This window comes from Pseudoalteromonas sp. SR44-5, assembly GCF_014163675.1.
Classification (GTDB): Bacteria; Pseudomonadota; Gammaproteobacteria; order Enterobacterales; family Alteromonadaceae; genus Pseudoalteromonas; species Pseudoalteromonas rhizosphaerae.
Genome location: NZ_JACJDT010000044.1, coordinates 1 through 41,239 on the forward strand (window position 1 = coordinate 1; position 41,239 = coordinate 41,239).

The following is a 41,239-nucleotide window of genomic DNA, read 5'->3' on the forward strand; positions in this document are numbered from 1 at the left end:
TTTATAAAAGGCACTTTTTTGCAACGCATTTATATTAGTTTATTCACAGTCGTTTTATTGCTCACTTTAGTGGGTCAAGCGGTTGCGTCTGTAACTATGAGTTGTGATATGCCACACATGAGTCAACCGCAAGCAACTATGGCTGATAGTAGTGATATGCATCACGACATGTCTGCGGGTATGATGAACATGGATTGTTGTGACGATGACGCAACCGCTAATCAAGAGTGTGGTTGTCCAATGAGCGCCTGCAGTACTCACTCAATGTTAAACATGAGTGTGTTAGTTACCGTTATACTGACGACGTCTGAAAAAGTACAACTTTATATCCCGCAAAATCAACATCGTATAGCCAGTTCACTGTATCGCCCTCCTATGCCTGCTTAATTGCAGGATAGGTGCGTCTAAAATTTACCTAAATCACCTTTTCTGCCCCTAAATTTAGTTGTCTTTTAATTTTAGTGGAGTAAGTGATGAATCACTTCGCAGTATTTAAAGTCAGTTTTTTAGCGCTTATGCTAACAACTGCAATTCCAGCACACAGTAATGAATTAAGCCTTGATGAAGCGCTCAGCTATGCACTTGATAATGAGCCATGGCTAACCGCCAGCAAATATCAACAAGCTGCTATACAAGCACAAAGTTTAGCGGCAGGCACACTGCCGGATCCAGTATTAACGGTGGGCTTAATGAATTTACCTACCGACGGTTTTGCTTTTGACCAAGAAGGCATGACCCAATTAAAAGTTGGCGTGAGCCAAATGTTTAGCCGTGGCGATAGCTTAGCGCTTAAGCAGCATGCGTTAGCGCAGTCAGCGCAGCAATATCCTTGGCTACGAGCCGACAGACTCGCTCAAGTAAAAACCATTGTTATTGAATCTTGGCTCAATGCGTATCGTGCCCAGCAAAGTATTGCGTTAATTGAGCAAGATAAAGCATTGTTCTCGCAACTTATTGATATTACTGAATCGAGTTATGCCAGCTCAGTAGGTAACACCCGCCAACAAGATATTATTCGAGCGCAGCTAGAGTTAACCCGCCTTGAAGATAAATTAATGATGTTAGAGCTGCAGTTCGAAAGCGCGAAAAAGCGTTTATCGCAATGGTTACCAATCAACATGTTAACTCAGCCTGTCAGCGCAAAACGTCATGATATAGCGCCTTTAGTTGATTTTTCACAACTTGAATTTGCACAGTTGATGCCATTATTAATGGCGCATCCAGCGATTGTCGCGCTTGATAAAACAGTAGCGGCTAAACAAACAGAAGTTGAGGTGGCAAAACAAGGCTATAAACCGCAGTTTGGGGTAAATATGGGCTATGGTTATCGCGATGATACGCCAATGGGGGATTCCCGAGCGGATCTGTTTTCAGTTGGTGTGAGTGTTGATTTACCACTATTTACTGATAACCGCCAAGACCAACAAGTTAATGCGGCGATAGCTATGGCTGAGGCGGTGAAAACTCAAAAACTAATTGCATTACAAAAGCTAAAAGGGATGTATTTTAAAGAGTTTAGTCAGTTGCCCCAATTAGCAAAGCGTGATGCACTTTATCAAACTAAATTATTGCCACAAATGGCAGAGCAAGCACAAGCTACATTAAATGCTTATACCCGTGATGATGGTGACTTTTCAGAAGTAATGCGCGCCCGAATTAGCGAACTGAATGCCAAAATTGATGCGTTAAACATAGAGATTGATCAACAAATTATTATTGCTCGCCTGAATTATTACGCTAGTAGCAAAGATGCTGCTGTGATGGTTGAGCAATTAGCAGGAGAGCACCGTGAACACTAATTTAAAATTGCTTATCGCAGTACTTATAGGTGCAGGAATATCTGCTAGTGGCTTGTATTTTTTCGGTAATAGTACAGAGCCTGAGGTGATCAGCGCAGAGAAAAAACCATTATATTGGGTTGCGCCTATGGATAGTAATTATCGCCGTGATGCACCAGGGCTTTCACCAATGGGGATGGACTTAGTACCTGTGTATAGTGAAGGAGCTGACAACAATCAAGATGGTCCCAGTGCTGTGACAATTTCCCCTGCTGTTATTAATAATTTAGGGGTTAGAACGGCTAAAGTACAGCTCAAGGCACTGCAAAGTGAAGTAAAAACGGTGGGCTACGTACAATACAATCAAGATCAGTTAGTGCATATTCACCCGCGTGTAGAAGGCTGGATAGAAACGCTGTACGTTAAAGCCGCTGGCGATCAGGTAAAACAAGGGGAACCGCTGTATACCTTATACTCTCCGCAACTGGTAAATGCTCAAGAAGAATTTGTACTGGCTGTTGATCGTAATAACACCGTGCTTATTCGTGCAGCCAAAGCGCGCTTAAAAGCACTGAATGTGTCGGATGGTTTTGTCGAGCGCCTACAAGTTAATAAAAAGGTGATGCAAAATATTACCTTCTATGCTCGCCAAAGTGGTGTGGTTGATGAACTTAATGTGCGCGAAGGTTTTTATGTCAAGCCAGGCACCTCAATGATGAGTATTGCTCAACTTGATGAAGTTTGGGTAGAAGCCGAGGTATTCGAGCGGCAAGCGCAGCTTATTGAAGTCGGTTTACCGGTGACTATGACTCTAGATTATATTGCCGGACAAAGCTGGCGCGGTAAGGTCGATTATATTTACCCAACATTGGATGCCAAAAACCGTACTTTGCGGGTGCGTTTACGCTTTAATAATCAAGATCACCAACTAAAACCGAATATGTTTGCGCAAGTAAGCATCCATGCTAAAGCTGCTGAGCAACAACTTATAGTACCTAAAGAAGCGGTGATCCGCACCGGTTCCCAAGACCGTGTTGTTATCGCTTTAGGCGAAGGACGCTTTAAATCGGTGGCAGTCGAACTGGGCCGCAGTGATAGCCATAACGCCGTTATTTTAGCGGGCGTTAAAGCCGATGATGAAGTGGTGACGTCAGCGCAATTCTTGTTAGATTCAGAATCCAGCAAAAGCTCTGATTTTAAGCGCATGCAAACACCAGAAGCTACCACTAGCGTGTGGGGCAAAGGAGTCGTTAATAGTGTAATGGCAGATCGCCGTATGGTGAATATCAGCCATGACCCTATTGAAGAGCTCGATTGGCCTAGTATGAAAATGGACTTTACGGTTGCCGATAGCGTTGATTTTCAAGCGCTGCAAGCTGGGCAAACACTGCATTTTGAGTTGACTAAAAAAGCCGATAGCAGTTATATGATTAGCGGCATTCATATTATGGATTCCACCCATATGATGAGCGAAGCGCAAAATATGGCGACCGTAACCGGTACTATCAACAGCATTAATAAAGCCCAGCGCACTGCCAATATTAGCCGTGGTGCAATTGAGAAATGGCACCGAGATCCGGCCACTATGGACTTTATGTTTGCTGAACATATTGATTTAAGTAGCCTTGAGCCGAAGCAACAGCTGACATTTACTTTTAGTGTGCAAGATGGTGAGTTCGTGATCCAGCGTATCGATACTGAATCAAGCATGCGAACTAGTGACAATAGCGCCATGTCATCGCATGACGGACATTAGGAGGCTTTATGATAGCAGCAGTTATTCGTTGGTCCGTTACCAATCGCTTTTTTGTATTATTGCTAACAGCAATACTCATTGGCAGTGGTTTATTTGCGGTAAAAAAAACCCCAGTTGATGCCTTACCTGATTTATCCGATGTGCAGGTGATTGTAAAAACCTCATACCCAGGGCAAGCGCCACAGGTGGTGCAAGATCAGGTTACTTTCCCACTTACCACCGCGATGCTCTCAGTACCCGGGGCGCAAACAGTACGTGGTTTTTCATTTTTTGGTGATTCCTACGTATATGTCATCTTTGATGAAAACACCGATCTTTACTGGGCTAGAAGTCGAGTGCAAGAGTATTTAAGTCAAGTAGCAAGCCGCTTGCCCGACAGCGCAACCGCAGAGCTGGGCCCAGATGCTACCGGTGTAGGTTGGATTTATTTATACGCGCTGGTGGATAAAACCAATCAGCACGACATTAGCCAGTTACGCAGCTTGCAAGATTGGTTTTTAAAGTTTGAATTGCAAACCGTACCAGGGGTGTCAGAAGTGGCCTCAGTGGGCGGTATGGTGAAGCAATATCAAGTCAATGTAGAGCCAGATAAACTGCGTGCTTATGGTATACCACTGAGTTTAATTCAAACCGCAATTAAGCAAGGTAACCAAGAAATGGGCGCTTCGGTGGTGGAAATGGCCGAAGCCGAATACATGGTAACCAGCACCGGTTATATAAAAAGCGTCGCTGATTTAGAGGCAATTCCACTTGGGGTGAATGCCAACGGCACACCGCTGCAATTACGCGATGTAGCCGATATTCGCCTTGGGCCACAAATGCGCCGTGGCATTGCTGAGCTAAACGGCGAGGGCGAAGTAGCTGGTGGCGTAGTGGTGATGCGCTATGGCGAAAACGCACAAAAAACCATAGAGCTGGTGAAAGCAAAACTTGAATCACTCAGCAAAGGCTTACCCGATGGGGTAGAAATTGTGCCTGTGTATGACCGCTCTAATCTGATCAAAAATGCAGTGGATAACCTCACCAGCAAACTATTTGAAGAGCTAGTGGTAGTGGCGCTTATCTGCATCGTATTTTTGTTCCATGTACGCTCGTCCTTGGTGGCAATTATCACTTTACCGCTGGGAATATTAACGGCATTTATCATCATGTATTGGCAAGGCATAAACGCCAATATAATGTCGCTCGGTGGTATTGCTATCGCCATTGGCGCGATGACCGACGGCGCGATTGTAATGATCGAAAACATGCATAAACACATGGAAAAAATGCCACTAACCGATGAAAACCGCTGGCAAGTTGTCACCGATGCTGCCAGTGAAGTCGGTCCAGCGCTGTTTTTTAGCTTAATGATTATTACCGTGAGCTTTATGCCAGTGTTTATTTTAGAAGCCCAAGAAGGCCGGATGTTTGCTCCGTTAGCGTACACTAAAACCTATGCCATGGCCGCATCTGCGGGCTTGGCAATCACTTTAGTACCGGTATTAATGGGTTACTTTATACGCGGCAAAGTTATTTCTGAGCAAAACAACCCAGTAAACCGCTTGCTAGTGAATGCTTACAAGCCGCTGCTGAACACGGTTTTGCGGTTCCCTAAAATGACTTTAGTACTGGCTGTGGTGGTCGCTGTTATTGGCTTTTATCCGGTCAATAAAATTGGCAGTGAGTTTATTCCACCGCTGGATGAAGGCGATTTAATGTATATGCCGACGACTTATCCTGGTTTATCTATTGGGAAAGCGCGCGAGATTTTACAACAAACCGATAAGCTCATCGCCACAGTGCCAGAGGTGTTAACCGTGTTTGGTAAAGTCGGCCGGGCAGAAACAGCAACCGATCCTGCGCCACTGACCATGATTGAAACCTTTATTCAGCTTAAGCCAAAAGATCAATGGCGTGAAGGCATGACCTTAGACAAGTTGAAAAAAGAACTCGACGGCTTAGTGAAGTTTCCAGGCCTGACTAATGCATGGGTGATGCCGATCAAAACTCGTATTGATATGCTGGCAACTGGGATTAAAACCCCTGTGGGCATTAAAGTTGCGGGACCAAATTTGAGCGAGATTCAAAAAATTGGCCAGCAGATTGAAGTGTTACTTAAAGATGTACCCGGCACGGCTTCCGTTTACTCTGAGCGAGTAGCGGGTGGGCGTTATATAAAGGTCGATATCAACCGTGAAAAAGCCGCCCGTTACAGCTTAAATATTGCCGATGTGCAGCAAGTGGTTGCCACCGCAATTGGCGGCATGAATGTAACCGAAACGGTCGAAGGGCAAGAGCGTTACCCGGTAAACTTACGTTATCCGCAAGACTACCGGGATTCCCCCGAAGAACTGATGCTATTGCCAATAGTCACTCCTGCAGGGCAACGCATTGCTCTTGCCGATGTGGCTGACGTATTTATTGAAGATGGTCCGCCGGGCATAAAAAGCGAAAATGCCCGCTTAAACGGCTGGAGCTTTATTGATATTGATGGCATTGATATTGGTAGTTATGTCGACAATGCGCGCAAAGTGCTTGACGAAAAACTAGTGCTACCAGCAGGTTATTCAATAACCTGGGCAGGGCAATATGAATACATGGAGCGCGCCAAAGAAAAGCTCGCCTATGTATTACCACTGACCTTAGCGATTATAATTGTGTTGTTGTACCTCAACTTTAGAAGCTTTGTAGAAGTGGCAATTATAATAGCAACCTTACCGCTGGCGATGATCGGAGGCATCTGGTTAATGTACTTAGAGGGCTTTAACTTCTCAGTCGCCGTGGGGGTGGGCTTTATTGCCCTTGCCGGGGTCGCGGTGGAAATTGGCGTGATTATGCTGGTGTACTTAAATCAAGCCTACCAAGAAAAGTGTGCTCAAGCCAAGCTAGCAGGTACAACGCTTAGTTTTGCGGAGCTTAAACAAGCCATAGTCGAAGGCGCAGGCCTGCGAGTACGCCCAGTGATGATGACAGTCGCCACTATTATAATCGGTTTGCTCCCCGTACTTTACGGCACAGGCACCGGCAGTGAAGTAATGAGCCGCATTGCCGCTCCTATGGTCGGCGGCATGTTCAGCGCGATTGTATTAACATTGTTGGTACTGCCAGCCGTATATTTGTTATGGCGAAAGCGGGGCCTAAATTCGTAAGTTGAATTAAAAATACAGAGCCCATCAAACTTTGTTTGACCAGAGTCGCAGAACCTCGTAAAACGGGTACTGCGACGATTCAATGTTGATATACTTTTGAAAGTAATCGATAGGTAATGTGTAGATTTGCTTGTTTAAAAATCAAATCTAACGCCAGCTTGTAATTGAGACATGTCTTTGCCGGAGCTAGTAGTAGGTTTGCGTTGTTCATCGTTACTTAAGTCTTCGTATGCTACCCAAGCCCTTAAAGCTTTACTCAAATAACGTATATATTCGATTTTAACGGAATCTACATCACCTGATATATCACAACTGTCTATAGCATAACGAGTATGGATTTTATTTTTACCGAATAGGTAACTGGCATATAAACCACTACTTGTTCTATCTTCAGAGCTACATGCGTTAATTGCATTCTTATTACCCTCTACATCAGCATCTTTCAATCGAACCGTTCCAGTACTACTTCCCCCATAAATATCGTAGATGTTGGTTGCTTTATGTACAAAAGCTGACAATGTCACAGCATCATTAACATCCCACCAACCACGCAACCCATATAGGTTACCTTTATTATCGCCTTGGTTATCTTTAGACCAAGCCGCTTGCACTTTATAAGGTCCAGACTTATATTCTCCACCTAATTGCATTTGATCAACAGAGCTTCCATCTTGCCCTTTAAATTGTAACCCAGCACCAAAGTTCCAATTACCTTGTTTATAAAAATACTGTAGTAAATCATCGTCTCGTACATTACCTTGTCGAATAGTATCTATACCATCTGAAAAATAAGCGCTTCTAACATAGGTATTCCATAATAAAGTTTGAGACCCGAAATAAACTTCACCAAAATCACCTTTCAAACCAACGTAGGCTTGACGAAGAGTCGGGCCATTATTTTGAGTTAAATCAACTGCATTCTCTTCTCTCAGGCCATATTCAACTCTCGTGACTGCTGTTAAATTGTCATCTATTTTGATACTCGCTTTAGCACCTATACGACTCAAAAAGTCGCGGCCATTAGCCCCATCATCAGATGTACCTGCGTCAATATTATCTACACCTAAACGTATAGAAGCATAAAAATCTATATCCTTGATACTTGGCTCAGCTGCTTTTACATTACTAGTAATAGTAAGAAAAGACGTTAGAATAACCCCTACAAAAAGTGGACTAAGTTCTGATTTCATATAAACCTCTAATTATTTTTGTTACTAAATTTGTTTTTATTCAGTTGCTTATTAAAATTTAATTTTTAAGCATTCAAAATTAAGTTTATTTTACTGATAATCTAAAGGTTCACTTCACAGTCTAAACTTACTCACTTCATTGTTAATCTGTCTTCCTAAGTCGTGTAATTTTTGAGCTTGTTCAGCAGCTAATTGGCTTGCTTCAAACATTTCATCACCGACCCCTCGGATTGTCTCAGTATTGCGACTGATTTCTAAGGTGACAGCTGATTGCTCTTCAGCGGCGGTGGCAATTTGTGCTGCCATGTCATTTATCACACTAACCGATTCTAATATTTTACCGAGACTTTGATTCGCTTTTTGAGCATCTTCAACACTTTGGTTGGCCATTCCTTTACCTTTATCAGTCGCATCTACCGCTTTTAGTGCTGCGCTTTGTAGTGACTCAATCATGCCTTGGATTTCTTGAGTCGAAGTATAAGTTCGTTGTGATAAAACCCTTACTTCATCGGCAACTACAGCAAAGCCACGCCCTTGCTCCCCAGCTCTTGCTGCTTCAATTGCTGCATTTAATGCCAGTAAATTTGTTTGCTCTGAAATACCGCTGATAGTAGATAAAATTGATGTTATTTCTTGCGCGTGTTTATTCAAATCACGAATAATTTCGCTCGCTTTTTCGACCTCATCAGCTAGGACTTTTGTAGATTTTTGACTTTGCTCAACGCCAAAACGGCCTTGCTCTGTAACGCTTACGCAGTTTTGTGATGATTGTGCAGTTTGTTCTGCATTAGCAGCGATTTCTTTTGTTGCCGCAGCCATTTCAGTTACCGCAGTTGCAACCATATGAATTTCACTTTGATGACGCTGTAATCTATCGTTTTGCTTATTTGTTGCTGTAGATACATCACCAGCTTCACTTAGCAATATTGTTGATGCGTCACTCAGTCGACTTATAATGCCATGTAATTGTTCAACAAAACGGTTAAAGCTCGATGCAAGTTGGCCTATTTCATCGCCACTATTCACTTCTAACCTAACTGTCAAATCGCCATTACCATTAGCAATAGCATCTAAATTTTGAGTGATAGAACTTAAGTTTTTGAGCATGATTTTTAACAAAAATGAGATGATAAACAGTACAAATATTAACATTGCAGTGCTGATGATCACTTGAGTAATAAGCTGGCTTCGTACAGGTGCAAATAAAGTATCTTTGTCCATTACTAAAATAATTGACCAGCTGGAGTTAGGAATAGCCTGTGCAAAAATAAGTCGCTCGCGATTATCTAAGGTCATTTCTTCTAAAGTATGCTTAGTCACTAGCTTTTCTAACAACTGACCCGTAAAGCTTTTATCGAGATCTGATGCTTTAGTACTTTGTTTTTTTGTATCAGGATGAGCAACAACTTGATCGCTTTTGTCAACAATGATGGCATATCCATCGCCAGGTACATCGAGAGCATTTATATATTTAGTTAATTGAGCTAAAGTTAAATTAGCGCCAACTGCACCAACTATCTCACCTTCCTTTCTCACTGGCTCTGAAAGAGTAACCACATATTCTTGGGTGCTTGCAGAAACAAAAGGAGCAGCTAAAAAACTACCATTTTCTTCTAATGCACCTTTGTACCAACTCCGTACTCTGGGATCATAATTTGGTGGATTAAGGTTAGGGTCGTTACGGTACATTTCTCCTTGTTCATTACCATAGTAAACAAGCGAAAAACCTAAACTTTCTTTTACTTGGTCAAGCAAAATATAAGGTTTTACTTCAGGATGGTCAGCAATAACTTTAGACAGTTTAATAACAGCCTGACGCCTGTCATACATCCAATCACCAACCCCATTTGTAAATACATCTGAGACTAAATTTATTTCTTCTCGTAATGCGGAATCTATATTTTTTTGTAATGCATTTAAGCTCTGTATTAGCATCGCTATAAAAAATATAAAAAAGCAAAAAAAAGTAATAATTAATATTTTTTTTCGAAGGGAATACTTATCCATAAAGCGTTAACCACCAATAAAAAGAGCATATGCTCAAGCTGAAATAATTTACTGTTTTCATCAATCAACAAATGAATATTAGTAAACATTAGAAATTACACCAGCATAGCGATGTAAAATTTATTTATGATTCCCAGCTAAGGGTTGTAGAGATTTCACATTGTCAGCTAAGTTATCAGCAAACTTGGGATGTCATGTTTTGCATTTACTTATGCTTTAAGATGAAACGCTACTTGGCTACTAAGGTTAGAATTTGCGAGTGTTTTATGTCACATCAATTAGTCATAATTTAAATATGAGCCACCGTTTTTGTACCACCACTCTATAAAAATTACCCTATGACTTGTAACTTATACGAGTTTGGGTGATTTACTTTCAATATCTCTCTGTTTTAATTTAACTTTTTATTGGCACGTTTTACGCAAGAGTATGGTTACTAGGGTTAATTAAGGAACGCACATGCAAGTTAAAACAATACAAGAAGTGTACGACTGGACTGTACTATTTCATACCCAAATGGCGGCAAATTTTTTTAGTCTCAGAGACGATTTAGCAGAGCATAACCAAATGCTGGCAGACTATTTTGTTAAGTACGAAAAAAAGTTGGCTGAGGATTTAGTTGGTTTTAAAGCCATCACGGAGATCAATACCTTAGATACTTATTGTTACGAGTACTTTGCTGAAAACTCTGAACTGATTAATTTTACAGATTTAAACCGTGATACGCGTGTTGATGAGCAAGCCATGCAAGGTTATATATCAGATCAGCATCAAAAGGTGATCAATCTTTATCAATACTTACTTAGTCGTGCAGAAACGCCAACAGGTAAAGAGAAACTATCTCAATTGCTGGAGCTTGAACATCAAGGATTAAAGCAAATGATGCAAAGTGCTAATCGCCATATGGATATGTAATAGAAGATCTAATTTGGGTAGCGCATGCTATCCAAATTCAGCCATGTCTGTAAATCACACAAAGTCGATTAAAAAGCCTACTTTCTTCAAATATTTTTGCTCTTGTTGTAAATCAGCATGAAGCAAGGTTTGTTCATTGAGCCAATCAGCTGGGAACTGCAATAGCATACTATTGCCTTTTACTGACACTGCTAACTCTTGATGTTGATCGTTAAGGCGTTTTTGATTTAATAATATAGCTAGTCTGAGTAATACAATTAATTGTAATATTTGAAAGTGCGGCACCGAGAGTAAAGTTGGAAATTCTTCTAAACGAATTTTTTTACGGTAAAACCGTATCATACAGCTTAATAATGTTTGCTGTTGTTGAGTAAATCCTGGCAGCTGACTATTTTCAACAACATAAGCACTATGTTTGTGTAAGCCTGATGAGTTAATACCTAAACCCACTTCGTGTAATTGCGCTGCCCACACTAATAATTGATGATTATCTAATGAGTCGAGCTGCCATTCTTTTTGTACTTGTAGGAATAACCAATCGGCAGTATTTGCAACACGTTGTGCATGTACTTTATCTATTGTGTTTCTTTCGCTTAAATTAGCTATGGTATTGGTGCGTATATCTTTAAGCGCTAACTTTTGCTGCATTTCATGCAGTAAACCTTCACGTAGTGAAAAGTCGCTGTAATCCATTTCGGTAATATTAAACAGCTGAAAAATCGCGAGTAAAATAGTTAAGCCACCGCAAATACTTACTTGACGCTCCGGGCTTAAACCTTCAATAAGTAAGTTATCGATAGTTTTAGCGGCTATAAACTGAGTTTTAAGTTCGAGCAATCGCTCCAGTGTGATATTTTTTTGTTCAGGGTCATTAGCGTTGATCATGGCTAATATTGATTTAATGGTGCCTGACGTCCCCACTACCGATTGCCAGCCTGCACTAATGTAATTGGCAAAAATAACCTCAAGTTCTTGCTCTGCTTTTATTTGTGCTTTGCTAAAGCGTTTATCATTAATAATACCATCGGCAAAAAATTGCTTGGTATAGCTTACGCAGCCCATATTGCGACTTGAGAGCAGCTTATGTTTAAAATGCTTGCCAATAATTAGCTCGGTACTACCGCCGCCAATATCAATAACTAAACGGTTTTCATCGTGATGAACATAATGAGCTACACCTTGATAGATTAAGCGCGCTTCTTCTTGACCTGAGATCACATCAATATGATAAGGAAAAACTCTATTTGCCTGAGTTAAAAATGAATTAATATTTTTAGCTCGTCGTAATGTATAAGTTGCAGCAATTTTTACATTGCTCGCAGGGAAGTCTTGTAGCGTAGTAGCAAACTGCTTTAATATCGTTAATGCTCTATCTATGGCAGTTTGACTTAATTGATTTTTGTCGTCTAAGCCATCGGCTAAGTAAACGCGTTGTTTTTCTTTGTGGAGAATTTGCAAAGAGCCATCCACTTCTCTTGCGACCACTAAATGAAAGCTGTTTGAGCCTAAGTCAACCGCAGCAATTGAGGGATAATCATTCATTATTGTAATTGCCTTCCCATTTTTTTAAGTGATCATAAATAGCTATTTGCGAACGTATTTTTTTACGATTTCCGCGTCTAACATAATGATTTTTCTGTTCGCTATCAATGATTCTCGCTTTGGTACGATCTTTAAATTGCAGTTCAAGTACGTCAACAATGAGTTGTTTTAGTTTTTCATCATAAATAGGCACGCCAACTTCAACTCGATGATCAAGATTACGTGTCATCCAATCTGCAGATGAAATATAGACTTTTTCATCCCCATTATTACCAAAGATCATAACTCGCGGGTGCTCTAAAAAGCGATCGACGATACTAATTACCCGAATGTTGTCGCTAAAATTATTGAGTCCTGGCACTAAGGAACACATACCACGGACAATAATGCGAATTTTAACACCGCTACGAGCGGCCAAGTACAAACAATCAACCAGTTCTTTATCTACTAAGTTATTTATTTTTAATGTTATTTTACCGGTGTGACCATTTTCAACATGGGTTATTTCTTGGTGAATTAAACCAAGCAACAGCTGTCGAGCGTTCACTGGCGAAATCATCAAATGTTCGAACATAAACGGTTTATAACTGCTTTCAATAAACTTAAATACGCTATCACTTTCGTCACAAATACCTTGATGTTTAGTAAATAAACTAAAGTCTGTATAGATTTTGGCGGTTTTTTCGTGAAAATTACCAGTGCCAATGTGCGCGTACTTTACTATTTGACCTTTTTCACGACGATGAATAATACATAACTTACTGTGTACTTTGAGAGCTGGTATACCAAAAATAACTTTAATACCTGCGCCACTGAGTACTTTTGCCCACTCAATATTATTTTGTTCATCAAAGCGTGCTTTTAGCTCCACCATAACGGTGACTTTTTTGCCATTTTTTGCCGCGTTGATCAGTGATGAAATTAATCGAGATTTACTCGCAACACGATAAATGTTTACTTTAATTTGTGTTACTCGAGGGTCAAATGCTGCTTGGCGAACATATTCCAGTAGATGATTAAATGTATGATATGGATAATAAAGTAGAATATCTTGCTGACTAATTGCAGCAAACACACTGGCATGATTATTAAATGCTGTGCTTTGCAAAGTCGGTAATGATTTGTTTTCTAAATATTGCCGACCAACATTGGGAAAACCAATAAAGTCTCTAAAGTTACGATAGCGACCACCGGGGATCAACGCATCGTGATGAGTAACACCTAAGCGTTTTTTCATTACTTTGAGCATTGGCTCGGGCATCGCTTGGTCGTATACTAAGCGCACCGGCTCGGCATAAATACGCTGTTTTAGGCCCTTAGACATCTTATCTAAAATGCCTTCTTCTAGTTCGTCATCTAGGTTGTATTCTGCATCACGGGTCAGCTTGATTGCGTAGCCTTGGATCTCAGTAAAACTAAAAAAACTGCTAAATACGTCACTTAAAAAAAACAAAATAATGTCATCTAACATCACAATGGTTTTATGACGACGGGTTTTTTCGGGTGGTAAAATTACAAAGCGTGGTACGCGATCGGTAGGGACTTCTAACATCGCATAATGACTTTTGTCGTTCAACATTTCGACAAACAAGTACGTCATTGTATCGTTAATATGATCTGAGAAGTCTTTGTTTTCATCCAGCATTATCGGCGATATGTGCTGTAATACATTGTCGTGAAAAAATATTTTTAGCCAGTTAATATGAAACTCACTAAGTTGTTCAGGACGGTCAACATGAATGTTGTGGGTATTTAAATCATGGAGAATTTGCTGATGAATAACGTTAAATTTTTTACCAAGCTGCAAAACCTTTTGCTGAATTTGGGTCAGTAAAATTTCATCTTCATCAAAATTAGTATCTGGTAGTTTATTTAATAGAATACGTCGTTTTACATCGGCAACCCGAACTCTGAAAAATTCATCTAAATTGTTTGAGAAGATCCCCAAAAAACGAATACGTTCAATAATCGGGTTATTTTTATCTTTAGCTTCTTGTAAAACACGATCATTAAAAGACAGCCAACTTAACTCTGGGGCAAAATAATTAATCGTTTGAGACACATCAGCGCAGGCGTTCATATTCTATTCCTTGGACAGCAACTGAACAAAATATAGAACACTTAGATGACATAAAAATGACAAACATGTCACTTTTATTACATGTTTGTCTTGCTATAGAAGATGGCTGTGAGGTGTGACTTAAGCGTCTTCAATATCAACAATTAAGTCGGATGTAATTGCTTCGAGTGCAGCAACAACTTCGTCTTTATTCATGCCCGTTGGCAAAGCAACTGTTGCTACGGCGCTGAAAATTGGTACACCCCAGTTTGGTGCGCTCTGCTGCTTAGAGTTTAGGTGGGTAATATTTGCCCCCTTGTGACGCAGTACTCCTGCAAGTTCTTGAATAATACCTGGTCGATCATTACCAGTTATCACAAAATTAAGCTGTTCAGCGGGTGTGTCCGGTAATTCATGCGCGCCTGTTTCAATCCGTACTTCTAATTGTGGTAAGCCATGCAATGCATCTTGTAATTCTTGCAGATGCTCTGCTGGCACTGCTACTTCAATGATGCCAGCAAAGTGACCGGCTAAATGGCTTAAGTTACTGGTTAACCAGTTACCATTATGATTTAAAATTGCAGATGAGATGTCTTCTACAAGTCCCGGACGATCTTGTCCCAAAATAGTTATAACCAATTGCTTCATATAGATAATTCCTAAAGAGTGCCGTAATTAAATAATAAATGCCCAGGCATGAAATTATTGAATGATTAAAAAGAACCGGATTGAGTATTGACTCAGTCCCCAAATTTGTCCAATTTTTTTGCCAATAGTTCAATTTAAAAACAGTAAAATAGTGTGAGTTTACAGTCTGAATTATCTAAACTTTTGTTTATCAATAATAAAGCACTAAGTTGAAAGTTTTTCAAGTTATTGAATATAAACATTGTTTGTTTTGTTATGATGAATACCACAACAAAGTCTTAGCAATTATGACGTTTGTAACAATACTGTCATCTTGGTGAAATATAATCTACCCAACGTTAAGATTTATAGGTGTTTTGATGACTTCCAATCCGAATAAACCGTCTTTTAATACGGATAGAAGCCGTCTATTTAAAGATCGGTTTGCCAAATTTAGCATTACCGCTGGCGGTATTATGGTATTGATAGCTTTGCTATTGATATTCTTCTATTTATTGTATGTTGTGCAACCTATTTTTGAATCAGCGAAAGTAGAAACGCGCGATAGCTTTGCGCTTAGTAATGCTGAACAAATTGTTGGCCTAGGTATTGAAGAGCAAACTGAAATTGCTTTTTTACTGAGCAAACAAGGTAAGGTTGATTATTACAGTGTTGAGAAAAAGGGCTTTGGTAAAAAGCTTGCTAGCTTAGTTGTGCCACTTGACAGCGAAGTGAGTAGTTTTGCATCCAGCGCGCCATTTCAAGGACATTACGCATACGGACTAGAAAATGGTTCGGTGATGATAGTGTCACCTAAATTCTTAGTTACCTTTCCTAATAACGAACGTAAATTAACCCCGCGTTTGGGTTATCCACTTGGTGAAAAAACATTGCTGGTTGACGACAATGGTGCTGCCATTAAACAATTTGCATTTAGCCATTATGAAGATAAAACCGCTGTTGTGGCACAAACGGCTGATAAGCGTGTAATTTTTAGCAGTTTTGTTGCTGAAGAAAACATGTTCAGCGGTGAAGTTGAATGGGTTGTTGAACGCACTGAACTTGATGTTGAAGGGCGCGTAGACCAACTACTAATGTCGCCAGATACCACCCGTACTTTTGTGCGCTCAGCAAATCAAATTTATGTTTACGATACTCGCAATCCAAGCGAGGTTGAGCTGATCCAAATGCTTGCGGCGAATGAAGAAAATGCCAACTTGGTTTCGGCGCAATTATTAGCCGGTGCTAACTCGCTGATGCTAGCGAATGACAATGGTGAAGTTTCGCAGTGGTTTGAAATTAATACTGACGATGGCCGTGAATATCAGAAAATACGTGCGTTTGAAACCTCAAAGCAGCCTAAGCTAGATATATTCACTGAGTTTTATCGCCGTACGTTCTTTACCACCAGTTCTAATGGTGAGTTAGGCGTGTATTACACCACCAGTGAAGCAAAACTATGGCAAGGTAAAATCAGTGAAGGTCCGATTGAAAACTTTGCTATTGCACCACGCTCAAATGCGGCACTTATTCTAGCTGATGACAAATTAACCGTGGTTGAAATTCACAATGAACACCCTGAGGTGACTTGGTCAGCCTTGTGGCAAGAAGTGTGGTATGAGGGTTATCCAGAGCCGGGTTATATTTGGCAATCAACGTCTGCCGGTGATGACTTTGAAGCTAAGTTTTCTTTAGTGCCAATTTCATTTGGTACTATAAAAGCTGCTTTATATGCGATGCTATTTGCAGTGCCGATTGCGCTCTCTGCAGCAATTTACACCGCTTATTTTATGTCAGGTCCATTACGTAAAGTAGTCAAACCAACAGTTGAAATTATGGAAGCATTACCAACCGTAATTTTAGGATTTTTAGCGGGCTTATGGCTTGCGCCGTTGATAGAAGAGCATTTACCTGCGATTGTTGGCTTGCTGTTTATGCTGCCGCTGGGGATTTTAGCGACCGCATTTGCGTGGACTAAATTACCAGAAAGCTTTCGTCACCGAGTTCCTGAAGGGGCCCACTCAATCTTACTAATACCAGTATTGTTACTGATTGGTTGGTTAGCCTTTGCGATGAGCGGGGTGGTTGAGTTGTGGATGTTTGACGGTAATGTTCGCCAGTATTTGACTAACGAATTGGGTCTGACTTTCGATCAACGTAATTCACTGGTAGTCGGTATTGCGATGGGTTTTGCGGTTATTCCGACTATTTTCTCTATCGCAGAAGATGCTGTATTTAGTGTGCCTAAGCATTTATCAAACGGTTCATTGGCGCTAGGCGCAACACAATGGCAAACCTTGGTTAGTGTGGTGTTATTAACCGCCAGCCCTGGTATTTTCTCTGCTGTGATGATGGGCTTAGGCCGCGCCGTAGGTGAAACGATGATTGTACTAATGGCAACAGGTAATACGCCAATAATGGATTGGAGCATTTTCCAAGGTATGCGTACCTTAGCCGCTAATATCGCAGTAGAAATGCCAGAATCGGAAGTGGGTAGTTCACACTATCGGATCTTATTCTTAGCCGCTTTTGTATTGTTCATATTCACCTTTATTTTCAACACAATTGCTGAGTTTGTGCGTCAGCAGTTGCGTGATAAATACAGCTCGATGTAAGTGGGAGACACGACATGTTAAAGCAGTGGTTTAAGTCAGGTTCTCCTTGGATATGGATGACAGGTGGTGCAGTAAGTATCAGTTTGATTTCTGTCTTAGGGTTATTAGCAATGATTGCTTGGAAAGGGTTAAGCTTTTTCTGGCCATCACAAGTAGTGCAATTAGAGCTACAGGGCTCGGTTGCGCAGCAAACTGTAATTGGTGAAATATACGACCGTGAAATGGTGCCTAAATCGCGCCTTGAGGCAACCGGTGTTGATTTATCTGGTTATGATAAAGAGCAACTAGAGCGTTATTTAATTAAAACCGGTAACCGTGAATACGTTGATTTAGATTTTCGTTGGGTAATAGAAACTGACATAAAATCAAATACCATGCCTGCGGCTATAGCGGTGTTTGAACGCAGTAAAAACGGTAATTTTTATGGCTACGTCGAACAAGTAATAAAAGACGGCCAAGTGATCACCGATAATAAAACTGAAGTATTAGAAGAATTAGTTGAACGTGCCGTTGAGCTTAATGAGCAAGCGCTTGATTTGCAAAACGGTGACATTGGTCATATTAACTATCAATTAGAGCGTTTACGTTTACAAGAGAAGTCGTATTTACTCGATGATGCACTGACCGATGAACGAGTGGCTGAGCTTGCGCAACAGCGTGCAGATCTAAGAGCCGAGTATGGCGTACTTGAAAAGCAATTGTTTGCACTGCGCAAACAAGCTAAGCGTGATCAGGTAACCGTAAAAGATATGCGCGGTGAAATTGTTACTTTGCCTTTATATCAGGTTTTGGATTTTTGGTTTCCTAATGACATGAGCTTTGTTGCAAAGCTAGGTCACTACTTTGTACAACTAGGTAAATTTGTTTCAGATGATCCGCGTGAAGCTAATACTGAAGGTGGTGTATTCCCGGCAATCTTTGGTACTGTTTTTATGGTAATGTTGATGGCTGTAATTGTAACGCCGTTTGGGGTTGTAGCAGCTATATACTTACATGAATATGCGGCTAAAAATGCGGTTACCAAGATGATCCGTATCGCGGTCATTAACTTGGCTGGTGTTCCTTCAATTGTTTACGGTGTATTCGGTTTAGGATTCTTTGTTTATGTATTAGGTGGCAGTTTGGATCAATTGTTTTATCCAGAAGCCTCACCTAGTCCAGTATTTGGTACTCCAGGGGTACTTTGGTCTGCTTTAACGCTTGCTATTTTAACGCTGCCTGTGGTGATTGTATCAACAGAAGAAGGCTTATCACGTATCCCAAGTACGGTTCGTCATGGCTCTTTAGCACTGGGCGCAACGCAAGCTGAAACGTTATGGCGTATTATCGTGCCAATGGCCAGTCCTGCGATTATGACCGGTTTAATATTAGCGGTGGCGCGTGCTGCTGGCGAAGTTGCACCATTGATGCTAGTGGGTGTGGTGAAAATGGCACCGACATTACCGCTCGATGGTAACTTCCCGTATTTTCATCTAGATCGAAAGTTCATGCATTTAGGTTTTCATATATACGACGTTGGCTTCCAAAGCCCAAATGTTGAAGCGGCACGTCCGCTAGTGTATGCCACCGCATTCTTATTGGTATCAGTAATTATTACACTGAATATCACCGCGATAGGCATACGTAACCATTTACGTGAAAAATTTAGATCGCTTGATCAATAATTAGTAAAGATTCTATAGGTAACAAACATGATTACAGTCGCTCCACAAGTAAACCAATCAAGCACGAGTTTGAAATTGGACTTAGACAATTTAAGCACCGAGCAAACGGCACTCGAGATCAAAAACTTAGATCTTTACTATGGTGAAAAACAAGCGCTTAGCTCAGTGAATATGAATATTCCAAAAGGCCAAGTAACCGCATTTATCGGACCATCAGGGTGTGGTAAATCTACGTTGTTGCGCTGTATTAACCGTATGAATGATCTGGTTGATATTTGCCGTATTGAAGGTGAAATTTTACTACACGGACAAAACATCTATGACAAAAAGGTAGATGTTGCAGCGCTGCGTCGTAATGTTGGTATGGTATTCCAGCGTCCGAACCCGTTTCCTAAATCAATCTACGAAAATGTGGTTTATGGCCTACGCTTACAAGGTATCAAAGAAAAACGTAAATTAGACGAGGTGGTTGAACAGTCACTGCGAGGCGCGGCACTGTGGGATGAAGTAAAAGATCGGCTTCACGATAGTGCATTTGGTTTGTCAGGTGGTCAGCAGCAACGTTTAGTGATTGCACGCTCTATCGCCATTGAGCCTGAAGTATTATTACTCGATGAGCCAACATCAGCATTGGATCCTATTTCAACACTGGTAATTGAAGAGCTTATCAACGATTTAAAAAATAAGTTTACCGTTGTTATCGTAACCCACAACATGCAACAAGCAGCGCGGGTTTCTGATCAAACGGCCTTTATGTACATGGGTGAATTAATAGAGTACTCAGATACCAATACGTTATTTACTACCCCAACGAAAAAGAAAACGGAAGATTATATCACCGGTCGTTACGGCTAGGCTGAGTCAAACTGTTTTTGGGTGACGTTAGCGATTTTGATAAGAAGGTAAACAATGGAACACAATATTAATAAGCATATTTCTGGCCGCTTTAACCAAGAGCTAGAAAACGTTCGCAACCATGTATTAAGCATGGGTGGCTTAGTTGAGCAGCAACTTAATAGCGCGCTTGATGCGGTAAGTAATGGCGATGCTGAGTTAGCGCGTAAAGTGCGTGAAAACGACTATAAAGTAAACGCCATGGAAGTAAATATTGATGAGGAATGTACCCGTATCATTGCTCGTCGTCAGCCAGCTGCAAGTGATTTACGCTTAGTAGTCGCGATTGCTAAAACCATTGCCGATTTAGAGCGTATTGGCGATGAAGCTGAGCGTATTGCTAAAGTTGCGCTAGATTCATTTACTAAAGATCAGCAAGATTTATTAGTTAACATCGAAAATATGGGTCGCCAAGTTTCAAAAATGCTGCATGATGTACTCGATGCTTTTGCACGTATGGATGTACAAAAAGCATTTGAAGTACATAAAGAAGATGCCAAGGTTGACCGTGAGTATGAAGCAATTACTCGTCAAATTATGACCTATATGATGGAAGATCCACGTTCAATTCCAAAAATTATGGATTTAGTTTGGTCGGTACGTTCATTGGAACGAATTGGCGACCGTTGTCAAAACATCTCTGAATACATTATTTACTTTGTTAATGGCAAAGATATTCGTCATACATCTCAAGAGGATATAGAAAAATCGTTATAGATTTTTTGATACCGTCTTGTTTTATTAAAGCGGCCAATGGTCGCTTTTCATGTTTTCGTTATAATTATAATGCTGTAGCGGCAGCTGTGATGTAATAAAAGCATTCACAATCGCGGTGAATGCTGTAAAATTCACGCCGCAAAGCATACTAATTTGATTTAAGGGTCAGTTATGCCTACAAACGCATTTTTAGGGGTATTCGCAAAATCTCCTATAAAGCCAATGGAAGATCACATCAAGAAGGTACATCAAGCAAGTAAAGCTTTGATCCCTTTTTTCAATCATGTATTTAAAGAAGAGTGGCAACAAGCAGAAGAGATTCGCTTGAACATTCGTACTTTAGAACGTGAAGCCGACGACATGAAAAGAAATATACGTTTACAGTTACCGCGCGGTTTATTTATGCCGGTAGAGCGTACAGATCTGCTTGAACTCGTCACCCAGCAAGATAAAATTGCTAATAAAGCAAAAGACATTGCTGGTCGTGTAATTGGTCGTGAGATGACCATTCCAAAAGAAATTCAAGTTAACTTTTTAGCCTATGTAACTCGCTGTGTTGATGCAACTAAACAAGCATCAAACGCAATCAATGAGTTAGATGAGTTACTAGAAACTGGTTTTAAAGGTCGTGAAGTGACCTTAGTAGAAAAAATGCTCGTTGAATTGGATGCAATTGAACAAGACACGGATGATATGCAAATCATAATACGTCGCCAATTACGTGACGTCGAAGATGAACTCAATCCTGTAGATGTAATGTTTTTATATAAAATCATCGAATGGGTCGGCGAGCTTGCGGATATCGCAGAACGCGTTGGTTCGCGTCTTGAGCTGATGTTAGCTCGGTAATTTACACTCAGTTCAATAACGAAAGATTAGGGTTACACAATGGATATCATTGCATCTTATGGCACGGTATTAATTTTAATTGCCGCAGCAGTCGGTTTTTTTATGGCTTATGGTATTGGCGCGAATGACGTTGCTAATGCGATGGGCACATCGGTAGGTTCAAAAGCATTAACTATTAAACAAGCTATTTTTATAGCGATGATTTTTGAATTTGCAGGCGCCTACTTAGCTGGCGGCGAAGTAACATCGACAATTCGTAAAGGCATTATCGATTCTACGCCGTTTTTAGACCTGCCAGAACTTATGGTATTAGGGATGATCTCGGCATTATTTGCAGCGGGTAGTTGGTTGCTAATAGCTTCATTCTTAGGTTGGCCGGTATCAACCACGCATTCAATTATTGGTGCTATCATCGGATTTGCTTTAGTTGCAGTTGGCAGCGAAGCGATTCAATGGGACAAAGTTGCAGGTATTGTGGGGAGTTGGATTGTTACCCCGGCGATTTCAGGGTTTATTGCCTACTTAATATTTATGAGTGCGCAAAAGTTAATTTTTGACACCGAGGCACCACTTAATAATGCCAAACGCTATGTGCCTATTTACATGGGTTTAGCCGGTTTTATCATGTCTTTAGTAACCATCAAGAAAGGTTTAAAGCACATTGGTATTAATTTAGGTGCTGTTGAAGGTTATGCATTAGCAATCGGTATTGCTGTTATTGTTGGTATTATTGGTAAAATCGTTATTTCTCGGTTAAAGATTGATCCAAAAGCCGATAAGAAAATGCAATTTAATAACGTTGAGAAAGTGTTTGCTATCTTAATGGTATTAACCGCATGTTGTATGGCATTTGCTCATGGTTCTAATGACGTGGCTAACGCTATTGGTCCGTTGGCTGCAGTTGTAAACATTGTTGAAAATAACGGTGAGATAGCTAAGCAAGCGACAATCGCATGGTGGATTTTACCACTGGGTGGTTTCGGTATTGTTGCAGGCCTTGCAATTTTAGGCAAAAAAGTAATTAAAACGATTGGTGAAGGCATTACGCATTTAACACCAAGTCGTGGTTTTGCTGCTGAATTAGCTGCTGCTTCTACAGTTGTAATTGCATCGGGAACAGGCTTGCCAATTTCTACTACACAAACCTTAGTTGGCGCGGTATTAGGGGTAGGTATGGCACGTGGAATTGCTGCACTTAATATGGGTGTGATCAGAAACATTGTAGTTTCTTGGGTAATTACATTGCCAGTTGGCGCTGCCCTTGCTATTGTTATTTTCTACATACTGAGAACTGCCTTTGGAGTTTAAATCCAGCAGTCTTTAAGTATTACAGACTTTTAGCTTGAAAAGATCTCAACGCCCTTGGTGTTGGGGTCTTTTTATTTGTGGGTACAAAAAGTATGACGAACTTACCAAGTATTAAACAGCTGCAGTATTTATTGGCAGTTCATCAGCATCAACATTTTGGCCGCGCCGCAAGTGCGTGTTTTATTGGTCAATCAACACTCAGCAGTGCAATTCAAACCCTTGAAGAAACACTCGGTTGCCAACTCATAGAGCGTGAAAATCGTAGTTTGATGTTCACAGCCATCGGCGAAGAGGTAGTAGAGCGGGCACGCAAAATTATTGACGATACGCTAAGTGTTAGAGAGCTGACTAAAAGCCATTTAACACCGCTAAGCGGTACGCTCACCCTCGGAGTTATTCCAACGATTGCTAGTTTTATTGCGGCACCTCTCTACCACCTTTGTCAGCAACAGTTTGCCGATTTAGAGTTGGTACTGGTTGAAGACACCAGTGATAGCTTGTTAGATAAACTCGAGCATGGCCATATCGATATGGCGCTGTTGGCACTACCTTACGATACTGATAAATTTCATACTCAAGTACTCGCGCAAGATCACTTTTGCTTAGTACATCATAAAGACTATTTACCTGCTAAGAATATAGAAGATTTTAACTTGTTACCGGAAGCCAGCGTGTTCTTATTAGAGCGAGAACATTGTATGACAGGGCACGCATTAAGTGCTTGTCATTTAAATCGTTCAAGCTGTATCAATCCGTTTGAAGCGGCGAGCTTACACACCTTACTTAGCATGGTTGAGCACCAGTTCGGTGTGACTTTCTTACCGCAAATGGCGATTAACGCGGGTATTTTAGCGAACAAAAATATGCTTGCCACTCCTTCACAAAGTGACGCATACCGCGATATTGGCATTCTGTGGCGCAAAACAACCGGTCGTATTCGAGATTTTCGTTTATTTAGCCAAATGCTAGAAAGCTTTTTAAAGCAACAATGCCGTTTAATGACGGATGAATAGCTCATTTAGGTGAGCTTTTTTATTTATTTTCATTTATTTTTATCTTTTCCAAACTATCTGCTTCACTCTATCGACTAACCTCATAAGTAAAATAACTAAGCATCGAGAATCGTGTTTTTTCAATCAATAGAAACATTAATCGCCAAAGCACAACAAGGAAATAAGCGCGCCTGGCTTAAGCTGGTTAAGCAGCATGAAAGCCAAGTTTATAACTATTGTTTGCGGATGCTAAGTAACCCAGATGATGCCATGGACTTAATGCAAGAGGTGTTTATTTCGGTGTATAAAAGTCTGCCGAACTTTCGTGGTGAGTCGAGTTTTAATACTTGGGTATTTCAAATTGTGCATCGGCGTAGCGTTGAATACTACCGCCGTCGCAAGCATTATCAGAGCTTAGATGATGTGCCAGAACAGGCCTGTGAACACAGTGAATTAGAAGGCAATAGTGTAGCTCAGGCCCAGCATCAGCAATTAAAAAGTATGTTGAATAAGTTACCGTGGGAGCAGCGTTTAGTGGTGGAGTTGAAATTTTTCCAGCATTGCACCTTTGAAGAGATTGCTGAGCAATTAGATATTTCAACTAATACTGCTAAGTCGCGGTTATACAGTGCATTAGGAAAATTAAAAGTTCATTTGGAGGCCGTAGATGGCTAGTTTAGAGTCGCTTTTTGAGCAATGGTTAGATGGTAAAGTTTTGAGCGATAAACAATTGCAGCAGCTCGAAAATGCTCCCGAATATGCAGCGTTGATGAGCCAAGCGCAAGTATGGCAACAGCATAGCCGTGACTATAAGGCTGTACCTGTACCAATCTGGGATCGCCAATCAACAATATCGCAGTTCTCTGCTGTGCGTGTGTTTAGCGTCGCTGGAGCGTGGGCTGTTGCAGCATCAGTATTGGTTTGTTCGTTAATCTTTTTAGTTATACCGCAATCAGATACGCAGGGGTTACTTGCACAAGTAACGAAACAAACACATTTATTGCAGTCTCAACAAAAGCAAATTGACCAAATGCAAAAAATTATTACTGCGCAAAATCAATTGCAGCTACAGCAGATGTATCAATTAGCAAAAGAGGCCATTGCAACAGGACGAGTTGAACGCCAAGAAGATATTGCCAGTTTAATCACTTACATCAAAACCCAGCGAGCTCAAGATCAAGCGTATCTACGGATGCAATTAAATGATTTAGCCGAACAAGTACAAGAGCAGCCAACAGCCGCGATTGCGAAAAATTAGGAGTATAGAGCATGAATAAAAAACTTATCAGCAGCGCCATAATGGCCATACTTGGGTGTTTAAGTGCTAATGTATCTGCGCAAGCCCCAGCGGAGTTGGCATCAATACAGCGTGAAGTAGCAATAATGGAAAACATTTTAAGCAGCGCGTTAAAGCAAGATACCAATAAAAGGATCCGTGCGATTCAAGCCAACTATTTTGTTAAGCAGGGAGTGGTATTTGAGCTGGACGTAAGAGGCTCTAGCCGCTGGCAGACTATTTTTAGTAACGCACCTAATGCGCCGTTACCACCACTGCCTGAAATTGATTTTGCTAATATGGATATTGAAATTATCAGTGATCAAGTAGAGTTTATTACCGAAGATGTTGTTGAATCATCACGAGAAGCTTATCAACAAGCGATGGAGCTAATGCGTGAAGGCGCAGAACAAGTGCGCGAAATTGCAGAGCAAGAGCGTGATGTGGGCCGAAAGTTGCGAGATTTAGAGCGTGAAAAGCGCGATTTAGAGTTTGCCAGCCGCCATGATAATAGCGCCGAAGAGAAACAGCTTGAACAACGCAAAAAAGCGTTAGAAAAAGATATCGCGAAGCTGGAAAAACAACAAACTAGACTCACTAAACAGCAGCAACAGCTACGGCAAAATATCAATGCAAAGCATGCAGAGCGTGAGCAACAACAAGCCGCAGAGCAACAACAGTTACTGGAGCAAGTAAGCACAAGTATCAGTCTTACGTTATGTGATTACGGTAGTGGTTTACGTAGTCTGCCAAACGACGAGCATGTGAGTTTTGTTCTCAAAGGGCTCGGCGATAAAAATACGAGTTTAATAAAAGTATTTAATAAATCAGATATTAAAAAGTGTGTCGCCGGCGATATCAAAGCCAGCGAACTGACTAAAAAAGCTATTAGCTACCAATTTTAATTAGCCGAGCTGATATTAACTGAGCTCAATTAATAACTTATCCCTGACCAACAAGCAGCCGTATTATAAAGGCTGCTTTTCGTTATGCCCTTCATATTCAAACTGTTTATTGAATGGCGTAATATCTGGTAAAAATAACAAATAAACCCACACCACTAAGTTAAAGTAGGGGATCAAACCTAAGCAGGTAAAAGTTACAACCGGGTAACCTTTGATACTGGCATATCGATAGCATTGGTAAGTTATCCCTAAGTTTACCGCTAATAGTAACACTATTAATTGCATCATAATTCACTCCATAAATTGACAATGATACTAATAACAACATGTTAGTTTGTAAGTGACATGTTGCTATGATTTAACGATGTCATGTGAAATTTTGATTATCATCATAATCACAAGACATTTATCGCCCGATGAGCAAAGTATAGATGAGTTATCACAAGATGGAAGTAAAAAAATGCGTAGATTTGTATGAAAAGTTCGCTATTTTAGCTAGGTGGTTGTTCGTAAAAAGTTTTGTTTTGATAAATTTTTTGTAACTGATGTTTGATTTTTTCTACGGGCACCGGGCGTGAAATAAAGTAGCCTTGGCCATAATCAACACCTATTTCTTTTAGTGCTAAAAAGATCTCTTCATTTTCAACATATTCAGCAACTGAACGCTTATTGAGCGAGCGACTAATATCATTTATTGCTTTAACTAACGCCAAGTCGATTGGATCATTGAGCATATCGCGAACAAACGAACCGTCTATTTTTACATGTTGAGCTGGCAGCTGTTTAAGATAATTAAAGGTGCTAAAGCCAGTGCCAAAGTCATCAATTGAAAAATGACAGCCCAAGCGATTGAGCTTTTCGATCATCGCACGAGTGGCAGTTAAATTATTGATACTGGCGGACTCGGTGATCTCAAAAATAACCCGGGTAGGGCTGATATCGCACTTTTCAAGGGTCGATTCGATATGTGGCAATAGGCGTTCATCTAAAAACGATTGCGCAGATAGGTTTATCGCAACTTGATTTAGTTCAGGGTTAGCGGCAATGGCAGAAATTGCATTGCTGATCACACATTGATCCATTAAGTAAGTGTCGTTCAATAATTCAAGTGACGGAATAAATTGGTTTGGATAAACCAGTTCACCGTCGAGTTTTAAGCGTAACAGTGCTTCAAAATAAGCGACACCACCATGTTTAAAGTCCCAAATCGGCTGGTAATGTAATTCAATTTGGTTTTGTTGTAATGCTTGGCGAATGCTGTGTCCCCACTCTAATCCAGCTTGCAAGGTGTTATGGCTGGCATCTTCTTTAGAGTAACAATGAACCAAATTACGGCCTAAGCTTTTAGCAACGTACAAGGCAATATCAGCTTGTTTTAAGCATTCACTCGGATCATGGTTCGCTGCTGTTATTTGCGTTAAGCCAATTGAGCAGCTAATTGAATAAACTTGTTCTTCAGATTTAAACTGGTGACCTTCAATAGCCATACAAATACTTTCAGCTATCAAGTGTGCATCAAGCAGATTCATATTATTTAAGATCACCGCAAATTCATCACCACCAATGCGACACACTAAGTGTTCATCACTGATATTGGCGTTAAATAGTTGCGCAACTTCTTTAAGAACTATATCGCCTTGTTGATGACCTTTACTGTCATTAATTATTTTAAAATGATCGAGGTCAATATAAATTAAAGCGTGTTCTATGTCGCCATTAGTGCGTTGCGGCTGGCAAATTCGATTGAGTTGTTGATCAAAATAATAGCGGTTATGTAAGCCGGTTAAGGTGTCATGAAGCGCTAAATGGCGCAGCTGTAATTCAGCTTGTTTGCGCTCATGAATATTATCTATTGTGGCGGTGATCGTGGCAGCATTACTGCTGTTTTTGATTAGTTGTAAGCGGCACTCAACCCAAATAGCTTGACCATCTTTATGAATAATTTGCACTTCAACCTGCTGTTGCAAGGCACCGCCATGCAAAATACTGCTAATTGTTTGCAGTAGTTTATCTTTGCAATCATTGATACAAAAGTCAGAGAGTGCTTTGCTCAAGGTTTGTTTTATGCCAAACCCACTGAGTGCTTCCCACGCAGGGTTGATAAAACGAATGCGGCCTTGTTGATCAAATTCAAGCACCACAGTATTAAGATGTAATAGTATCCGCTGATGGGCTGAAAATAGCTCCTTATAGCGGCTTTGACTTTGACTTAGCTGTTCTACTTTTTGTGCAAACTCTGCATAACTGACCATAAAATCTTCACGGCGCGCAGCATGGTCGCATACTTTACTTAACAAGGTTTGTTCATACGGTGCACGAATAAAATCAGTAACCCCTGAAAGCAATAGTTGTTCAGCATGATCGGCATCTTTTGTATCAATAATAGTTACAATGGCTTGTTTTGGGTTGTGTTGTAAAATCTCTTCAACTAATTGACTGGCAGCTCCTGCGTGTGCTGCGGTTGCATCAAGTAACACAATGGCAAACTTTTGCTGCAAATAGATTGATAATGCTTGTTTATTACTAGAAACATGGGTGCAGGCAAAGTTTAGCTGTAGTTGTTGCGTTATTTCGGCGGCTTTACTACTGTCGGTTTCGAGCAGCAACAAATCTAAGCGACTGCTTTTTTCTAAATGCGTTGATAATACATTTGCCAGTACCTGTGGCAGCATATCTTGGCGTTCAAATGGTAATACCGCATCTATGCCATAACTGCGTGCTGTCGTTTCGGCTATTCGCTCACAATAGATAGGCGGAGTAAGCACAATTGGTGTGTTTTTTGGGGTTTTTAATAACCCTGAACGGATCATCCGAGAAAATCGCCAGCCATCGATTTTACCAACATTTAGACCGGTAATAATGACATCGACCGCTTGAGATTTAAGAATTTCGAGGGCTTGTTGGCTATCGGCCACTTCAAGGAAAGTAAATACATTGAGCCGATTTAAGGTTGACTTAACAGCCTGACGCTCAGCGACACTGGCGTTTAAGATCAGCAAAGTTAGCTGCTTAGCCATTTATGTCACACCTCTTATCAACCTAGCTCTAATCAAGTTGAGTAGAATAATGCCATTTGTCTCGAACCACAAGAGAACATTCCATTGTATTTTAATTAAAGCCGTTGGTTGAGCTAATAGCACGATACAGTTAAACTTGGCGCGACTTTTTTGATCTGGATATATCCTATGCGCGTGGCTGATTTTAGCTTTGACTTACCTGATGAATTAATTGCTCGTTTTCCTAAACAGGATCGAACCAGCAGTCGCTTATTAACCTTAGATGGCCCAAGTGGCGCTGTAGAACATAAAATATTTAGCGATATTCTTGATTTAGTAAATGAAAATGACTTGTTGGTATTTAATAATACCAAAGTGATCCCTGCTCGTATGTATGGCCAAAAAGCATCTGGCGGTAAACTTGAAGTGCTGGTAGAGCGCGTGCTTGATGAGCATCGCGTGCTGGCTCATGTACGCGCCAGTAAATCACCAAAACCAGGTACAGAACTTATTCTCGAAGGTAAAGCGCAGGCGACTATGGTGGGTCGTCATGGCGAATTGTTTGAACTAGAGTTTACAGGTGAGCAAAACGTTCTGGAAATTTTAAACGATATTGGTCATATGCCACTGCCGCCTTATATTGACCGTCCAGATACTGACGAAGACCGCAAACGCTATCAAACAGTCTACGGTGAAAAACCTGGCGCGGTTGCAGCGCCAACTGCCGGTCTACATTTTGACGATACGCTCATGGCTGCATTAAAAGCCAAGGGTGTAAACATGGCATTTGTTACCTTGCATGTTGGCGCTGGCACATTCCAGCCGGTGCGCGTAGACTCGGTTAATGATCATATAATGCACTCCGAATACATTGAAGTGCCTGATGATGTTGTTGCAGCAGTCGCTGCAACCAAAGCTAACGGCGGCAGAGTGATTGCGGTAGGCACAACTTCGGTACGTTCATTGGAATCAGCAGCTAAGATACATGGCGGCCAATTAGCCAGTTACTTTGGTGACACCGATATTTTTATTTACCCAGGTTATCAATTTAACGTAGTTGATGCCATGGTCACTAATTTTCACTTGTCAGAATCGACATTGATCATGTTGGTTAGTGCATTTGCTGGGCAAGATAATATTATGAGTGCATACCAAACTGCAATTGCACAAAAATACCGCTTTTTTAGCTACGGCGATGCGATGTTTTTAACCCGTAAATAGTTTTTTCTATAAAAGCACTTAAAGCCCAGCATTGCGTTGGGCTTTTTAGTTTTGATTTTTGCACTTTTAATTTCAGCTTTGAGCCCAATTAATAGTAATGGTTTTACAAAAAGGGTAGAATCGAGCGGTTAAATTATAGCTTGTTGGACTGTTTTTCTGACATTTGAGGATGATATGAAGTTTGAATTAGACCGTACAGACGGTAAAGCCCGCCGAGGCCGCTTGATTTTTGATAGAGGCGTAGTCGAAACGCCAGCATTTATGCCAGTAGGTACTTACGGTACTGTCAAAGGTATGACCCCAGATGAAGTCAAAGACACTGGTGCGCATATTTGCCTAGGTAACACCTTCCATTTAATGCTTCGCCCTGGTACTGAAATCATCAAGCAGCATGGTGGATTACATGGTTTTATGAATTGGGATAAACCAATTTTAACCGACTCAGGCGGTTTTCAAGTGTTTAGCTTAGGCGCAATGCGTAAAATTACCGAAGAAGGTGTATTGTTTAGCTCGCCTGTTAACGGTGAAAAAATTATGCTTTCACCAGAAAAAGCCATGCAAGTGCAGCGTGATTTAGGTTCAGACATCGTAATGATTTTTGACGAATGTACGCCTTATCCTGCCACCGAAAAAGAAGCTAAAGATTCAATGGAGTTATCACTTCGTTGGGCTAAGCGTTCAAAAGAAGGTCACGGTGACAATCCATCAGCTTTATTTGGTATTATCCAAGGTGGTATGTACCCGGAGTTGCGTGCTCAGTCACAACAAGGTCTTGAAGAAATTGGTTTTGATGGCTACGCACTCGGTGGTTTATCGGTCGGTGAGCCAAAAAATGAGATGATTAACATTCTTGATCACTGTGCTTATAAAATGCCAGAGAACAAACCCCGTTACCTTATGGGTGTAGGTAAACCTGAAGACTTAGTTGAAGCCGTTCGTCGCGGTATCGATATGTTTGACTGTGTAATGCCAACTCGTAATGCGCGTAATGGTCATTTATTTATAACCGGTGGCATTGTGAAAATTCGTAATGCTGTGCACAAAACAGATACCGGCCCACTTGATCCTGAGTGTGATTGCCATACTTGTAAGAATTATTCGCGCGCGTACCTACATCATCTTGATAAATGTAACGAAATTTTAGGTGCACGACTAAACACAATTCATAACTTACGTTACTATCAGCGCGTTATGGAAGGTTTACGTAATGCGATCGGTGACGGTAAGTTAGATGAATTCGTAAATGATTTTTATGCACGCCGCGGCCAAGAAGTGCCAGAGCTTGCAGATACCACAAATTAAATTTAAAAATTAAAGAGGAAGTGTTATGAGTTTATTTATTTCAAACGCCCACGCAAGTGCGGCAGGTGCAGCGCCAGCCGGTGGTGGTTATGAGATGTTGATCATGCTAGCTATCTTTGGCTTAGTATTTTACTTCTTGATTTACCGTCCACAAGCTAAGCGTGTAAAAGAGCATAAAGCGCTGATGAATGCGATGGCAAAAGGCGACGAAGTTCTTACTCAAGGTGGTTTAGTGGGTAAAATCGCTAAAATCTCTGAAGATAAAGATTTCATCGTTATTTCACTTAACGATCAAGCTGAAGTAACTGTACAAAAATCAGCAGTGTCAGCAGTATTGCCTAAAGGCACAATGAAGTCGCTATAATAATAAGGACGCCCACGTGTTAAACAAGTTTCCATTATGGAAGTATTTACTTGTTCTAGCTGTGATTGCGGTAGGTCTTTTATATGCCTCTCCTAATTTGTATGGTCGTGATCCGGCCATACAAATTTCAGGTACTAAAGGAACTGATGCAGATCTAGCTGTAGTAGACAAAGTAAATGCGACCCTCAAAGAGCACAATGTTACCGTAAAATCAGTTAAGTTCGAAAACGGTCAAGTGTTGATCCGCTTTAAAAATGTTGAAGAGCAGCTTAAAGCGCAAGATTTATTGCGTGATTCATTGAGCGACGATTACATCTCAGCCATTAACATGGCCCCGGCGCAACCTCATTGGTTAAAAGCCCTTGGCGGCAATCCAATGAAATTGGGCTTGGATTTAAGTGGCGGTGTTCACTTTACGATGGAAATTGACATGGTGACAGCGGTTGATAACGCGCTGGAACAAATGGATCAAGACTATAAAAGTGATTTACGTGAAGAAAAACTACGCTATCGCACGGTACGTCGTGTAGCTGGTACTGAACGTATTCGTGTGGAGATGCGCAGCGCAGAAGATAAAGATGCGGCAGAGCGTTTTTTACAGTCACGCTACCCATTACACAACTACATTGATGATAGCTCTAACGATAACGCGTTTTATGCCACCATCAGCGAGCAAAAACTCAAAGAAATTCGTGACTATGCTATCAAGCAAAACGAAACCATTATCCGTAACCGTATTAACCAAATCGGTGTTGCTGAGCCTAACGTACAACGTCAAGGTGCAGAGCGCATTATTGTGCAGTTACCTGGTGTGCAAGATACTGCGCGTGCGAAAGAGATTTTGGGTGCTACAGCAACGCTTGAGTTTCGTGAAGTAGACGAAAATGCCGATCCAACGGCAGCAGCGCAAGGGCGTATTCCGCCTGGTACTGAAATGATCATGAGCCGTGATGGCTACCCAGTGGTACTTAAAAAACGCATTATTCTCGAAGGTAGTCACATTACTGGTGCGCAATCGGGTGCCGATGAATACCAACGTCCGCAAGTAAGTATTAGCCTTGATAGCAAAGGCGGCGCGAAAATGAATGCTTTCACTAAGCGTGCTATTGGCAAGCGTATGGCGACGGTATTTATAGAGTATAAGCCCTCTGGTAAAACAGACGAAAACGGTAAAGCGCTACCACCAATTAAGGTGGAAGAAGTGATCAACGTGGCAACTATACAAGCGCGTCTTGATCGTTCGTTTCGCATCACAGGCATTGATAACCCTGCAGAAGCACATAACTTAAGTTTATTACTACGTGCGGGAGCACTTGTTGCGCCAATTCAAATTGTTGAAGAGCGCACGGTAGGGCCAAGCTTAGGTCAAGAAAATATCGAAGCAGGTATGACGGCGGTTGCTTTAGGCTTCCTGTTTGTACTGATCTTTATGTTAGTTTATTACAAAGGTTTTGGCTTAGTCGCTAATATTGCCTTAGCAGCTAACTTAGTATTGATTGTGGGTGTTATGTCGTTGATCCCAGGCGCTGCACTAACACTGCCAGGTATTGCTGGTATCGTACTAACGGTAGGTATGGCAGTTGATGCCAACGTACTAATATTTGAGCGTATTCGCGAAGAGCTGGCCGATGGACGTAGTCCGCAACAGGCTGTTCATCATGGCTATGATAGTGCTTTTAGTACGATTTTTGATGCCAATATTACCACCTTAATTGCTGCGATTATCCTGTTCGCAGTGGGTACAGGCCCAATTGCTGGTTTCGCAGTGACACTTGCGATAGGTATTATCACCTCAATGTTTACAGCCATTGTTGGTACCCGTGCGGTAATCAACTTATGTATTGGTGGTAAGCGCATTGATAAGCTGTCAATTTAAGGAGCAGATATGCAAATTTTAAAATTAGGCGGCAGAACTTTAGGGTTTATGTCGCTGCGCAAAGTTGCTATGAGCATCTCAACGCTACTTATTTTGGCATCGTTCGCATCGTTCTTCGTTAAAGGTTTAAACTTTGGCTTAGATTTTACGGGCGGTACAGCGGTAGAAGTCGGTTTTGCACAACCAGCAGACTTAAAGAAAGTACGTTCAGTGTTAGCTGAAAATGGTTTTGCAGATGCATCAGTACAATTATTTGGTTCAAGCCAAGAGATTTTGGTTCGCTTAGCACCGCGTGGTGATGATGTTAAAGCCGAAGTAATTGGTAACCAAGTAATTGATGCACTAAAAAAAGCCGATGATAGCGTAGTAATGCGTCGAATTGAGTTTGTTGGCCCAAGTGTAGGTGAAGACTTAAAAGAGCAGGGTGGCCTTGCCATGTTAACTGCGCTTATTTGTATCTTGATCTATGTGGCATTTCGCTTTGAGTGGCGTTTTGCGGTAGGCGCAGTGTCGGCACTTTTACACGATGTAATCATTACTTTAGGTTTGTTCTCATTATTAGGGTTAGAGTTCGACTTAACCATATTGGCGGCAATACTGGCGGTAATAGGTTACTCTCTTAATGATACTATCGTTGTATCTGACCGTATTCGTGAGAACTTCCGCAAAGTGCGTATCGACGATACTGTTGAGATAATTGATATTTCATTAACGCAAACACTTAACCGTACTCTAGTAACTTCAATTACCACTATTTTAGTATTAATCGCCTTGTTTGCTTGGGGTGGTCAAACTATTCATGGTTTTGCTACAGCGCTGTTATTTGGTGTGTTTATTGGTACTTATTCTTCGATTTATGTTGCTAGTGCCGTTGCGATTGCGATGGGCGTAAGTAAAGAAGACTTAATACCAGAAGTTATCGAAAAAGAAGGCGCAGATTTAGACGCTATGCCATAGGTATAAATCTAAGTTTACGTTTAAAAAACCGCTCATTGAGCGGTTTTTTGCTTTTAAGTGTTTGTGTCGCCTACGAGAGTATAGAGTTACTTTGGTGCTTAATAACTTGTAGGCGAGTGGCTTGCCACCGCGCTGTTAAAAATATTCTAATGTCTTCTCTTTGTGCAAAATATTTTTAGTTATTCATTCGCAAAGAGGTTAAGAGACGCGCGTCAGCAAGTTTAACGCCTACGGGAGTTTAAAGTTACTTTGGTGCTTAATAGCTTGTAGGCGAGTGGCTTGCCACCGCGCTATTAAAAATATTCTAATGTCTTCTCTTTGTGCAAAATATTTTTAGTTATTCATATTCGCAAAGAGGTTAAAAGACGCGCGTCAGCAAGCTTAATGCCTACGGGAGTTTAAAGTTACTTTGGTGCTTAATAACTTGTAGGCGAGTGGCTTGCCTACGCGAAAGGTTTTTCACAACTCTCTGTCTAACTGGTGAATTTAAAATTGCGCGATGTACCTTGGTCAAGTAATTCCGCCTACGGGTTTGCTGCGGTGTTTGAATTTACGTAGGCGCGGGTTTATGCCGCGTGACTTAAATGTCTTCTCTTTGTGAAAAATATTTTAAGTTTTTCATTCACAAAGAGGTAAAGGAAGGTAATAGGGTTGGGCTTAACCTTACTTTCTCTGTGTTGCGCGAAGCGCCTCGGTGTCCTCTGTGGTGCAAATTGTTTAAATGATTAATTCACCACAGAGGGCACAGAGCTCACAGAGGAAGAGATTAAAGAGATAAAGTTAAAGGTGCTAGGGTTTTGGAAGCCTGCGGGTTGGCTCGGTGTAAGGCTATATGTAAGCGGGGCTTTATCATGGCGAATTTTAATTATTGCTATTTATGAAATTAAATATTTCCTATAATAGTAATTATTGATTAAGTATTGATGTAACCAACTAATGTTAAAGCAACTTGTAGTCGCTAGTAGTCTAATTATTGTTAGCGGATGTGATGACAACGTTAAACCTAAGCAATCAAAGGCTGCTGTACAACCTTATCAATTAACAACACTTGAGCATTACCAGCATCAAGCTAACAACTTACTTCGCAGTATTAGAGTGCAAAAAGATGCGGCTAATTTAGAAACTCAATCTGCTGATTTAGTCGCGCTATCGCAGACTATCCTCAGTGACTTGATAGTTGATTATCCACAATGTGCTGAATACTTAAATGCGCTTATTGCTGTTGCTGATTTGCTCCCGTCATTGCCCCTAGAAGAAATTGAAAGTGGTTATCATAGCGATGGTAAGCTACCTAAGTTTGACGAGCCCATCTGTTATCACGGTAAGGATTTATTGGTTCATCCTGCGACTGTACAAGCGATTGCTCGTTCAGGATTTGTTGATCAACAAGCTTATGAATATGCGGAACTTGAGATTATTGAGGTAATTGCTCATTTTGATCAGGTTGAACAAGTATTAAAGTAAGTAGCTTAAACTCAATTGCCATAAAATTGTCATACCAGCTTGCTACTTTAACTGCCTCTTAATGAAGTAATGGGTTATTGATAAGTGAGTGCTCAGCTAAGTATATTAGACAATATATTGCGAAATAGTGAAATAACGACACTGTTTCAACCCATCTTTGATATCGCTGGGCAGCAAATATTAGGTTACGAAGCATTAAGTCGCGGTCCTAAAAATTGTGCATTAGAGATGCCAAATACGCTTTTTAGTGCTGCAATTGTGCACGATAAAATCTCAGAGCTTGAGTTGCTATGCCGTTCAAAAGCGATCGAAAATTTTGTAAGGTTAAAACTACAAGGCAAATTATTCTTAAATGTAAGCCCTAAAACCTTACTTGATCCCTGCCATCCGAAAGGCGAAACATTACACCTAATTAAGCAGTTTGGTTTGGCCGCTAATAGAGTGGTGATTGAAGTTACCGAACAAGAAAAGGTCGATGATGGCTTTTTATTGCTGAAAACAATTGCTCATTATCGCCAGCTCGGTTTTTCGATTGCCATCGATGATTTAGGTGCAGGCTACTCAGGATTAAAGCAATGGTCAGAATTATGTCCTGACTATGTGAAAATTGATCGTTATTTTATTGACCATTGTGATGAAAGCGTGGTTAAAAAAGAATTTTTAAAATCAATTATAGAGTTAGCGAAAGTTACCAAAACAGCCGTGATAGCAGAGGGCATAGAGCGGGTTGAAGAACTAAGTTTACTTGAAGGGCTAGGCATTGTGAATGCGCAAGGCTTTTTGCTGGAACGACCAAGTTTAAAGCCTAGTTTAGCGTTTGACTCAGCTCAATTACAGCAATTAAGTTTTACTCCACTTACCAATCAGTTTGAGCAATCAATGGCGATAGGTTGGCTAGCAATCGAACAAGCCTCCATCGACAGTCATACCCGTTGTAAAGATGCGCATAATATTTTTGAAAAAGATAAATCGATTATCAGTCTTGCGGTTGTAGACGAAAACTTACAGCCGATAGGCTTATTACACAAAGATCAACTGACAGAAGTATTTGCGGCTCCTTATGGCCATGCTTTATACGACAAACAACCGGTTACGGCACTAATGCATAAGCAACCCTTGGTAGTTGATGAAAATCAGCTACTTGATACTGTTAGTCAGCAAATTACCGAAAATGATTTTGATATTCGCCGTCATATTGTGATCACTCGCACTGAGCAGTACTTAGGGCTCGCGCCACTGCGGGATATTTTAAAACATATTACGGAAGAGAAAATTCGTCATGCTCAGCATGCTAATCCACTTACTATGCTGCCGGGGAATGTTGCAATTAACGAAGCAATTGAGCATAGATTAAGAGCCAAACACAGCTTTGCATTAGCCTATATTGATTTAAACCACTTTAAGCAGTTCAACGATTTATATGGTTACGCCAGTGGTGATAGCGTTATCAAATTATTGGCTGATGTCACCACCCAAGCTTGTAGTAATGTGCCCAGTTTTGTTGGTCATATTGGTGGCGATGATTTTATGGTGGTCTTTGATGGTGATGATGCGGCTACAGTATGTAACAACATAATAACTGAGTTTGAGCTGAAATCTCGTGCATTCTTTACGCCAGAGCATATTGCCAGTGGTGGTTATTGGGCAACTAATCGTGAAGGTGAAAAGCAATTTGTACCTTTACTTACTTTATCGATTGGCGTTGTTGAACCCGATCTAGAGCAGTGTACTAACAGCCATCAAATTGCTGCATTGGCAACAGATGCTAAAAAAGAAGCAAAACGTTATCGCCAAAGCTATCTATTTTTATGTAAACGACGTGGCCCTGCTTTGGCGGTTGTACGTTTAACTCCTGAGAAACAAGTCATATAAAATAACGTTAAGTAGGGCTGTTTTTCTTGAGTATTTATTGCTCAGCGTGTAGCTTTACTAAAACACTAGAAAATAATAATTATGACTAGGTATTTCTTTTCACTCATCTCGCTCTCGGTACTTATTGTTAGTACCGTATGCAGTGCTAAAACTGCAGCAAAAGAAACGGTCACAATCGCTCAAGAACCTCGAACATTATATAAACGAGATGCATACTTAAAAGAGTTACTGCAACGTGCGCTTGATGCTGCTAATTATTCAGCCCAGTTAGAATCTGTCGTGGTACATCCTCACCAACAGCGGGCGCTCATAGCCCTTGGCGATAATAGCGTTGACCTATATTGGAGTATGACCAGCCCAGAACGAGAAACCTTAGCAATACCGATAAAAGTGCCGTTATTTAAAGGTTATATTGGTAAGCGAGCCTTAGTAACTAGGCAGTCGTTTCTTAATCGCTTTGTTGATATCAAGAGCAAAGAGCAACTAAAAGGGTTTACTGCAATTCAAGGGCATGACTGGCCAGATACCAAAATATTGGCACATAATGATTTATCAGTACGGCCGTTTGCAAATTATCAAGCGATGTTTAATATCGTTTTGACCGGACGAGTTGATTACTTTCCTCGCTCCTTCATAGAAGTAAGCTCAGAGTTAAAAGAAGTTAATAAGCAAGCGCTGGTTATTGTTCCAAATTTATATATTAGCTACCCGAGTGCTTTTTATTACTTTGTGGCCAAACACAAGCCAGAACTGGCAAAAACGCTCAGCGATGGCTTAGCTATTATGCAAAAGAACGGTAGTTTTGATGAGCTATTTAACCAGTATTTTGGCGATGATTTAAAGGCCTTGCCATTTGATCCGCAGAACACTGTTGAGATCAAATTAGAGAACCCTTATTTTAATCATTAAAAAAGGAGCCTAGGCTCCTTTTAGTATCGATCTGAGTATAACTCGCTATTAGCGAAGTAACGCTTCAGTTAATACTGGGCGAATTTCACGGATCATCGCTTGTGTTAATTTCGGTGCGCCACAGATAATATTACCGCTGTGAGCGTAATTATTACCACCGGCAAAATCTACAACCATACCGCCAGCTTCTTTAACCATTAGTTCACCTGCAGCTGAGTTCCATGGTTTCAAACCAATTTCAAAGAAACCATCAACACGGCCAGCTGCCACGTATGCCATGTCTAGTGCAGAACAACCGGCACGGCGAATATCAGCAGTGTGAACAAACAATGCTTTGAATGCTTCAGTATACGCATCCATATGGTGTTTGTTTTTGAATGGGAAACCAGTGGCAAGAACAGTACCAGAAAGAACGGTAGTTTTACTTACACGAAGACGTTTGCTATTTAGCTGTGCGCCTTGACCACGAGAAGCGGTGAAAAGCTCGCCACGAATTGGATCGTAGATAACAGCTTGGTCTAGACGACCTTTAACTTTAAGTGCGATAGAAACCGCGTAATGAGGGATGCCTTTGATGAAGTTTGTAGTGCCATCAATAGGATCAACAATCCATTGGTAATCTGCATCTTTACCTACGTGCTCACCTAGCTCTTCACCAACAATAGAGTGAGTAGGGTAAGATTGTAAAATAGTGTCGCGAATTACGGCTTCGGCTTCTTTATCAATATTCGTTACTAAATCATTAGTGCCTTTTTGTTGCACTTCAACTTTTGATAAATCTTCGCCAGCGCGAAGTAAAATTTTGCCTGCGTTACGCGCAGCGCGAACCGCAATGTTTAACATTGGATGCATGGTATTACCTTTGGGTTGTAAAAGAACGTGTATATATTTCTATATATTTCAGCCGGCGTATTCTAGCGATTTTTGACACAAAGTAAACAATAAACCCCAAAAATTTTTGAGTGTTTTTTGTACTGGATTGAGTTGCAAGGTAAAAATTACAAGACAAAAGCCAGCATTGATCGTTGATACATAAAACTTCCCATATTTATTACCTAGAACCTAGAACCTAGAATCTTTGCTGCTTACAGCTTTTCTCTATGTTATAATTCGCGCAATTTTTTGGTATGAGTTAAACAGTAATGATCTTAGATGACATCCGCATTGTTTTAGTAAACACCTCGCATTCAGGTAACATCGGCTCAGCGGCGCGCGCGATGAAAACCATGGGCTTATCAAAACTGTATTTAGTTGATCCAGCGTGTGAAGTTGATAGCCACGCCAGCGCATTAGCGGCCGGTGCAACTGATGTGCTAGGTAATGCGGTAATCGTTGACACAGTTGCTGAAGCGATTGCAGGTTGTGCTCTAACTATTGGTACTAGCGCCCGTTCACGTACTTTATCGTGGCCGATGGTGGAACCACGTGAATGTGGTGAGAAGCTAGTTGCCGAAGCTGTTACTGGTCCTGTAGCATTAGTTTTTGGCCGCGAAAACAGTGGTTTAAGTAATGAAGAACTGCAACTGTGCAACTATCATGTGTGTATTCCGGCTAATCCTGAATATAGCTCGCTTAATTTAGCAATGGCTGTGCAGACCTTATGTTACGAAACGCGTATGGCGTTTTTAAATCAACAACCAAAAGCCACGCCAGTAGATGATGCTGTGTATCCAAGCTCAAAACAAACCGAGTTATTTTACGAACACTTAGAACAAACCTTACTGGAAACAGGCTTTATTATTAAGCAGCATCCGGGCATGGTAATGACTAAGCTACGTCGTTTATTTAACCGTGCACGCCCAGAAGACGCAGAGCTAAATATCTTGCGCGGTATTTTAACCTCAATAAATAAGTCTACTAAATAAGCGAAAGTTATAAGACTATTTGCCGCTAATACTTGACTAAATTACTCAGGTAATTACAATGAACACAGTACTTGACTAAAACAGTCGGGTATTGAAGTTAATTGAGGGGCTAGGAAGATATAGGCACTAGGAATAGCTTGACTAGAATCGAGCTATATAAACTTTGTAGAACCTAGAACCTAGAACCT

Annotated in this window: 32 protein-coding genes; 24 read left to right on the forward strand and 8 right to left on the reverse strand. The window is 40.9% G+C overall.

Annotation, left to right across the window (positions count from 1 at the left end):
* The 4 genes from H5154_RS18265 to H5154_RS18280 all read left to right on the forward strand — a co-directional run.
* A partial coding sequence (locus tag H5154_RS18265; protein ID WP_310736623.1) for a hypothetical protein occupies positions 1-387 on the forward strand: 387 nt, incomplete at its 5' end.
* A gap of 86 nt (positions 388-473) precedes the next feature.
* Positions 474-1,799, forward strand: a complete 1,326-nt coding sequence (locus H5154_RS18270; protein ID WP_182719193.1) for a TolC family protein — start codon at positions 474-476, stop codon at positions 1,797-1,799.
* Positions 1,789-3,534, forward strand: coding sequence for an efflux RND transporter periplasmic adaptor subunit (locus H5154_RS18275; RefSeq protein WP_182719194.1), 1,746 nt, complete (start codon positions 1,789-1,791; stop codon positions 3,532-3,534). Before H5154_RS18270 ends, H5154_RS18275 begins: the two co-directional genes overlap by 11 nt.
* A gap of 8 nt (positions 3,535-3,542) precedes the next feature.
* Positions 3,543-6,665: an efflux RND transporter permease subunit gene (locus H5154_RS18280; RefSeq protein ID WP_182719195.1), complete on the forward strand. Its 3,123-nt coding sequence runs from the start codon at positions 3,543-3,545 to the stop codon at positions 6,663-6,665.
* Positions 6,666-6,799: 134 nt separating this feature from the next.
* On the opposite strand, the gene H5154_RS18285 is transcribed toward H5154_RS18280, so the two are convergent.
* Entirely contained in the window at positions 6,800-7,855 is a 1,056-nt protein-coding gene (locus tag H5154_RS18285; protein WP_182719196.1) for a porin, read from the reverse strand.
* 114 nt (positions 7,856-7,969) lie between these two features.
* Positions 7,970-9,862: a methyl-accepting chemotaxis protein gene (locus tag H5154_RS18290; RefSeq protein ID WP_182719197.1), complete on the reverse strand. Its 1,893-nt coding sequence runs from the start codon at positions 9,860-9,862 to the stop codon at positions 7,970-7,972.
* A 459-nt stretch (positions 9,863-10,321) separates the two neighbouring features.
* Here H5154_RS18290 and H5154_RS18295 point away from each other — a divergent pair, with 459 nt between their 5' ends.
* The gene (locus H5154_RS18295) at positions 10,322-10,777 is read left to right on the forward strand and encodes a hypothetical protein (RefSeq protein ID WP_145238201.1); all 456 of its coding nucleotides are present in this window, start codon (positions 10,322-10,324) and stop codon (positions 10,775-10,777) included.
* A 54-nt stretch (positions 10,778-10,831) separates the two neighbouring features.
* On the opposite strand, the gene H5154_RS18300 is transcribed toward H5154_RS18295, so the two are convergent.
* From H5154_RS18300 to H5154_RS18310, 3 genes are all read right to left on the reverse strand, one after another.
* Positions 10,832-12,319, reverse strand: a complete 1,488-nt coding sequence (locus tag H5154_RS18300; protein ID WP_182719198.1) for an exopolyphosphatase — start codon at positions 12,317-12,319, stop codon at positions 10,832-10,834.
* Positions 12,312-14,399, reverse strand: a complete 2,088-nt coding sequence (gene ppk1 / locus H5154_RS18305; protein ID WP_182719199.1) for a polyphosphate kinase 1 — start codon at positions 14,397-14,399, stop codon at positions 12,312-12,314. The genes H5154_RS18300 and ppk1 overlap by 8 nt, the downstream gene beginning before the upstream one ends.
* Positions 14,400-14,519: 120 nt before the next feature.
* A complete protein-coding gene (locus tag H5154_RS18310) occupies positions 14,520-15,026 on the reverse strand; it encodes a glycine cleavage system protein R (RefSeq protein ID WP_149980525.1) in 507 nt (168 codons plus the stop codon).
* A gap of 359 nt (positions 15,027-15,385) precedes the next feature.
* On the opposite strand from H5154_RS18310, the gene H5154_RS18315 reads away from it, so the two are divergent.
* The 10 genes from H5154_RS18315 (at position 15,386) to H5154_RS18360 (ending at position 26,225) form a co-directional block, all read left to right on the forward strand.
* Entirely contained in the window at positions 15,386-17,620 is a 2,235-nt protein-coding gene (locus tag H5154_RS18315) for an ABC transporter permease subunit (RefSeq protein ID WP_182719200.1), read from the forward strand.
* Positions 17,621-17,634: 14 nt separating this feature from the next.
* Positions 17,635-19,284, forward strand: a complete 1,650-nt coding sequence (pstA, locus tag H5154_RS18320) for a phosphate ABC transporter permease PstA (RefSeq protein ID WP_149980527.1) — start codon at positions 17,635-17,637, stop codon at positions 19,282-19,284.
* A 27-nt stretch (positions 19,285-19,311) separates the two neighbouring features.
* A complete protein-coding gene (gene pstB / locus H5154_RS18325) occupies positions 19,312-20,139 on the forward strand; it encodes a phosphate ABC transporter ATP-binding protein PstB (RefSeq protein ID WP_145238219.1) in 828 nt (275 codons plus the stop codon).
* Between the two features lie 54 nt (positions 20,140-20,193).
* The gene (gene phoU / locus H5154_RS18330) at positions 20,194-20,895 is read left to right on the forward strand and encodes a phosphate signaling complex protein PhoU (RefSeq protein ID WP_064668157.1); all 702 of its coding nucleotides are present in this window, start codon (positions 20,194-20,196) and stop codon (positions 20,893-20,895) included.
* Positions 20,896-21,066: 171 nt separating this feature from the next.
* Positions 21,067-21,744 (forward strand): TIGR00153 family protein, encoded by a 678-nt coding sequence (locus H5154_RS18335; protein ID WP_145238222.1) that lies wholly within the window; start codon positions 21,067-21,069, stop codon positions 21,742-21,744.
* A 39-nt stretch (positions 21,745-21,783) separates the two neighbouring features.
* Positions 21,784-23,052 (forward strand): inorganic phosphate transporter, encoded by a 1,269-nt coding sequence (locus H5154_RS18340; RefSeq protein WP_182719201.1) that lies wholly within the window; start codon positions 21,784-21,786, stop codon positions 23,050-23,052.
* Positions 23,053-23,144: 92 nt separating this feature from the next.
* Positions 23,145-24,065, forward strand: coding sequence for a hydrogen peroxide-inducible genes activator (locus H5154_RS18345; RefSeq protein WP_182719202.1), 921 nt, complete (start codon positions 23,145-23,147; stop codon positions 24,063-24,065).
* 111 nt (positions 24,066-24,176) lie between these two features.
* Positions 24,177-24,719, forward strand: coding sequence for an RNA polymerase sigma factor (locus H5154_RS18350; protein ID WP_182719203.1), 543 nt, complete (start codon positions 24,177-24,179; stop codon positions 24,717-24,719).
* Entirely contained in the window at positions 24,712-25,302 is a 591-nt protein-coding gene (locus H5154_RS18355) for a hypothetical protein (protein ID WP_182719204.1), read from the forward strand. Before H5154_RS18350 ends, H5154_RS18355 begins: the two co-directional genes overlap by 8 nt.
* 11 nt (positions 25,303-25,313) lie before the next feature.
* Entirely contained in the window at positions 25,314-26,225 is a 912-nt protein-coding gene (locus H5154_RS18360) for a hypothetical protein (protein ID WP_182719205.1), read from the forward strand.
* Between the two features lie 63 nt (positions 26,226-26,288).
* On the opposite strand, the gene H5154_RS18365 is transcribed toward H5154_RS18360, so the two are convergent.
* Positions 26,289-26,513, reverse strand: coding sequence for a hypothetical protein (locus tag H5154_RS18365; RefSeq protein WP_145238241.1), 225 nt, complete (start codon positions 26,511-26,513; stop codon positions 26,289-26,291).
* A gap of 203 nt (positions 26,514-26,716) precedes the next feature.
* Entirely contained in the window at positions 26,717-29,242 is a 2,526-nt protein-coding gene (locus H5154_RS18370) for an EAL domain-containing protein (RefSeq protein WP_182719206.1), read from the reverse strand.
* Between the two features lie 168 nt (positions 29,243-29,410).
* Between H5154_RS18370 and queA the strand changes: the two genes are divergently transcribed.
* From queA to H5154_RS18410, 8 genes are all read left to right on the forward strand, one after another.
* Positions 29,411-30,442 (forward strand): tRNA preQ1(34) S-adenosylmethionine ribosyltransferase-isomerase QueA, encoded by a 1,032-nt coding sequence (queA, locus tag H5154_RS18375; protein ID WP_182719211.1) that lies wholly within the window; start codon positions 29,411-29,413, stop codon positions 30,440-30,442.
* A gap of 174 nt (positions 30,443-30,616) precedes the next feature.
* On the forward strand, positions 30,617-31,744 hold the full coding sequence (gene tgt / locus H5154_RS18380; RefSeq protein WP_145238250.1) for a tRNA guanosine(34) transglycosylase Tgt: 1,128 nt from the start codon (positions 30,617-30,619) through the stop codon (positions 31,742-31,744).
* A gap of 25 nt (positions 31,745-31,769) precedes the next feature.
* Positions 31,770-32,108 (forward strand): preprotein translocase subunit YajC, encoded by a 339-nt coding sequence (gene yajC, locus H5154_RS18385; protein ID WP_016709184.1) that lies wholly within the window; start codon positions 31,770-31,772, stop codon positions 32,106-32,108.
* A gap of 16 nt (positions 32,109-32,124) precedes the next feature.
* Entirely contained in the window at positions 32,125-33,984 is a 1,860-nt protein-coding gene (gene secD / locus H5154_RS18390; protein ID WP_145238253.1) for a protein translocase subunit SecD, read from the forward strand.
* A 9-nt stretch (positions 33,985-33,993) separates the two neighbouring features.
* Positions 33,994-34,941, forward strand: coding sequence for a protein translocase subunit SecF (gene secF / locus H5154_RS18395; RefSeq protein ID WP_182719207.1), 948 nt, complete (start codon positions 33,994-33,996; stop codon positions 34,939-34,941).
* Between the two features lie 936 nt (positions 34,942-35,877).
* Positions 35,878-36,405, forward strand: a complete 528-nt coding sequence (locus tag H5154_RS18400) for a hypothetical protein (protein WP_182719208.1) — start codon at positions 35,878-35,880, stop codon at positions 36,403-36,405.
* 84 nt (positions 36,406-36,489) lie between these two features.
* The gene (locus H5154_RS18405; protein ID WP_182719209.1) at positions 36,490-38,277 is read left to right on the forward strand and encodes a bifunctional diguanylate cyclase/phosphodiesterase; all 1,788 of its coding nucleotides are present in this window, start codon (positions 36,490-36,492) and stop codon (positions 38,275-38,277) included.
* Between the two features lie 81 nt (positions 38,278-38,358).
* A complete protein-coding gene (locus H5154_RS18410; protein ID WP_182719210.1) occupies positions 38,359-39,186 on the forward strand; it encodes an ABC transporter substrate-binding protein in 828 nt (275 codons plus the stop codon).
* Between the two features lie 48 nt (positions 39,187-39,234).
* On the opposite strand, the gene suhB is transcribed toward H5154_RS18410, so the two are convergent.
* Entirely contained in the window at positions 39,235-40,038 is an 804-nt protein-coding gene (gene suhB / locus H5154_RS18415) for an inositol-1-monophosphatase (RefSeq protein WP_145236520.1), read from the reverse strand.
* Positions 40,039-40,328: 290 nt separating this feature from the next.
* On the opposite strand from suhB, the gene trmJ reads away from it, so the two are divergent.
* The gene (trmJ, locus tag H5154_RS18420) at positions 40,329-41,051 is read left to right on the forward strand and encodes a tRNA (cytosine(32)/uridine(32)-2'-O)-methyltransferase TrmJ (protein ID WP_145236524.1); all 723 of its coding nucleotides are present in this window, start codon (positions 40,329-40,331) and stop codon (positions 41,049-41,051) included.
* Positions 41,052-41,239: the final 188 nt, after the last annotated feature.

What these genes read in the sequence shown, in the direction of transcription:
- H5154_RS18270 (WP_182719193.1), top strand. Translation starts at nt 474, where the DNA reads ATGAATCACTTCGCAGTATTTAAAGTCAGTTTTTTAGCGCTTATGCTA.
- H5154_RS18280 (WP_182719195.1), top strand. Translation starts at nt 3,543, where the DNA reads ATGATAGCAGCAGTTATTCGTTGGTCCGTTACCAATCGCTTTTTTGTA.
- H5154_RS18285 (WP_182719196.1), bottom strand. Translation starts at nt 7,855, where the DNA reads ATGAAATCAGAACTTAGTCCACTTTTTGTAGGGGTTATTCTAACGTCT.
- H5154_RS18290 (WP_182719197.1), bottom strand. Translation starts at nt 9,862, where the DNA reads ATGGATAAGTATTCCCTTCGAAAAAAAATATTAATTATTACTTTTTTT.
- H5154_RS18295 (WP_145238201.1), top strand. Translation starts at nt 10,322, where the DNA reads ATGCAAGTTAAAACAATACAAGAAGTGTACGACTGGACTGTACTATTT.
- H5154_RS18300 (WP_182719198.1), bottom strand. Translation starts at nt 12,319, where the DNA reads ATGAATGATTATCCCTCAATTGCTGCGGTTGACTTAGGCTCAAACAGC.
- ppk1 (WP_182719199.1), bottom strand. Translation starts at nt 14,399, where the DNA reads ATGAACGCCTGCGCTGATGTGTCTCAAACGATTAATTATTTTGCCCCA.
- H5154_RS18310 (WP_149980525.1), bottom strand. Translation starts at nt 15,026, where the DNA reads ATGAAGCAATTGGTTATAACTATTTTGGGACAAGATCGTCCGGGACTT.
- H5154_RS18315 (WP_182719200.1), top strand. Translation starts at nt 15,386, where the DNA reads ATGACTTCCAATCCGAATAAACCGTCTTTTAATACGGATAGAAGCCGT.
- pstA (WP_149980527.1), top strand. Translation starts at nt 17,635, where the DNA reads ATGTTAAAGCAGTGGTTTAAGTCAGGTTCTCCTTGGATATGGATGACA.
- pstB (WP_145238219.1), top strand. Translation starts at nt 19,312, where the DNA reads ATGATTACAGTCGCTCCACAAGTAAACCAATCAAGCACGAGTTTGAAA.
- phoU (WP_064668157.1), top strand. Translation starts at nt 20,194, where the DNA reads ATGGAACACAATATTAATAAGCATATTTCTGGCCGCTTTAACCAAGAG.
- H5154_RS18335 (WP_145238222.1), top strand. Translation starts at nt 21,067, where the DNA reads ATGCCTACAAACGCATTTTTAGGGGTATTCGCAAAATCTCCTATAAAG.
- H5154_RS18340 (WP_182719201.1), top strand. Translation starts at nt 21,784, where the DNA reads ATGGATATCATTGCATCTTATGGCACGGTATTAATTTTAATTGCCGCA.
- H5154_RS18345 (WP_182719202.1), top strand. Translation starts at nt 23,145, where the DNA reads ATGACGAACTTACCAAGTATTAAACAGCTGCAGTATTTATTGGCAGTT.
- H5154_RS18355 (WP_182719204.1), top strand. Translation starts at nt 24,712, where the DNA reads ATGGCTAGTTTAGAGTCGCTTTTTGAGCAATGGTTAGATGGTAAAGTT.
- H5154_RS18360 (WP_182719205.1), top strand. Translation starts at nt 25,314, where the DNA reads ATGAATAAAAAACTTATCAGCAGCGCCATAATGGCCATACTTGGGTGT.
- H5154_RS18365 (WP_145238241.1), bottom strand. Translation starts at nt 26,513, where the DNA reads ATGATGCAATTAATAGTGTTACTATTAGCGGTAAACTTAGGGATAACT.
- H5154_RS18370 (WP_182719206.1), bottom strand. Translation starts at nt 29,242, where the DNA reads ATGGCTAAGCAGCTAACTTTGCTGATCTTAAACGCCAGTGTCGCTGAG.
- queA (WP_182719211.1), top strand. Translation starts at nt 29,411, where the DNA reads ATGCGCGTGGCTGATTTTAGCTTTGACTTACCTGATGAATTAATTGCT.
- tgt (WP_145238250.1), top strand. Translation starts at nt 30,617, where the DNA reads ATGAAGTTTGAATTAGACCGTACAGACGGTAAAGCCCGCCGAGGCCGC.
- yajC (WP_016709184.1), top strand. Translation starts at nt 31,770, where the DNA reads ATGAGTTTATTTATTTCAAACGCCCACGCAAGTGCGGCAGGTGCAGCG.
- secF (WP_182719207.1), top strand. Translation starts at nt 33,994, where the DNA reads ATGCAAATTTTAAAATTAGGCGGCAGAACTTTAGGGTTTATGTCGCTG.
- H5154_RS18400 (WP_182719208.1), top strand. Translation starts at nt 35,878, where the DNA reads ATGTTAAAGCAACTTGTAGTCGCTAGTAGTCTAATTATTGTTAGCGGA.
- H5154_RS18410 (WP_182719210.1), top strand. Translation starts at nt 38,359, where the DNA reads ATGACTAGGTATTTCTTTTCACTCATCTCGCTCTCGGTACTTATTGTT.
- suhB (WP_145236520.1), bottom strand. Translation starts at nt 40,038, where the DNA reads ATGCATCCAATGTTAAACATTGCGGTTCGCGCTGCGCGTAACGCAGGC.
- trmJ (WP_145236524.1), top strand. Translation starts at nt 40,329, where the DNA reads ATGATCTTAGATGACATCCGCATTGTTTTAGTAAACACCTCGCATTCA.